The organism is Pseudomonas sp. 18175 (genome assembly GCF_050432925.1).
Taxonomy (GTDB): domain Bacteria; phylum Pseudomonadota; class Gammaproteobacteria; order Pseudomonadales; family Pseudomonadaceae; genus Aquipseudomonas.
Genome location: NZ_JBKFTO010000015.1, coordinates 57672 through 115342, shown reverse-complemented (window position 1 = coordinate 115342; position 57671 = coordinate 57672). Strand labels below are relative to the sequence as shown.

The following is a 57671-nucleotide window of genomic DNA, read 5'->3' as shown; positions in this document are numbered from 1 at the left end:
ACCAGCACAACCAGGCCCGCCAGGGCGATGGCGAAGCGGATCAACAGGAATGCAAAAGGTGAGGCGTGGGCCAGGCCCCATTTGGAGAAGATCGCCCCGCTGCTCCACAGCAATACAAACAGGCTCGTCGAGGCCGCCGCGGCCACGGATTGTTTCGAAAGAACAGACATGGATACCACCTGTCATCAGGCAAAAAAGCCGATTCAGCAAACGCTGAAACTCAGTAGGTTTTTTTCCGGCGGGCAAACGGGAACAGCAATCAGCTGATCAGCCCGAAATGCCAACACCCGGCGGTGATACGACTGCGTACACCGGCGTGCTACGGACAGGTGGGGGGTAGTGACTGATCTGCGCAGGCTGCTTGTCCCCGCACGGCACGACCGCAGCGTTGACCGCTGAATCGACTACCGCTATGCGCTGGAAAGCTGGCATGGGCTGATCTTGTGTGAAGGGATGAAGAGGCGAGGACTATAACCAGCCGCAGATACGTTTTGCAATCACTTCACCAACGGCATGTACGTGGATGCTGGCCGGCTGACCCTACTCGCCTTTACATAACCTTCCCTACCTATCCGAACGGTCAGTAGCCGACCGTTCTCCCCTTGGGCAGAATTGCCCACGCCCCTTCTTACCTGAACCAGCGCTATAACGCGGTGCCGCTGCCTTTACGGGCATGGCCCTGCGTTTAAGGCAACTGTGCACCCGCGTTTCAGGTGTCGGCTTCTTCCTCATAATCAAGAAACCCTTTATGCCTATCAAAACGCTGTCCGTTTTCGGCACCCGGCCTGAAGCTATCAAAATGGCGCCGATGGTTATCCATCTAGCGAACGACGACCGCTTTCTTTCGAAAGTCTGCGTCACGGCACAGCACCGGGAGATGCTGGACCAAGTCCTTGAATTGTTTGCGCTGGTCCCCGACTACGACCTGAACATCATGAAGGCCGGTCAAAGCCTCACGGATGTGACGACAGCGATTATTCAGGGGCTGCAAAGCGTGCTGGAAGACTTCAAGCCGGATGTGATCCTTGTGCATGGCGATACAGCGACCACTTTTGCCACCAGCCTGGCCGCGTACTACCAGCAAATACCCATTGCCCATATCGAGGCAGGACTGCGTAGCAACAACCTCTATTCGCCTTGGCCCGAGGAAGGCAATCGGCGCCTGACAGGTAGCCTCGCGTCAGTCCATTTTGCGCCCACGCAAACCGCCCGACAGAACCTGCTCAATGAAGGCATCGCCGACGCCTGTATTCATGTGACGGGAAACACCGTGATTGATGCGTTACTGAGCGTTGTCGAGAAACTGTCGAGCTCGCCATCAGCATTGCGCGCCCAACTGGACCGGCAGTTTGCGTTCCTGCCTCAGGGGCAGCGGATTGTATTGGTGACCGGCCATCGCCGAGAGAACTTTGGCGACGGGTTTGAGCGTATTTGCCAGGCACTGGCCGAGATCGCCGCGTGTTTTCCAACGGTAGCCTTTGTTTATCCCGTGCACCTGAACCCCAACGTCCAAGAACCTGTGCAGCGCCTATTGGCGGGTATCAAGAATGTGCACTTGATCGAGCCGCAGGATTACTTGCCGTTTGTTTACTTGATGACCCGTTCCTATTTGATCCTCACCGACTCGGGCGGCATCCAGGAGGAAGCGCCCTCGCTGGGCAAGCCCGTACTGGTGATGCGCGACACCACCGAGCGCCCCGAAGCCATTGATGCCGGAACAGTCAAGTTGATTGGCACAGAGGTCGCCTCGATCACCCATCACCTCAGGGAACTGCTGGGCAATGACACCGCCTACCGCACCATGAGCAATACCCATAGCCCCTATGGCGACGGCAATACCTGTAGGCGCATCCGCGAAATACTGGCGGCGATCTGGCAGAAAAACGAGGCGGCAGCATGAGTCTTTCGAGGTTATGCGTGGTAGGCCTTGGGTACATTGGCCTGCCGACAGCGGCAACGTTCGCCTCGCGTGGAAGGCAAGTGATCGGCGTTGATATCAACCCAAACGTGGTGGCCATGATCAACCGCGGCCAGGTGCATATCGTCGAGCCGCAGCTTGAGCAACGGGTTCATTGCGTCGTCAGCCGAGGTTTTCTGCGTGCGACAACCGTGCCTGAACCGGCCGACGCATTCTTGATTGCCGTGCCCACGCCATTGATGGAAAACCGTGAGCCCGACCTGAGCTGTATCGAAGCGGCCTGCCGGGCCATTGCGCCGGTGTTGAAAAAAACTGACCTGGTGGTTCTGGAGTCGACGTCTCCGGTCGGTACCACCGAATTGATGGCCCAGTGGATGGCCCACGCGCGCCCGGACCTGACCTTTCCAGCGACTCATGGGGGCAGCAGTGACATCCGTATCGCCCACTGCCCTGAGCGTGTATTGCCCGGTCATGTGCTGCGTGAGCTGATCACCAATGATCGAATCATCGGTGGAATGACCCCTGCCTGCTCCGCTGCCGCCGTGCAGTTGTACCAGCAGTTTGTCGAAGGCGAATGCATCGTCACCGACACACGCACCGCAGAGATGTGCAAGCTGGCTGAAAACAGTTTTCGCGACGTCAATATTGCCTTCGCCAATGAGCTGTCGATGATCTGCGCAGAGTTGAACATCAATCCCTGGGAACTGATCCGCCTGGCCAACCATCATCCACGCGTGAACATCCTGCAGCCGGGGCCTGGCGTTGGCGGGCACTGTATTGCGGTTGACCCCTGGTTCATCGTCAGTAAAACCCCGGACTGGGCACACTTGATTCGTACCGCTCGCGAGGTCAATGACCGCAAGTCGCAATGGGTGATCGAGCAAGTCAAGCTGGCGGTGGCCACGCTTCTGTTCAGGCAGCCAGGGCTGTGTGCGCACAACCTGCGTATTGCCTGTTATGGCTTGGCGTTCAAAGCCGACATCGATGATCTGCGTGAAAGCCCATCAGTCGCGATCGCCCGGCAGTTGGCTATCGACTTGAGGGTCACTCTGCTGCTGGTAGAGCCGAATATCGATGCCTTGCCTGCCGAGTTGCTTGGGCATTCATTGACCGATATCGCCTGCGCCCGCGACAGCGCGCACATCCACGTGTTGCTGGTGGGGCACCATCAGTTCAGGTCGATGCCCACGTTGCCTAACAACGCCGTGGTGATTGATGCCGCAGGGGTATTGGCCAATGAAGATCAATGACGACCAACCGCCTGCCGAATCCCAGCCCCCACAATTGGAGGTCCTCAAGGCACAGCTGCGCCAGGCACACGCCAAGTGCCACCAACTGGAAACCCGGTTGATCCAGACACGTACCAGCACCACCTACCAGTTGGGTTACCAGTTACGCCAGGGGGTCAGCTCCCTGCGTGGGCTTCTGTATTTGCCAGCGGCCTTGTTCAAGCTGTACCGCAAGGCCCGCGCACACCGAAAGGCTCGAACGCACCAAGACATGCCGCCGATTCCGGTCCCATTGCCGGATGTGATCAACCATCCGTCCACACCCTCGCCCCGCCCCTTGGCAGGGGCCGATTACGCGCGCAGCCACCTGATGATCAACGCCCAAAACCGGGCCAAACCTTTCAGGATTGCCTGCGTGTTGGATACCTTCAGCTATGAGGCTTACCGCTACGAAAGCGAGCTGTTGCAACTGAGCCCGGAACGGGCCGTGGCCGAACTGCAAGCCTTCCAACCCGACCTGCTCTTTGTCGAGTCCGCTTGGTGCGGCAAGGAAGACCGCTGGAAACACAAGATCGCGCAGAACTGCCAGGCGCTGCGAGACGCGTTGGCATGGTGCCGCACACACCAAGTGCCCACGGTGTTCTGGAACAAGGAAGACCCCGTGCACTTCGAGACATTCCTCAGCACCGCCCAGCAGTTCGACGTCGTATTCACCACGGACATCGACTGTATTCACCGCTACAAGAGCGCCCTGGCCCATGAGCGCGTCTATCTGTTGCCCTTCGCCTGCCAGCCTGCGGTACACAACCCGATTGAATTGTTTGAACGCAAGGATGCCCTCTGCTTCGCCGGCTCCTACTATGTGCGTTACCCCGAGCGCAGCCGTGATCTGGCGCACTTCGCCAGCAAACTGTCGGCCTGGCGACCGCTGGAGATCTATGACCGCAATTGGGGTAAACCGGAGGCTGACTACCAGTTTCCGGCAGCCTATCGAGGCTGCATCATCGGCACCCTGGGCGCGGCAAACATGGACATGGCCTACAAAGGCTACCGTTACGCAATCAACCTCAACTCGATCAAGCACTCGCAATCCATGTTTGCCCGCCGCACCTTTGAACTGCTGGGGTCCAACACGCTGACCATCAGCAACTTCTCCCGTGGCCTTCGCCTGCTGCTGGGCGACCTGGTGATTTGTACCGATCACGGCGAGGAGGTGCTACGCAGGCTCGACACGCCCTCGACGCACGCCAAGTGGCGGTTAGCCGGATTGCGCAAGGTGATGTTGGAACACACGTACGCGCACCGCTTGAGCTATGTGATGGGCAAGGCGACAGGCCATGTGCAGGACGTGCCGCTGCCGTCCATTTGCCTGCTCGCCGCTGCGGCCGATGACGCCCAACTGGCCGTTCTCACACAACACCTGCAACGGCAACGCTACCCCCACGTCAAATTGTATGTGGTGAAACACGACGTGGTAGGACGAGCGTCTGCCACCGTTGATGCACGCGTGAACCTGATCGACCGCAAACAGCTGGACGAACTGACGCTGAGCGAACTGGCCGATGGCGCGGCTTGGTTCGGCGCCCTGCTCGCCGAGGATTACTACGGGCCCCATTACCTGCTCGACCTCGCCTTGGCCACGCGTTACAGCCAGGCCTGGGTGATAGGCAAGCAGGCTCACTACGCCGCGGATGAGCAAGGCATCCACTTGAGAAACCCCGACCAGGCGTACCGCGGCGTCCCTGCAATGGCGGCGCGTCGCGCCCTCATCAAAACCTGTGCGCTCAACGATCAGCCTGCCCGTGACGTTGTGGAAAATCTTGCGGCCCTCACCTTCACACACCCTCAATCGCTGGCGGTTGACGCCTTCAACTATTGTGAAAATGCCACGCACAGTGATCAACAACAGGTCTGTGCCGTGGTGGACGACCTTGCCCTGTATACGGGTATCGACTGGCAACAACTACAGCGCAGCAGTGAAACTATCCCCGCCGTGAAAACACCTGTCACCAGCCCAAGGCTCAGCGGCGCGGCCCTGGCCGAGCTGTTTGGTCCGGTACGCAGCACGCACGTGCAGGCGCGAGTCGAGGGCGATAGCTGGCACATCAGCGCATCCCTTGCGGATGGAAAACATGAGTACTGCTACGCCCGACAAGAGTGGAGCGTCGATTCGCTGGAAAACCGCGCCACAATGAGGCTTGCGCTCGAAGCCACACCCGGCCTCCACCTGCAATTGGTGGTGCTGTTTCTGGATGCGCAAAAACAGCGCATCAGTCATGTCATGCAATTGGTCAATCGCAACCAGACCTGGGACGTTCCACCCGAGACGGCTTACCTGCGCCTTGGTCTGCGGGCCTACGGCAGCGGCCATACGATAATCAAGGCGCTGATCAAAGGACGCCGCGATACGCCGCCATCAAGGCTGTTCGCACAGGCTGAACACCTGTTGCTGAGTAACCATTACCCAGACTATGACGACCTGTACCGCAACGGCTTTATTCACTCCCGCGTAACGGCCTACCGTGAACAGGGACTGATGGTGGACGTGTTCCGCTTGAGGCCCGATCAACCACTCAGTTATCACGAGTTCGAAAATGTCGATGTGACCACCGGCCCCGATACCGCCCTGAGGAGCCTGCTCCGTTCAGGCAGCTATAAATCGGTGCTGGTGCACTTCCTCGACACACAGATGTGGGAGGTGCTACGCGCGCTCGCGCCTTCTGTCCAAGTGATTGTGTGGGTACACGGTGCCGAGATCCAACCCTGGTGGCGTCGCGCCTATAACTACGGCGACGCAGACCAGTTGCAGCTGGCCAAGCTCGACAGCGACCAGCGCCTGGGTTTCTGGCGCAGCTTGCTACAGCCCATGCCTGCCAACCTGCAGTTGGTGTTCGTGTCCCGTCAATTTGCCGACGAAGTCATGGAGGACCTGGGGTTTGAGCTGCCGCAAGGGCAATACCGGATCATCCACAACCCCATCGATACCGGTTTGTTTGCCTACGAGGAAAAAACCCTGGAGCAACGCAGGAAAATCCTGTCGATACGCCCCTATGTATCACGCACCTACGCCAATGACCTGAGCGTGAAAGCCATCCAACTGCTGGCCAAGACACCTTGGTTCAACGAGCTTGAGTTCCTGATGGTCGGCGATGGGCCTTTGTTTGAAGAGACCCTCGCCCCGCTGCGCCAGTACCGAAACGTAAAGATCGAAAGGCGCTATTTGAACCGCGCCGAGATCGCCAGGTTGCACAAAGACTACGGGGTATTCCTGTGCCCCAGCCGAATGGATACGCAGGGCGTCTCCCGCGATGAGGCAATGTCTTCGGGACTGGTGCCGGTGACCAGCCAGGTCGGGGCAATTCCTGAATTTGTCGATGACAGCAGCGGTTTCCTGTGTGCGGCCGAGAGTTTTACCGAACTTAGCGAGGCGATAGAAACGCTGTTCTTCAACCCAAGGCTGTTCCAGGAAAAATCCCTCAACGCCCGGCAGCGCGTACTCGCACAGCGCGACATGCAACGGGTAATCGCGTCGGAGCTGAGACTTATCCGAGAAACGGCCCTGTGACAAAACGCACAAAAGCCCTGCAAACATCCATCGCAGAGACACTCATCTGGTGCCTACACCTGGGCCATCACTTCATGAAGGTCACCCCCCGCGCCACACTGACAGCGCAGGCTGCGCACTTCTGTGCACAGGTGCTGCTGATCATGACCTTTTTCCTGCCGCTCAAGATTGTCATCCTGCTTGGCGCAAGTAAGGCCCCTGCTTACTTGCCGTCGTTGTTGCAGGGCCTGCAAAAAACCGTCCTGATCATCGGACTCGGCGTGCTGACGGTGCTGTTTTACGCGTTTTACATAGGTGCCGGGATGGTCGTGAACCGTTGCGCCAAAGCCGCTGCCCGCGCCCTGATAAAACCCAGCGAAAGCCCCACGCCCATCAACGCGCAAATGCCGTTGGCGACCCGGGTGTTTTCCAGGTTCACACGGGGCTTATCGGATGCTTCGTTTGCCCTGCTGGTCTTTACTGTCCTGCTCTGCATCTACCCCTCCTTGCTGGTTATCAGCCTGGTTTATTTCGCACTGGCAACTGCTGTACTCATCCGGTTGCACAACCGGTACGTGCGCATTCGCTCCATCCTGATCCGCCACCCCCTGGCGGTGTCCGACGCCTTCTACTCAACGGGTTTTCTCGCCACGTTCGCCTTCATGATCGTGGACTTCCTGTGCCTGAAACCGCCGCCCCTGTATGTCGCGCTGATCGCTCTGATTCTGCTGCGACAAAGCCTGAGCCGGTTGAAATCCATGAGCCAGGACATCCTTTTCCTAAGCAACCATGCCCAGAAAATAACGCTGATGTTCCCTGCCGCCCACCGTTGCGCCTGACGCTTCCCCCTCAACTGAAGGTATGACCGTGCCCCGTATCGCCATGATCGTCTGGAATGAATGTCGCAATGACGCCCGCGTGTTGAAACAGGCCCAGACGCTCCAGTCTGCCGGCTACCACGTCACCGTCTTCGCTCGGCACACGCCGGGTGTGACTTACCGCAATGAAGTGCTGCCGGAAGGTATCCGCATCGTGCGCAGCGGCCACGCCCCCCTGTGGCGATCATCAAGCCCGGCGATTGGCCCGGCTACTGGCAAACGGTCGGTACCCCTACGGCGCATCCTTTCACGGCTTTGGGCGCATGCCGGGATGTTGATGCGCATCGCGCTGCACCGTGCTGAAGTGGTGCATGCCCACGACGTCAACACGTTGGTCACCGCTTGGTTGGCAGCCCGTCTAAGCGGCGCCAAGCTGGTGTATGACGCCCATGAAATCAGCACCAGCCGCGAGGGTTATGATCGCTTTCGCCCTTGGGTGGCGCGCATTGAAAGCACGTTGATGCCCAAGGCCCAGGCGACAATAACCACCACGGACAGGCGGGCCGCTTTTTTTGCCAGGGCCTACGCCATTACACGCCCATTGGTGCTGCAAAATCGCCCTCGCTTGACGGTCCGCCCAAACACCCAGCGAATTCGCAACGAATTGGGCCTGCAACAACCCTGGCCCATCATCCTCTATCAAGGCGGGCTTCAGCAGGGGCGCGGCCTGGAGCGCCTGCTTCGGGTGTGTGCAACGCTACCCGAGGTTTATTGTGTGTTGATCGGGGGCGGCCGGCTAACCCAGCCGTTGAAACAATTGAGCGAGGCGCTTGGCTTAGCCGGGCGGGTGCACTTTATCCCGACCGTCGCGCTGGCAGACTTGCCCAGCTATACCGCATCGGCCGATATCGGGGTTCAACCGATCGAAAACACCTGCCTTAACCATTTCACGACCGACTCCAACAAACTCTTCGAATATGTCATTGCCGGACTGCCGGTGGTGGCAACGAACTTCCCGGAAATTCGCGCCGTTGTCCGGGCCCACGCTATCGGGCTGTTGGTTCCAGCCGACAGAGAGCTGCCACTGCACGATGCGCTGAAACAGTTGATCGATGACCCCTTGTTACGTCGAACCTTGGCTGCCAATTCGAGAAAAGCCGCTGAACATTTGAACTGGGAACAGCAGGAAACAAAGCTGGTAGAGCTGTATCAACGGTTGCTCGCAGGCCCCATGAGGGCGCGGCCATGACCACCCGCATTCTGTTGTTGAGTTACTACTTTCCACCTGACCTGTCGGCGTTCCGCGTCGAGGCGTTGGTCAATGCGCTGCTCACCCACGGCAAGGAGGTCGAGATCGACGTGGTAACCACCCGACCTAACCGCTACCCGTCCTACGAACCTGAGGGTGATCCCACCGATTATCCGCCGAATCTATCCCTTACACGTATCAAGCTTCCCCCCCGTGGGTTCGGCCTGCTGGGCCAGGTATGGGGGTTTGCCCACTACGCCTTGGGCGCGCGCAAGGCGGTGAAGGGTAAACACTATGATGTGATTGTCGCGACCTCCTCCCGGCTGATGACGGCGGCTTTAGGCGCATCAATCGCGCGTAAAAAGCAGTTGCCCCTCTACCTCGATATTCGCGACATTTTCGTCGATGTGCTGCCCGAAATGTTCCCCGGCAGCCTCGGAAAACTCCTCGCACAGCTGTTTCGGCGCGTGGAAACACTCACGCTCAAACACGCTACGCGCGTCAACCTGGTATCCCCTGGATTCTTGAGTTACTTCTCGGCACGGTACCCGCACCAGACGTTTTCAACCCACACCAACGGTGTCGATGACCTCTTCCTTCATGCCGAGTTCTACCCAGGCACGCCCCACGTACCGAACCAGCCACTGAATATCGTTTATGCAGGCAACATCGGTGTCGGCCAAGGCCTGGAGAAAATCCTGCCGCCGTTGGCTGACCGGCTGTTGGGCAAAGCCTGCTTTTATGTGATTGGCGATGGCAACTCGATGAGCCTATTGCGCGTGGCGTTAACAAAAAGGCAGGTAACAAACGTCGAACTGATTCCCCCGGTGCCACGCGAAAGGCTCATTCACTACTACCAGAAGGCCGATGTGCTATTCCTGCATCTCAATAGCTTCGAGGCATTTTTCAAAGTCATCCCTTCAAAACTGTTTGAATATGCCGCCACTGGAAAACCTATCCTGGCAGGGCTGGAGGGCTATTCGAAAGCGTTCACCCTCAATCACATAGGTAACGCTTGCGTGTTTACGCCCGCCAATCCTGATGCCGCCGTGGCCGCATTGGCCAAGTTGACGCTGAGCGCCACTGACCGAGGCGCGTTTATACACACGTACTCCCGTGCCTCTATCCAGCACCGTATGGCAACCGACATTCTCGACACCGGAAAACCCCGATAGAACAACACACTAGGTATTGGCCCTGGGATTGTTGCAAAAATAAGTTAAATAACCGCACGCGCTGGCCGATAACCCCTGAAAGCCTTGCGGATTGAACAACCATGCGTAATAACCAACCCGTTACCCAGCGCGAACGTACCTTCCCCGCTCAGCAACGGTTGATCTCCACCACAGATGCCAAGGGCGTGATCACCTACTGTAACGACGCATTTGTCGAGATCAGTGGGTTCACTCGCGAAGAACTGCTGCGCGCACCGCACAACCTGGTGCGTCACCCGGATGTGCCGGCGGCCGTGTTCGGGCATATGTGGTCCACGCTCAAACAAGGCTTGCCATGGATGGGCATTGTCAAGAATCGCTGCAAGACCGGTGATCATTACTGGGTTAACGCCTATGTAACGCCCGTCTTCGAAGGCAACCAGGTGGTCGGCTACGAATCGGTGCGCATCAAGCCCTCCGCCGAGCAGATCCGCCGTGCCGAAGCGCTTTACCAACGCATCAACCAGGGCAAGTCGGCCGTTCCCCAGCGCGACAAGTGGCTGCCAGTGTTGCAGGACTGGCTGCCGTTTATCCTGGTGAGCCAGTTGAGCTTTATGATCGGCGCGTCCCTCAACTCCCACTGGGGCTTTGCCCTGGCGGCGGGGTTGTCGGTGCCGTTGGGCTTGCTGGGCCTGAGCTGGCAACAGCGCGGCCTCAAGCGCCTGCTGCGTTTGGCCGAGCAGACCACCTCCGACCCGTTGATCGCGCAGATGTACACCGACAGCCGTGGCGCCCAGGCGCGATTGGAGATGTCGATCCTGAGCCAAGAGGCGCGTCTGAAAACGTGCCTTACACGCCTGCAGGACACTGCCGAGCACCTCAACGACCAGGCGGCGCAGTCCAACACCCTGGCGCACAACAGCTCCAGCGGCCTGGAACGCCAGCGCGTAGAAACCGAACAGGTGGCCACCGCGGTCAACCAGATGGCGGCGACGACCCAGGAAGTCGCCAGCCATGTGCAGCGCACGGCCGATGCGACCCAAGAGGCCAATCGCCTGACCGGTCGCGGCCGCGATATCGCAGGCGAAACCCGCGAGGCGATTCAGCGCCTGTCGGTGGCCGTTGGCGAGACCGGTGTGACCGTCACCCAACTGGCCAAGGACAGCGATGAAATCGGCGGCGTGGTCGATGTGATCAAAGGCATCGCCGACCAGACCAACCTGCTGGCGCTAAACGCCGCGATCGAAGCGGCCCGCGCCGGTGAGATGGGCCGTGGGTTTGCCGTGGTGGCCGACGAAGTGCGTCAACTGGCCCAGCGGACCGCTGAGTCCACCGGGCAGATCCACGCCCTGATCGCCAAGCTGCAACAGACTGCAGCCGCTGCCGTGCAAACCATGGACGCCGGGCATCGCCAGGCCGAAGAAGGTGTGGCGCGGGTAATGGAAGCGGACCAGGCGCTGGTTGGCATCAGCGAAGCGGTGGCGCATATCACTGACATGACCACGCAGATCGCAGCGGCAACCGAAGAGCAAAGCTCGGTGGCCGAAGAGATCAGCCGCAATATCAGCACCATTGCGTTGTTGGCGGACCAGACGTCGGAGCAGGCGTTGAATTCGGCGCAACTGAGTGAGGAGCTGACGCATACCGCCAATACCCAGTATTCGCTGGTGGAGCGGTTTAACCGGTAGACCACTGTGGCGAGGGAGCTTGCTCCCGCTGGACCGGGCTGGCGCTCCAGTGCGAAGCGCTCCCAAGATTTTGGGGCCGCTGCGCAGCCCAGCGGGAGCAAGCTCCCTCGCCACAGGTTTTACTCAGTGCTCATAAGAAACCCGGCTACCTTCACCGCCGCAGCCTCCAAATGCTGCTCATGACTAAACCCCGACGCCTTCAACGGCTTCAAATCATGATCCCCCGCCACCAGCCACATCACTTCGATGCTCGGCGACAACACATACCCCTCCACCGCCGCCCGATTGCCCAAGGCATCGCGCTCGCCCTGCACGATCAAGGTCCGCGTCTTCAACCCGGCCAGGTGCTCGACCCGTGGCTTTTCCGGCTTGCCCACCGCATAAAACGGATAACCCAGGCACACCAGCCCATCCGCGCCTAACTCATCAGCCAACAAACTGGCCATGCGCCCGCCCATGGACTTGCCACCCATCGCCAGTTTCCCAGCGACATGACGTCGCACCTCGGCATACACCTCACGCCAGGCATCAAGCAGTTTCGGCGCCGGATTCGGTGGGCGTTTGCCACCATCCACACGGCGCTGTGCCATGTAGGGAAACTCAAAGCGCAGCACGTTGACGCCGTGCCCGGCAAGGCGCGCAGCCATGTCGTTCATGAAGGCTGAGTCCATCGGTGCGCCAGCGCCGTGGGCCAGGATCAGCGTCACAGGTTCATGCCCTGCCACGCCCGTCGCGGCTTCCCACAACCACCCGTGTTCCCGCACACACTGCGCCCATTGATCCCCGTCAATACTGGCCTTGTGCTCTTTGCCCATGCTTGCCTCGCTATTTAGTCTGCCTATAACTCCAGCCCAAGTGCCGCACTTGCTTGGGTTGAACCGTGGATGGGGAACCATGAACACTACATTAAGTACCGCCTATAACTACAAGGTGGTCCGCCAATTCGCCATTATGACGGTGGTGTGGGGCATCGTCGGCATGGGGCTCGGGGTTTTTCTCGCCGCCCAATTGGTCTGGCCTGCTCTGAACTTTGACCTGCCGTGGACCAGCTTCGGCCGCCTGCGCCCGTTGCACACCAACGCGGTGATCTTCGCTTTCGGTGGCTGCGCGCTGTTTGCCAGCTCTTTCTATTCGGTGCAACGCACCTGCCAAACCCAGCTGTTTGCGCCGAAAATCGCCGCGTTCTGCTTCTGGGGCTGGCAGTTGGTCATCCTGTTGGCCGCGATTTCCTTGCCGCTGGGCTACACCAGCTCTAAGGAATACGCCGAGCTGGAATGGCCCATCGATATCCTCATCACCATTGTCTGGGTGGCCTACGCCATCGTGTTCTTCGGCACGGTGATGAAGCGCAACACCAAGCACATCTACGTCGGTAACTGGTTTTTCGGTGCGTTCATCATCACCGTGGCCATCCTGCATATCGTCAACAACCTGGAAATCCCGGTCAGCCTGACCAAGTCCTACTCCCTTTACGGCGGTGCGACGGATGCCATGGTGCAGTGGTGGTATGGGCACAACGCGGTAGGCTTTTTCCTCACTGCGGGCTTCCTCGGGATGATGTACTACTTCGTGCCCAAACAGGCCGAGCGTCCGGTGTATTCGTACCGCTTGTCCATCGTGCACTTCTGGGCGCTGATCACCCTGTACATCTGGGCAGGTCCCCACCACCTGCACTACACCGCGCTGCCGGACTGGGCACAGTCGCTGGGCATGGTGATGTCGCTGGTACTGCTGGCCCCGAGCTGGGGCGGCATGATCAACGGCATGATGACCCTCTCGGGTGCCTGGCATAAGTTGCGCAGCGACCCGATCCTGCGCTTCCTCGTGGTCTCCCTGGCGTTCTACGGCATGTCGACCTTCGAAGGCCCGATGATGGCGATCAAGACCGTCAACGCCCTCTCCCACTACACCGACTGGACCATCGGCCACGTACACGCAGGTGCCCTGGGTTGGGTGGCGATGATCTCCATCGGCGCGCTGTACCACATGATCCCGAAAATCTTCGGTCGCGAGCAGATGTACAGCCTCGGCCTGATCAACGCGCACTTCTGGCTGGCCACCATCGGCACCGTGCTCTACATCGCCTCGATGTGGGTCAACGGCATCGCCCAAGGCCTGATGTGGCGTGCGGTCAACGAAGACGGCACCTTGACCTACTCCTTCGTCGAAACCCTGGTGGCCAGCCACCCAGGCTTCATCGTGCGGCTGGTGGGCGGTGCGGTGTTCCTCAGCGGCATGTTCCTGATGGCTTACAACACCTGGCGCACCGTGCGTTCGGCGCAGCCTGTCGAAGCTGCCACCACTGCGCAGTTGGCCTGAGGAGTCTGTGATGAAACACGAAACGATTGAAAAGAACGTCGGCCTGCTGATGCTGCTGATGGTGCTGGCCGTGAGTATTGGTGGCCTGACCCAGATCGTCCCGCTGTTCTTCCAGGACGTCACCAACAAGCCGGTGGAAGGCATGAAGCCCTACACCGCGCTGCAACTGGAAGGCCGCGACATCTACATCCGCGAAGGCTGCGTGCAGTGCCACTCGCAGATGATCCGCCCGTTCCGCGCCGAGACCGAACGCTACGGCCACTACTCGGTCGCCGGCGAAAGCGTGTGGGACCACCCGTTCCTGTGGGGTTCCAAGCGCACCGGGCCGGACCTGGCGCGCGTCGGCGCACGCTACTCGGACGACTGGCACCGCGCGCATTTGTACAACCCGCGCAACGTGGTGCCCGAGTCGAAAATGCCAGCCTACCCATGGTTGGTCACGGCCCAGGTCGACAGCAGCCACACCGAGAAAAAGCTGCAAGTGATGCGCACCCTCGGCGTGCCGTACACCGACGACGACATCAGCGGTGCAGTGGCCAGCCTCAAGGGCAAGACCGAGATGGACGCGCTGGTTGCGTACCTGCAAGTGCTCGGCACTGCCATCAAGAGCAAGAGGTGAGCCATGGGATTTGAATTCGATGCGGGCACCATCCGCGGCCTTGGCACGCTGGTGGTGGCCATCGCCTTTATCGGCCTGTCGCTGTGGGTGTTCAACAACCGGCGCAACGCGGAATTCGAGCAGGCGCGCCTGCTGCCGTTCGCCGATGAACCTCTCCCATCCGACGCTCAAGAAGAGCCTGCAACAAGGAGCAATCGGCCATGACCCTATTTTGGAGTACATGGATCTGCGTACTGACCCTGGGCAGCCTGATCGGCCTGACCTGGCTGTTGATCGGCACCCGCAAGGGCGAAACCAAGGGCAGCGTGGACCAAACCATGGGCCACGCCTTCGACGGGATCGAGGAATACGACAACCCGCTGCCCCAGTGGTGGTTCATGCTGTTCGCCGGCACCTTGGTGTTTGCGGTCGGCTACCTGATCCTCTACCCGGGCCTGGGCAACTGGAAAGGCGTGCTGCCGGGTTATGAAGACGGCTGGACCTCGGCCAAGGAATGGGACAAGGAAATGGCCAAGGCCGACACCAAGTTCGGGCCGATCTTCGCCAAATTCTCGGCCATGCCGGTAGAAGAAGTCGCTAAAGACCCGCAAGCGCTGAAAATGGGCGGCCGGTTGTTTGCGTCCAACTGCGCGGTGTGCCACGGCTCGGATGCCAAGGGCGCGTTCGGCTTCCCCAACCTGGCGGACAACATCTGGCGTTGGGGCGGTTCGGCCGAAGCGATCAAGACCACCATCATGAACGGCCGCCACGCGGCGATGCCGGCCTGGGGTGACATGCTGGGCGATGAAGGGGTGAAAAACGTTGCCGCCTATGTGCGTCATGAACTGGCCAAGCTGCCTTTGCCAGCCGATAGCACTGCCGATCTGGCCAAGGGCCAAGCCGCGTTCAGCACCACCTGCGTGGCCTGCCACGGTCCAGAGGGCCACGGCATGGAAATCATGGGCGCCCCGGACCTGACCAAGCCTGCCGGTTACATCTACGGTTCGAGCCTGGCGCAGTTGCAGCAGACCATCCGTCACGGCCGCCAGGGCCAGATGCCGGCGCAGGAAGTGCTGCAAGGGAATGACAAGGTGCACTTGTTGGCGGCGTATGTGTATAGCTTGTCCCATGGGGAAACCAAGACTGAGCAATAGTCAGCATGGTTAACCCAAAGCCCTGCCCGGTAACACTGGCGGGGCTTTTTTATGGGCACGACCTTGCTAGCCACGGCAGCAAAGTAGTAACGTTTCTACATTCATTCTCAATCGGGGGAGTCACCCCATGACGATCACCACGATTTCCAGTCGCGAATTCAATCACGACACAAGCGGTGCCAAAAAAGCCACCCGCCAAGGGCCGGTTTTCATCACTGATCGCGGCAAACCCGCCCACGTGCTGCTAAGCATTGAGGACTACCAGAAATTGACCGGCCTGAACGCCGATATCGTCGACCTGCTGGTAATGCCGCAAGCCGCTGATATCGAATTCGAAACCGAACGCGGCGTGATCACTCCTCGCCCCGTGGACCTCTCTTGATGTTTCTACTCGACACCAACGTTATTTCTGAACTGCGCAAACCCCAGGCAGACGCGAATGTCGTTTCTTGGGCCAAAAGCATCGTCGCCTCACGTATGTTTATCTCGGCGATAACGCTCAAGGAGTTGGAGACCGGGGTATTACGCATGGAGCGCCGTGATCCGGCGCAAGGGAAGATCTTGCGCACCTGGCTCAAGCGACACGTGATGCCTGCATTTGATGCCCGAATCCTGCCAGTGGATGCTGCCGTTGCATTGCGTTGCGCCCACCTGCATGTGCCTGATCAGGCTAACGAAAGTGACGCCCTGATCGCAGCGACTGCGCTGGTACACGGGCTTACGGTTGTCACGCGTAACGTCAATGACTTCAAGTCGAGTGGCGTTGCATTGATCAACCCTTGGGATGAATGACCGGTCCTGCTGACAAAAAGACCCCGACTGCTGCTGACAAAGACCCTGCGACCCTTTGTCACCCCCCTCCAAAGCACAACTTTCCCCCCCTGCCATTCGGGTCTACGCTTGCTCCACAGCGGGCCGGTTTTGGCGTGCGCAACGGCATTCGTTGCACCCCTGAAAATTTCCTGTCCACTTGATCAGCTTTCGATTTTGGATTTTGTCCTTACACCAAACAGGGAAAGGGCGCAGAATCTGGCGTGGAACGCCTTGACGCAGGTCAGCGTTGCGTTGCATTGGCCTCTCGCTTTCTACATACTTGCGGCCGATTTCTACCTATAAAAATACCTAAACCGTGGAACCTTAGAATGAGCACAGCAATCAGTCCGACTGCTTATAACTATAAGGTAGTCCGCCAGTTCGCCATCATGACGGTGGTCTGGGGGATCCTTGGCATGGGGCTCGGGGTGTTCATCGCCTCGCAACTGGTCTGGCCGGAATTGAACTTCGGCTTGCCCTGGACGACCTTCGGTCGCCTGCGCCCGCTGCACACCAACCTGGTGATCTTCGCCTTCGGTGGTTGTGCATTGTTTGCCACCTCCTACTATGTCGTGCAGCGAACCTGCCAGACGCGACTGATCTCCGACGGCCTCGCCGCCTTTACTTTCTGGGGTTGGCAAGCGGTCATCGTGAGCGCCATCGTCACCCTGCCCCTGGGCTACACCACCACCAAGGAATACGCCGAGCTGGAATGGCCCATCGCCATTTTGCTCGCCATTGTGTGGGTGACCTATGCCGTGGTGTTCTTCGGCACCATCGTCAAGCGCAAGACCAAGCACATCTACGTGGGCAACTGGTTCTATGGCGCGTTCATCCTGGTCACGGCGATGCTGCACATCGTCAACCATGCCTCGCTGCCGGTGAACCTGTTCAAGTCCTACTCGGTCTACGCCGGGGCGACGGATGCAATGATCCAGTGGTGGTACGGCCACAACGCGGTGGGTTTTTTCCTGACCACCGGCTTTCTGGGGATGATGTACTACTTCGTGCCTAAACAGGCCGAACGTCCTATTTACTCGTACCGTTTGTCCATCGTGCACTTCTGGGCGCTGATCACCCTGTACATCTGGGCCGGCCCGCACCACTTGCACTACACCGCGCTGCCGGATTGGGCGCAGTCGCTGGGCATGGCCATGTCGATCATCCTGCTGGCCCCGAGCTGGGGCGGCATGATCAACGGCATGATGACCCTGTCGGGCGCCTGGCATAAATTGCGCACCGACCCGATCCTGCGGTTCCTGGTGGTATCGCTGGCGTTCTACGGCATGTCGACCTTTGAAGGGCCGATGATGGCGATCAAGACCGTCAACTCGCTGTCCCACTACACCGACTGGACCATCGGCCACGTACACGCCGGGGCGTTGGGTTGGGTGGCGATGATCTCCATCGGCGCGCTGTACCACATGATCCCCAAACTGTTCGGCCGCCCACAGATGCACAGCGTCGGCCTGATCAACGCGCACTTCTGGCTGGCCACCATCGGCACCGTGCTCTACATCGCCTCGATGTGGGTCAACGGCATCACCCAAGGCCTGATGTGGCGTGCGATCAACGATGACGGCACCCTCACCTACTCCTTCGTCGAAGCGCTGCAAGCCAGCCACCCGGGTTACATCGTGCGCGCCCTGGGCGGTGCATTCTTTGCCTCCGGTATGTTCCTGATGGCTTACAACGTCTGGCGCACCGTGCGTGCCGCCGACCCTGTGGAAGCCGAAGCCGCCGCCAAGATCGCCGTTGTGGGAGCCCACTGATGAAGCATGAAGTAGTCGAGAAGAATATCGGCCTGCTGGCCTTCTTCATGGTCATCGCCGTGAGCATCGGTGGCCTGACCCAGATCGTCCCGCTGTTCTTCCAGGACGTGACCAACAAGCCGGTGGAAGGCATGAAGCCGCGCACCGCCCTTGAACTTGAAGGCCGCGACGTCTACATCGCCAACGGTTGCGTGGGCTGCCACTCGCAGATGATCCGCCCGTTCCGCGCCGAAACCGAACGCTACGGCCACTATTCGGTCGCCGGCGAAAGCGTGTGGGACCACCCGTTCCTGTGGGGTTCCAAACGTACCGGCCCGGACCTGGCCCGTGTCGGCGGGCGTTACTCCGATGACTGGCAGCGCGCGCACTTGTACAACCCGCGCAACGTGGTGCCTGAGTCGAAAATGCCGGCGTACCCGTTCCTCGTGGAAAACAAGCTCGACGGCAAGGACACCGCGAAAAAAATGGAAGTCTTGCGCACCCTGGGCGTGCCCTACACCGACGAAGACATCGCCGGTGCAGCCGCCGCCGTGAAGGGCAAGACCGAAATGGACGCATTGGTGGCCTACCTGCAAGGCCTTGGCACCCTCATCAAAAGCAAACGGTGACCTTCATGGATATCGGGATGATTCGAGGCCTGGGCACCGTTGTGGTGATGGTGGCCTTTATCGGCCTGGCGCTGTGGGTGTTCAGCCCGCGGCGCAAGTCGGAGTTTGACGACGCGACCATGCTGCCTTTTGCGGATGATCCCGAAGCCATCAAGCACGTCGAGCAAGCTTCTAGGAGTAACAAAGAATGACTACGTTCTGGAGTCTGTACGTCACAGTCCTCAGTCTGGGTACCATCTTCGCCCTGACCTGGCTGCTGCTGTCGACCCGCAAGGGCCAGCGCGCCGAGCAAACCGACGAGACCGTTGGCCACTCGTTCGACGGCATCGAGGAGTACGACAACCCGCTGCCCAAATGGTGGTTCATGCTGTTTGTCGGCACCATCATCTTCGCCCTTGGCTACCTGGCGCTGTACCCCGGCCTGGGCAACTGGAAGGGCCTGCTGCCGGGCTACAACTACCTCGACACCGACAAGCAAACCCCCTTCGCCAACGGCCAGACCGGCTGGACCGGCGTGCACGAATGGGAAAAGGAAATGGCCAAGTCGGACGCCAAGTTCGGGCCGATCTTCGCCAAATTCGCCGCGATGCCCATTGAAGAAGTGGCCAAAGACCCGCAAGCCTTGAAAATGGGCGGCCGCCTGTTCGCCTCCAACTGCTCGGTGTGCCACGGTTCCGACGCCAAGGGCGCCTATGGCTTCCCTAACCTGACCGACGCCGACTGGCGCTGGGGTGGCGCGCCCGAGACCATCAAGGAAACCATCATGAAGGGCCGCCATGCGGCGATGCCGGGCTGGCTGGACAGCTTGAAAGAGCAAGGCGTCAGCGACGTGGCCGCCTACGTGGTCACCAACCTCGATGGCCGCAAACTGCCGGAAGGCGTCAAGGCCGACGTGGCCAACGGCGAGAAAATCTTCGGCACCTACTGCGTCGCCTGCCACGGCCCGCAAGGCAAAGGCACTCCGGCCCTGGGCGCACCTGACCTGACTCATCCGGGTGCCTTCATCTACGGTTCAAGCTTCGCCCAACTGCAACAAACCATCCGCTTCGGCCGCCAGGGCCAGATGCCGGCGCAGGAGCAGTTGCAGGGCAATGACAAGGTGCACTTGTTGGCGGCGTATGTGTACAGCTTGTCCCATGGGGATAAGAAGGCGGAGGAATAGAGCCGTTCACCTATTCTGAAACCAACGAAAAACCAATGTGGGAGCGGGCTTGCTCGCGAATGCGGTCTGTCAGTAACGGATAAATCGACTGACCCACCGCATTCGCGAGCAAGCCCGCTCCCACATTGGAACTGCTTCGTTTTGGCCACCGAGCCTGTAAAAACCGACCATACTTGCCAATTCAATTGATCCAGATCATAGAGGTCGCCCCCGTTCAACATCATCGGGGGCGTATCATGATGCCACTGCAAGACCTTTAATTTGACCCCGGCTGGCACGTACTGGCCGAGGCAAATCTCCACCGCCGTGGGATGCAATGATGAGCAAGCAAATACCGGTACATGACGTAACTCCCCCAGCCAAAACCGTCGACCTCTACGCCTCGCGCGAGAAAATCTACACCCGCGCCTTCACCGGCCTGTTCCGCAATTTGCGCATGCTCGGTGGCGCCGCATTGTTCTTGCTCTACTTCGGCACGGTGTGGCTGAACTGGGGCGGTCACCAGGCGGTGTGGTGGAACCTGCCGGAGCGTAAATTCTTCATTTTTGGGGCGACCTTCTGGCCCCAGGACTTCATCCTGCTCTCGGGCATTCTCATTGTTGCAGCGTTTGGCCTGTTCTTCATTACCGTGTACGCCGGCCGTGTGTGGTGCGGCTACACCTGCCCGCAAAGCGTATGGACGTGGATCTTCATGTGGTGCGAAAAGGTCACCGAAGGCGACCGCAACCAGCGCATCAAGCTCGACAAGGCGCCGATGAGCGCCAACAAGTTCCTGCGCAAATTCAGCAAGCACACCCTGTGGCTGCTGATCGGCCTGGCCACTGGCCTGACCTTCGTCGGCTACTTCTCGCCGATCCGCGAACTGGTGATCGACTTCTTCACCGGCCAAGCCGATGGCTGGTCGTATTTCTGGGTGGGTTTCTTCACCCTCGCCACCTACGGCAACGCCGGCTGGCTGCGCGAACAGGTGTGCATCTACATGTGCCCCTACGCACGCTTCCAAAGCGTGATGTTCGACAAAGACACCCTGATCGTCTCCTACGACCCGCGCCGTGGCGAACTGCGTGGCCCGCGTAAAAAAGGCAGCGACTACAAGGCCGAGGGCCTGGGGGACTGCATCGACTGTACGATGTGCGTGCAGGTGTGCCCCACCGGCATCGACATCCGCGACGGCCTGCAAATCGAGTGCATCGGCTGCGCCGCGTGTATCGACGCCTGCGACAACATCATGGACAAGATGGAATACCCACGCGGCTTGATCAGCTACACCACCGAGCACAACCTCTCCGGGCAGAAAACCCACAAGCTGCGCCCACGCCTGATCGGCTACGCGCTGGTGTTGCTGGCGATGATCAGCCTGTTGGTAGCCGCGTTCTTCATGCGCTCGCTGGTAGGCTTCGACGTGAGCAAAGACCGCGTGCTGTATCGCGAAAACGCCGAAGGCCGCATCGAAAACGTCTACAGCCTGAAGATCATGAACAAAGACCAGCGCGACCACACCTACGTGCTCGACGCTGCCGGCCTGCCCGACCTCAAGCTGCAAGGCCGCCGCGAAATCAAAGTCGCCGCTGGCGATATCGTCAGCATGCCCGTGGAGTTGTCGAGCGCGCCGGAGCAATTGCCATCGAGTACCAACGAGGTGAAATTCATCCTCACCGATGCCGACGACGCCAGCGTCAAAATTGAAGCCAAGAGCCGATTCATCGGCCCACAAGTCCGCTAACGAAGAGAGCTGAACAATGTCTGTCGCTACTGCCGCAAGCCCTTGGTACAAGCACCTCTGGCCCTGGATCATCATTGCCATCCTGGCCTGCTCGGTGACCTTGACTTTGTCCATGGTGACCATCGCGGTGAACAACCCGGACAACCTGGTCAACGACAACTACTACGAGGCCGGCAAAGGCATCAACCGCTCCCTGGACCGCGAACGCCTGGCCCAAACCCTGCAACTGCGCGCCAAATTGCACCTGGATGAGTTGACCGGTGAAGTCGAGCTGAACCTCACGGGCTACAGCAACCCGACCACGCTGGAACTCAACCTGATTTCCCCGACCCAGCCAGACAAAGACCGCAAGATCAACCTGGCCCGCAGCGACAGCGAGCCTGGCCGCTATATCGGCCAGGTCACCGATAAAGTCGAAGGCCGCCGTTTTGTCGAGTTGCTCGGAGTAGAAGGTGACAAGACCTGGCGCCTGTTCGAAGAAGAAGAGGTCAGCCATGACAAAGACTTGCTGCTGGGGGATGAGCCTCTACAGGGTGCTGAAGACCTGAAAAAGTAAACAGCCGGCGCTTCGCGCATCGCGGGCAAGCCCGCTCCCACAGGAGGAACGCATTCCAAATGTGGGAGTGGGCTTGCCCACGATGAGGCCCTCCCAGCCAATAAAGATTCCAACCCATGACCACCCCCTGCTACCACTGCGCCCTCCCCGTCCCCTCCGGCAGCCGTTTCACCACGGTCATCCTCGGTGAGCGCCGCGAATTCTGCTGCCCCGGCTGCCAGGCCGTGGCCGAAGCCATCGTGGCCGGTGGGCTGGAAAGCTACTACCAACACCGCAGCGAAGCCTCGGCCAACCCCGAAGCACTGCCGGTGCAACTGGTGGACGAACTGGAGCTGTACGACCGCGCCGACGTGCAAAAGCCATTCGTGCGCCACGAAGGCGACCTCGCTGAAACCACCCTGTTGATGGAAGGCATCAGCTGCGCCGCCTGTGGCTGGCTGATCGAAAAACACCTGCGCAGCCTGCCCGCCGTGGCCGAGGCGCGACTGAACCTGTCCAACCATCGCCTGCACGTGCGCTGGGCCGATGGGCAATTGCCCTTGAGCCAATTGCTCAGTGAGTTGCGCCATATCGGCTACGCCGCCCACCCTTACCAAGCGGACCGCGCTGCCGAACAACTGGCCGGCGAAAACCGCCGGGCCTTGCGCCAACTGGGGGTGGCCGGGTTGCTGTGGTTCCAGGCGATGATGGCAACCATGGCCACCTGGCCGGAATTCAATATCGACCTGAGCCCGGAGCTGCACGTGATCCTGCGCTGGGTGGCGATGTTTCTAACCACGCCCATCGTGTTCTACAGCTGCGCACCGTTTTTCAAAGGCGCCATGCGGGATTTGCGCACGCGCCACCTGACCATGGATGTGTCGGTGTCCCTGGCCATCAGCGGCGCCTACCTGGCAGGGATCTGGACGGCGATCACCGGCAACGGCGAGCTCTACTTCGATGCGGTGGGCATGTTCGCGCTGTTTCTACTGGCCGGGCGCTATCTGGAGCGGCGTGCCCGCGAGCGTACAGCAGCCGCCACCGCGCAACTGGTCAACCTGCTGCCCGCTTCGTGCCTGCGCCTGAACGCTGACGGCCAGAGCGAACGCATCCTGCTCAGCGAACTGGCCTTGGGCGACCGCGTGCTGGTGCATCCCGGCGCCGTGCTGCCCGCCGATGGGGTGATTCTTGAGGGACACTCCAGCGTCGATGAATCCCTGCTCACCGGCGAATACCTGCCGCAGCCACGTCAGGCCGGCGATGCGGTCACCGCTGGCACCCTCAACGTCGAAGGCGCGCTGACGGTGCAGGTGCGCGCCCTGGGCCTCGACACCCGCCTGTCCGCCATCGTGCGCCTGCTGGAGCGGGCCCAGGCCGAGAAGCCGCGCCTGGCACAGATCGCCGACCGCGCCGCGCAGTGGTTCTTGCTGTGTTCGTTGATCGCCGCTACGGTGATCGGTGTGGTGTGGTGGGAGCTGGATTCATCGCGAGCCTTCTGGATTGTGCTGGCGATGCTGGTGGCGACCTGCCCGTGTGCGCTGTCCCTGGCAACGCCCACCGCGCTCACCGCCGCCACCGGCACCTTGCACACACTCGGGTTGTTGCTGACCCGTGGCCATGTGCTGGAAGGCTTGAACCAGATCGACACGGTGATTTTCGATAAAACCGGCACCCTGACCGAAGGCCGCCTGGCCTTGCGCGCAATCCGTCCTCTGAGTGCGCTGGGCAGCGATGCCTGCCTGAGCTTGGCCGCCGCCCTCGAAAACCGCTCCGAACACCCGATTGCCCGCGCGTTCGGCCGCGCACCGCTGGCCGCCGACGAAGTACTCAGCTCTCCCGGCCTGGGCCTGGAGGGGCGTGTTGGCGAACGTCAGTTGCGCATCGGCCAACCGGGCTTTGTCTGCGCGTTGAGCGGTTGCCCGATCCCGACCTCACCGGATGAAGCCGGGCAGTGGTTGCTACTGGGGGATACCCATGGCGCCCTCGCCTGGTTCGTACTCGACGACCGCCTGCGCAGCGATGCGCCCGCTCTGTTGGCCGCGTGCAAGGCCCGTGGCTGGCGCACGCTGCTGCTGTCGGGGGACAGCTCGCCCATGGTGGCCAGTGTCGCCGCCGAACTGGGCATCGACGAGGCCCGTGGCGGCCTTCGGCCCGACGACAAACTGCAGGTGCTGCAACAGTTGCACAAGGAAGGCCGCAAGGTGCTGATGCTGGGAGATGGGGTGAACGATGTGCCCGTCCTGGCCGCCGCTGACATCAGCGTGGCGATGGGCTCGGCCACCGACCTGGCCAAGACCAGCGCCGATGCCGTGCTGCTGTCCAACCGCCTGGATGCCTTGGTACACGCCTTTAGCCTGGCGCGCCGCACCCGCCGCGTAATCGTTGAAAACTTGCTGTGGGCCGGGCTGTACAATGGCCTTATGCTGCCGTTTGCCGCCCTGGGTTGGATCACACCCATCTGGGCAGCGGTCGGTATGTCCCTCAGTTCGTTGACCGTGGTGCTCAATGCCCTGCGCCTGACTCGCCAGCCGAGCACGCCGGCCGCCAGCGCGCCCACCGTAACCCGCCCGCTGCCGGCTTGAGCCGCGCGGGCCTGGAGTGCAGATGCCAGCTTTATACGTGATGATTCCAGCGGCGCTGTTGCTAGTGGGCGTGGCCATCTACATCTTCTTCTGGGCGGTAGAGAGCGGCCAGTACGACGACCTCGACGGCCCGGCCCACAGCGTGCTGTTCGACGACCAGGACCCTAACCACCTGGCCGGCGTCGAACAAGCCAACCACCCCGAACAACCGCCCAAAGACCCGCCCCATGCTTGAGTTGGCGCCGCTGCTGGTTTCTGCGCTGATCCTGGGCCTGCTCGGTGGCGGGCATTGCCTGGGCATGTGCGGCGGGCTGATGGGCGCACTCACGCTGGCCATCCCCAAGGAGCAACGCAGCCGCCGGTTTCGCCTGCTGCTGGCGTACAACCTGGGGCGCATCCTCAGTTATACCGCCGCAGGCGTCTTGATCGGCCTGGCGGGCTGGGCCGTGGCCAACAGCCCGGCGGCGATGTTTATGCGCGTGCTGGCCGGCATGCTGTTGATCAGCATGGGCCTGTACCTGGCTGGCTGGTGGAGCGGCCTCACCCGTATCGAAGCCCTCGGGCGCGGCCTGTGGCGGCATATCCAGCCGATTGCCAGCCGTTTGCTGCCGGTGTCCAGCTTGCCCCGCGCGTTGCTGCTGGGTGCGCTGTGGGGCTGGCTGCCGTGTGGGTTGGTCTACAGCACATTGCTGTGGGCCGCCAGCCAGGGCAATGCGCTGGACAGTGGCTTGCTGATGCTGGCGTTTGGATTGGGCACTTGGCCGGTGCTGCTGGCGACCGGGCTGGCGGCGGAGCGGGTCACCGCACTGCTGCGCAAACGCAGCGTGCGCATGGCCGGTGGGCTGCTGGTAATCCTGTTCGGAATCTGGACATTGCCCGGCCCCCACCAGCACTGGCTAATGGGCCACTAAAAGGCTATGTGGCATAGCGCCGCTCCCCGTTGATGCAAATCAAGGTGACTGCCCCGGCCAGCCCCTAGACTCGGCCCACTAGCCTATCCGGGGGACCGCCCGCATGCTCGACGCCATTCGTTGGGACACCGATCTGATTCATCGCTACGACCTGGCGGGACCGCGCTACACGTCCTACCCCACCGCCGTACAATTCGACAGCCAGGTCGGCACGTTCGACCTGCTCCACGCCCTGCGTGACAGCCGCAAGGCCGTACGCCCACTGTCCCTGTATGTGCACGTGCCGTTCTGCGCGAACATCTGCTACTACTGCGCCTGCAACAAGGTCATCACCAAGGACCGTGGACGCGCCCACGCCTACCTGCAACGCCTGGAGCAAGAGATCCAGCTGGTGGCCTGCCACCTCGATCCGAAACAGCCGGTGGAACAACTGCACTTCGGCGGCGGAACCCCCACGTTTCTCAGCCACGACGAACTGCGCCAGGTCATGGGCAGCCTGCGCAAGCACTTCAATTTGCTGGACGACGACTCCGGCGACTACGGCATCGAAATCGACCCCCGCGAAGCCGACTGGGCCACCATGGGCCTGCTGCGCGAGCTGGGTTTCAACCGCGTGAGCATCGGCCTGCAAGACCTCGACCCCGAGGTGCAACGCGCCGTCAACCGCCTGCAAAGCCTGGAAGAAACCCGCGCGGTGATCGACGCGGCGCGTACCCTGCAATTCCGTTCAATCAATATCGACCTGATCTACGGCCTGCCCAAGCAAACCCCGATCAACTTTGCGCGCACCGTGGAAGAAGTGATCCGCCTGCAACCCGACCGCCTGTCGGTGTTCAACTACGCCCACCTGCCGGAACGCTTCATGCCTCAGCGGCGCATCAACACCGACGACCTGCCCTCCCCGGCAGAAAAGCTGCTGATGCTGCAAACCACCATCGAGCAACTGACACAGGCTGGCTATCGCTACATCGGCATGGACCACTTCGCCCTACCGGATGACGAGTTGGCCATCGCCCAGGAAGAAGGCACCCTGCAACGCAATTTCCAGGGCTACACCACCCACGGTCATTGCGACCTGATCGGGCTGGGGGTGTCGGCCATCAGCCAGATTGGCGACTTGTATTGCCAGAACAGCAGCGACCTCAACGCTTACCAGAACACCCTGGCCAGCGCACAACTGGCCACCAGCCGCGGCCTGGTGTGCACCACGGACGACCGGTTGCGGCGGGAAGTGATCCAGCAGTTGATCTGCAATTTCAGCCTGGCATTCGAGAAAGTCGAACAGGCCTTCAACATTGATTTTCGCGGCTACTTTGATGAGATCTGGCCGCAACTTGAGGCCATGGCCGCCGATGGCCTGATCGCGTTGGACGCCCAAGGCATCCAGGTGCTGCCGGCAGGGAGGTTGTTGGTGCGTTCGGTGTGCATGGTGTTCGACGCCTACCTGGAGCACCAGAACCGGCAGCGGTTTTCCCGGGTCATCTGAATCAGCTGGACAGCGCCAGGACCTTGCCGATGTCTTCCGGGCTCATGCCTTTCATCGCCTTGGCCAGGGAGGTTTGAGCGGTAATCAGCCCCGCCTGCAGCGAGCTGATGGCGGTTTGCAAATTGGCGACCTTGGCCTGGCGCTCTTCAGGGCTGAGGCTCTGGTCCATGGCGACGGCTTGCAGCTCGGCGAGTTTTTCGTCGATTTGCTGCTTCAATGCGCGGATGGTTTTGAGCATTTGCTTGACGTTGTCGTCCAGGCCGCTTTCATCGATATCCGAGTCGGTGCTCTTGACCTCGGCGGCCTTGAACGCATCGGACGAGATCGTCACCTTGATGCCTTCGGAGGCGTTTGGCACAGCCGCGTCCTGCTCCTCAACCGCTGCAGCCGACTTTACCGCCGATGCCGTTGGCGCGGTCGGTACATGGATCAACGGGCTGTTCACCGCTAAAACAAGCATGTCCAAAGCTCCTGCTCGTAGAGAGACACACTTGTATCGGCCCCGATACATAAACCTTTATACCGCTGCCGGTTTTTTGTACAGGCTGGCCTCACCGGCCCCCAGTGCGTTACCCTTACGTCTTATGTGTGTTTTCCCACAAGGATTTAAGAAATGTCCGAGCCAGTCAAACTGCGCGCTCACAGCCAGGCTCATTGCAAGGATTGCAGCCTGGCCCCCCTCTGCTTGCCACTTTCGTTGAATTTGGAAGACATGGATGCGCTGGACGACATCGTTAAACGTGGACGCCCGCTGAAAAAAGGTGAATTCCTGTTCCGCCAGGGCGACAAGTTCGATTCCGTCTATGCAGTGCGTTCGGGCGCATTGAAGACCTTCAGCCTGAGCGACAGCGGCGAAGAGCAGATCACCGGTTTCCACCTGCCGAGCGAGCTGGTGGGGTTGTCGGGCATGGACACGGAGATTCACCCGGTGTCGGCCCAGGCCCTGGAGACTACATCGGTGTGTGAAATCCCCTTCGAACGCCTGGACGAACTGGCCCTGCAGTTGCCGCAATTGCGCCGCCAGTTGATGCGCGTGATGAGCCGCGAGATCCGCGATGACCAGCAAATGATGCTGCTGTTGTCGAAGAAAACCGCCGACGAGCGCATCGCCACGTTCCTGGTCAACCTGTCCGCACGTTTCCGTGCCCGGGGCTTCTCGGCCAACCAGTTCCGCCTGAGCATGTCGCGCAACGAAATCGGCAACTACCTGGGCCTGGCGGTGGAAACCGTATCCCGCGTATTTACCCGCTTCCAGCAGAACGAACTGATCGCCGCCGAGGGTAAGGAAGTGCATATCCTCGACCCCATCCAGCTGTGCGCGCTGGCCGGTGGCTCGCTCGAAGGTTAAGCGAAAGTCTGATCCAGACACCTGCGGCCGCGCCAACCGGCCAGGCCGCAGGTATACTTCGAGTCCGTTTCCAGCCCCAGGACTCTTCGACGATGACCTTCGATTCGTTCGACATCAAATCCCTGATCCGCCCTGTCATCGACTTCCCCAAGCCTGGGGTGATTTTTCGTGACATCACGCCCCTGTTCCAATCTCCCCGCGCCCTGCGCCTGGTCGCCGACAGCTTTGCCCACCGCTATGTCGAAGCCGATTTCAGCCATATCGGCGCCATGGATGCCCGCGGCTTTTTAATCGGCTCGATCATCGCCTACCAACTGAACAAACCGCTGATCCTGTTTCGCAAGCAAGGCAAACTGCCGGCCGATGTGTTGGCCGAGGGCTACCAGACCGAATACGGCGAAGCGTTCTTGGAAGTGCACGCCGACAGCCTGTGCGAAGGCGACTCGGTGCTGATGTTTGATGACCTGATCGCCACCGGCGGTACGTTGATTGCGGCAGCGAACCTGGTAAGGCGCATGGGGGCGAAGATTTTTGAAGCGGCGGCGATTATTGATTTGCCGGAGCTAGGTGGATCGCAGCGCTTGGAAGATATGGGGATTCCAACGTTTTGTTTGACGCAGTTTGCGTTGACTGAGCAATAAGCGGCCTGGCAGCCCTTGTAGTGAGCGGGCTTGCCCCGCTCACTACAATTCGTATAGCGGGTCTTTAAAGCGCGATGGGTTTGCGACCGGCAAACGAATGCGCCAGCGTCCCGCCATCCACTAACTCCAACTCCCCACCCAACGGCACGCCGTGGGCGATACGCGAAGTGATCAAGCCTTTGTTGCTCAACAGTTGGGCAATGTAATGCGCCGTGGCCTCACCTTCTACCGTGGGGTTGGTGGCCAGGATCACTTCGGTAAAGGTGCCCTGCTCTTCGATACGCGCCACCAACTGCGGAATACCGATAGCCTCCGGCCCCAGGCCGTCCAGCGGCGACAGGTGGCCCTTGAGCACAAAGTAGCGCCCGCGATAACCGGTCTGCTCCACCGCGTACACATCCATCGGCCCTTCTACCACGCACAGCAACGTGTCGTCGCGACGTGGGTCGGCGCATTGTGGGCAGAGTTCTTCTTCGGTGAGGGTGCGACACTGGCGGCAGTGACCAACGCCGGTCATGGCCTGGCTCAGGGCCTGGGCCAACCGGGTGCCGCCGCTGCGGTCGCGTTCCAGCAGTTGCAACGCCATGCGTTGGGCGGTTTTCTGGCCCACGCCCGGCAAGGTGCGCAGGGCGTCGATCAGTTGGCGAATCAGGGGGCTGAAGCTCATGGGCGAAGGGTCCGACAAAACAACGAGACGCGGTTTATACCCGCGCCCCGGATTAGCGTCAAATGCTCAATCCTGTGCCACACGCACCACCAACTTGCCGAAGTTGCGCCCTTCGAGCAAACCGATAAAGGCTTCGGGCGCTTGCTCAAGGCCGTCCACCACGTCTTCACGGAATTTCACCTTGCCTTCACGCACCCACGGCGCCATGGCGCTGATGAACTCAGGGTGGCGGTCGCCGTAGTCGTCAAACACGATAAAGCCCTGGATGCGCACGCGCTTGGTCAACAAGGTGCGTTGCAGTGCCGGCAAGCGGTCGGGACCGCTGGGCGGCTGGTGGGCGTTATAGCCGGCGATCAGCCCGCACAGCGGAATACGTGCCTTGGGGTTGAGCAACGGCATTACCGCGTCGAACACCTTGCCGCCGACATTCTCGAAGTAGATGTCCACGCCCTTGAAGCAGGCCTGGGCCAACTCATCGGCGAAGTCATCGCTTTTGTGGTCGATGCAGGCGTCAAAGCCCAACTCGTCCACCACGTAGCGGCACTTGTCCGCACCACCGGCGATACCCACCACCCGCAAGCCTTTGAGCTTGGCTACTTGGCCGACCACCGAGCCCACCGCGCCGGACGCCGCCGCCACCACCAGGGTTTCCCCGGCCTTGGGTTGGCCGATATCCATCAGGCCCATGTAGGCGGTCATGCCGGGCATGCCCAACACCCCCAAGGCCATGGACGGGCTGGGCAGCCCCGTGGGCACGGGTATCAGGTTGCTGCCATCGGAAATACTGTGGCTCTGCCAGCCGGTGGCGCCGACCACCAGGTCGCCGACTTCGAATTTCGGGTTACGTGACTGCTCGATACGGCTGACAGCCCCACCGGTCATCACCTCGTCGATTTCTACGGGTGCTGCGTAGGACGGCGCGTCACTCATGCGCCCGCGCATGTACGGGTCGAGGGACAGGTACAACGTCTTGAGTAGCACCTGGCCGTCTGCCAACTCCGGCAGGTTCACCCGTTCCAGGCGGAAGTTTTCCGGAGTGGGTGCACCTTGGGGGCGCGAGACCAGGACAATGCGCTGGTTCAGAATCGGTTGTTGAGGCATCAGGGGCTCCTTTTACAAATCCATCGGTATAGGGTGCAGACCGTGTTTGCAGTGCCAGGGTTCGATCAGATCAACACAAACAAAAATGCCAGGCACTGGGCCTGGCATTGCAGCATAGCTAATGCTTGCCGATCAGAACGGCAGCTTCATGCCCGGCGGCAGTTGCATGCCAGCGGTCACGCCGCCCATTTTTTCCTGGCTGTTGGCTTCGATCTTGCGCACCGCGTCGTTAACGGCCGCAGCGAACAGCGCTTCGAGCATTTCCAGGTCATCTTCGCCCACACCTGGCAATACGCTTGGGTCGATGCTCACGCGCTTGATGTCGTGACGACCGGTCATCACCACACTGACCATATCGCCACCGGCTTTACCGGTGACTTCGGCGTTGGCCAGTTCTTCCTGCATCTTGGCCATCTTTTCCTGCATCTGCTGCGCCTGCTTCATCAGGCCGGCCATGCCACCTTTCATCATGGGAATCACCTCAAAGTACGTGGATCAAGTAAGTAGCCCGGTGTCAGGACGCCTGGGGCACCGGGGCTTCGACAGGTTCAATAGTATCGTGGCGGACGACCGCACCGAACTGTTGCATCATTTGTTGGATGAGCGGATCGCCATGGATCGAGTCTTCCGCTTCGCGCTGGCGGTTGATACGCCGACGGGTCGCGGCCTGGGCCGGGGTTTCCTGCTCGGGCTTGATCAGCTCGATGGCGATGGTCAGCGTGCGCTCATGGTACTGGTTCAGTGCGTCATTCAGGCGACGTTGCTGGGTGGCATTGAACAGGGCGCTGTGGGCCGGGTCCAGGTGCAACAGCCAGTGGTCGCCGTCGATAGAAATAAGGGTGCAGTTGGCGGCGATGCTGCCGGTCATGCCGGAGATCGGCAGTTTCGGGAACAGCTCCAGCCATTGCAGGGCCAGGCCGGTGGCCGGCGCCGCAGCGGGTTCCGCCTCGGGCTCGGGGGCCGGCTCGGCGGTGTGTTCGCTGGCCAAGTCGTCCAGGTAGCTGTAGGCCGAATCCATGTCCGGCTCGATGTAGTCTTCGTCCAGCGGCGGCTCATCGTCGTCAATAGCGGGAACGGCGGCTTCCACCTGGGCGACGGTCGGCTCGGGCACGGGCGCAGAAACCCACTCTGGCGCGGCGGGCACGACGCTGTCTGGGGTCGGCGCGGGCATTGGTGTCAGCTCGGGCTGCTCGCCGATAGTTTCCAGTACAGGCTCTACGGCGGATTGCAGTTCGACTTCGGGCTCGGCCTCGGCTTCTACCGGGTCATTCCACGGCAGATCGACAACAGGCTCAGGCTCGGCAACCGGCTCTGGCATAGGCTCGGGAGCCGGTGCAGGCACAGGCGCAGCAACTACTGGCGCAACCACCGCCGCGCCAGCCACGGGTTTGGCGGAATCAACTGTGGCCTGGCTGATCCCCACTGGCTTTAGCGGCTGTCTCGGCGCGTCTGCCGAGTCGGCGGGCCGGAAGGCCAGCATGCGCAGCAGGACCATTTCAAATCCGCCACGCGGGTCCGGTGCCAGGGGTAAGTCCCGGCGGCCGATCAGGCCCATCTGGTAGTAGAACTGCACATCTTCGGCCGGCAGCGCCTGGGCCAGGGCCAACACGCGGTCGCGGTCGCCATGGCCGTTGTCGACACCTTCAGGCAGGGCCTGGGCGATGGCGACCCGGTGCAGCACGTTGAGGATTTCCGAGAGCACGCCGTTCCAGTCCGGGCCTTGCTCCGACAGATGGCGCACGGCTTCGAGCAACGCCTTGGCGTCGCCTTCGATCAGCGCGTGCAGCACGTCAAACACCTGGCCGTGGTCCAGGGTGCCTAGCATGGCGCGCACATCAGCGGCCATGACCTTGCCTTCACCAAAGGCGATGGCCTGGTCGGTGAGGCTCATGGCGTCTCGCATCGAACCATCCGCGGCGCGGCCCAGCAGCCACAGCGCATCGTCTTCGAACGGCACGTTCTCGACGCCCAGCACGTGGGTCAAATGCTCGACCACGCGCTCGGGGGTCATGTTTTTCAGGGAGAACTGCAGGCACCGCGACAGGATAGTTGCAGGCAGTTTCTGCGGGTCGGTGGTAGCCAGAATGAATTTGACGTAGGGCGGCGGCTCTTCCAGGGTTTTCAACAAGGCGTTGAAGGAATGGCTGGACAGCATGTGCACTTCGTCGATCAGGTAGACCTTGAAGCGCCCGCGGCTTGGCGCGTACTGCACGTTGTCGAGCAGTTCGCGGGTGTCTTCGACCTTGGTGCGGCTCGCGGCGTCGATCTCGATCAGGTCGAAAAAGCGCCCTTCGTCGATTTCCCGGCATACCGAGCAGGTGCCGCAGGGCGTAGAAGTGATACCGGTTTCACAGTTCAGGCATTTAGCGATGATGCGCGCAATGGTGGTCTTGCCCACCCCACGGGTCCCGGTGAACAAGTAGGCGTGGTGCAGCCGCTGGCTGTCCAAGGCATTGATCAGAGCCTTGAGCACATGGGTCTGGCCGACCATTTCGCGGAACGAGCGCGGACGCCATTTACGTGCAAGAACCTGATAACTCATCGAAAACCGTCGCAACTGGGAAACAGAAGCCGGTAATGCTAGCGGAGCAAGGGGGAAATTGCATCCGGCACGCTCGCCTAATCTGACTAAGCTCATCGCACTGGCCCCGAAAAGGCCTGAACCCGGAGAGCATATGCGCGTAGTCCTGGGCGCTTTATGGATGATTGCCACGGCTTGCCTTGCGGCGCCTGCACCGCTGCGCTTCTCGGTTTCCGACAGTTGGGCGATGCCCATGGTGCAACTGGAAAACGGCCAGCCCACCCAGGGCATCCTGTATGACTTGATGTCGAGCCTGGCCACCCAGGTGGGGCACCCGGCCCAATTCCACGTATTGGCCCGCGCACGCATTGCAGGGGCCATGGAGCACGGCGACATTGACGTGCGCTGTTATGTGGCCCAGTCGTGGGTCGACAACATGTCCGGCGACTACACCTGGAGCGTGCCGTTGTGGGTACAGCGCAACCTGTTGGTGGCCACCCACGTACCGACTCAAGCCGTGCAGATCGACAAACTGCCCGCCCAATTGATCGGGACGGTACTCAACTACCGATACACCACGCTCGATCCCCTGTTCGCCAGCGGCCAACTCATTCGCGACGATGCGCGCAGCGAAGAGCAGGTGCTACACAAACTGGTGGCCGGGCGCTTCAAGTACGCGGTCACCAACGAATGGATTCTGGACCGTTTCAACCAGGGCCTGCCGCCGGGCCGGCGCCTGCATAAAGTCGCGGTAATAGAGGAACAAAGCCTGGGTTGCACCGTACGCAACGACCCGAATGTGCCGGTGCAGCGTATTTTGCGCACATTGTTGCGGATGAAGATGTCGGGCGAGATCGACGACATTATCAAGCTGTACACCGGGGAATCGGCGTCCGCTGCGCCCTAGCTGCTTAACCTAGCTGCTTAAACTGAGACACCGGTCTAATTCGCAACATCTTGTTTCATGTATCCTGCCGCGAAATTAATTCGATATGTAAGGGACTACCATGAATTACTTCCGCCTACTATTGGTGGCGGCCGCTCTGAGCCTGCCTGCCGCACCCGCTTTTGCTGCCAAACCACCCGCCCCCGTCGAAACCAGCGCGCCTGCCGAAACCCCCGAGCACTTCCTTGCCTCGCTCAAGCAGAAGACTGGCACAGTCACCCTGCCCAGCGGCATTGCTACCCTCAAGCTCAACGACGAGTTCTACTACCTCGACCCGTCCGACACCGAACGCCTGCTGACCGACGGCTGGGGTAACCCGCCGGGCTTCAAGACCCTGGGCATGATCGTGCCCAAGGCCGTCAGCCCGCTGTCGGAACGCGGTTGGGGCGTGATCGTCAGCTACAAGGCCGACGGGCATATTTCTGACGAAGACGCGGCAAAAATCGACTACGCCGACCTGCTCAAGCAAATGCAGGAAGAAGACGAAGCCGACAACCAGGAACGCCAGAAACAAGGCTACGCCGGCCTGCACCTGCTGGGCTGGGCCGAGCCGCCGCACTACGACGACACCACCCACAAGATGTACTGGGCCCGTGAACTGAAAGCCGACGACGCCGAGCAAAACACCCTCAACTACAGCATTCGCGTGCTGGGCCGTGAGGGCGTGCTGGAACTCAACGCCGTCGCGGCCATGGCCGACCTACCGACCATCAAGCAGGAGCTGCCCAAGGTGTTGGCGTTTACCAACTTCACCGACGGCAACCTGTACACCGACTTCAACCCTAAAACAGACAAGTTGGCCACCTATGGGTTGGCTGCTCTGGTAGCCGGTGGCATTGCCGCCAAGGCCGGGCTGTTTGCCAAGATCGGCATTTTCCTGCTGGCGGCGAAGAAGTTTCTCGTGATTGGCGTGGTGGCACTGTTCGCCGTGATCCGCAAGCTGTTCAACCGTAACAAGGCTTAAGCCCGCGCACACAAAAACGCCGCAATCTGCCTGGGCAGGTTGCGGCGTTTTTACGTGCGGAATAGACCCAATCTGTGGTGAGCGGGCTTGCCCCGCGCTGGGCTGCGAAGCAGCCCCAACAAGACCGCCGCGATGTATCTGGAAGACCGAGGGGTCTGGTTTTAGGGCGACTTCGTCCCCCGGCGCGGGGCAAGCCCGCTCACTACAAGGCAGCTCAGCTTCTTGGGGCAATTAGACGACGGTATTGATCCTGGCTGATCCAGCCGGTGAACGAGCGGTCGTCAGCGTTGATGAATTCAACCTGGGCCCAGCCGTCCTTGAACGCCAGTACGCCGACCACATCGTCTTTGACGATATACGGGCGCTTGGCGGCCTTGGCGGTAGGGTTTTTCAGCAGGTAAGCCTTGTCGGCAGACACCTTGACCAGGCCGATCCATTGTTTGTTGGCGGTCTGGGTCAGGTCCAGGCCGGTGGCGATCTCGGGCATCAACACATTGATGCAACCGGGATGCTGACGGCCCTGCTCCACGGTCAAGGTCACGCCATCGGACGAAGGCGCCACGCTGCCGGGATAGACATCATCGAGCCACGTGGTCAGCGCGCCGGGCTTGCCCTGCAGGTAGAACGCGCAACTGCGGGTGACGCCCTCGCCCATGGACTCGGAGTAGAAACCTTCGACTTGATGCTCTGGCGTCACTGCCAGCATCAGCCCTTCGTACTTGCCCGAATGCAGTGCATTGGAACCCGCAAACGCCGGTACTGCGGCACACAACGACAACACACTTACCGCCAGAAAACGGATCATCTTATTTTTTCCCTTCAAGTTTTTCGTAGGCTTTTTGCATAAGGACGTCATAGTTGCCGTAGTCCTCACCGTTATAGTTACGCGCCATACCGGTAAAATCTTTAGCCTTCATGGCCTTCATCAACGCAGGGCTCTTGCTGCAAAAGCCGAGAAACGCCTTTAGTTGGTTGCCCGCGTTCACTTTTAATGCCGCCGAAAACTCAAAGACGGTCTTGTAACCACAGGACGCAAAGTTAAAGCCCATGATCTGGAACATCCCCCACGACGCCGACATCAGGGCCGCTTCCTGGTCCAGGGCAAACGCGGTGGCCATGGTTTCCCAGGCCTTGGTTTGGTCCTTGTTATTGGCCTGCCACTGCGGCCCGGCCTTTTTCTTATAGGGGTACGACAACAGTGGGTGCGCCTGGTCGTAGATGTGCTTGGTGTACTTGCGGAACAAGTGGCCTTCAAACGCGATCACCGGCAATTTGGCCGACCCGAAGCCCGAACGCCCGCCGGACTCCACAGTGGCGAAGGCCTTGATGATATTTACCGAAATCCCACTGCCCAACTGCGTGGCAGCGTTCTGGAAGTCCGTTTCGCTGAGGGTCATACCCCCGTCGCACGTGGCCTGCAACATCAGTTGCCGGTTACGCCGCTCGGCCTCGATCATCGCGCGCATGCGGTCCAGGTACACATTGACGGTGGCCTGCACCGCATCGCCCTGGTTGGTGGCAAATACATTCAAGAAGCTTGGGATACGCATGCTCGGGAATGACTTTACCGGCACTTTCACAGCCTCTTCGATCAGGCTATTGAAGGTGCGGCCGGTGGGGTCGATCACGCCATCGGGGTGGGCGTACTTGAGATGGCGGAACTGGTACTGGCTGATGCACTGCACCAACTGGCCGTCGCACTTGCCGTTCTCGACCAGCGGAAAGCCCAGCTTGGGAATGATCAAATTGAATAAATACTGGACGCACTGAACATCGGCGGGCAAGTTACGGGCTTTACCGGGAGCGCCTACCGACGCACTGATAAGACGGGGCAACCCTTGCAGGCTTTTCATCACAGACATCCTTGTTAGTTAAAGAAGTGATAGCACTTCAATATCAACTCTGCGCCACCGTCATATTCTGAAACAAGTGGCGGGCGCAAACTAACAAGGCGGTTTTGGCTTGTAAAGCGGCGAGGTTAAAAGTTGTGAAAGAACCCGCACAGGCCTAGGCATTTGCATTTAAACGGAGTATTGGGCAGCGTCTTAGGCTACTGTCACTCGCGCAAAATTCTCCCGACGCACACTTTCAAGGATTGAAATGAAAGCCACACTGCTCGTTTTGTCTGCCCTACTCCTTCTCTGCGGCTGCGCCACGCAGCGCGCCAACGTCGCCACCCCGTCGAGGCCCTCGATTGCCGAAACAAAATCGGTGCAGTTTGCGGGCAAGACGTTTGTCCTGAAATTCCAGAAAGCGGGCCTGTGGGAGTATTTCCCAGCAGAAGAAAGCGTCGATGCCTGGACTGAAATGGTGGACTTCACCGTCGTCCCTCGCGAGATGAACCATCTCAAGCCCCTCGACATCGGCAAACGCGCGATTGCGCTTCACCAGCAGGAAAACCCGAACCTGCCGGCGATGCTGATGACAGACAACAGGACCGGGGTCGATTACGCGATGATGTTTTATCCCAACTCACTGCGCAAAGACGGGCAATTCTCGGAGATCAGCTATTTCAAGTACTACAAAGACGGCGCCAGCGGCCAGACCATCATCTTCCACTACGCCAGGAACATCCCAAAACCGAATGACCCGTCGGACAGCGCCGAAAAGATTGGCCAGGAGATACCGCCACTGATCGAAGCATTTCCGCTTTACCGGCCGTAATGCCGTTAAGCGCACAGCACAAAGCGATTCGCAGGCAGTGAGTGCCAGCAAAGCGTGTATAAAATTTGGATTTTTAAGGGTGTTGCAAGGAGAGCGTTATGGAGGCAACCCCACCAGCCACACTCCGGCACACAATGTTCCCGCTGTGGCTGCTGCCTTCCGGCTCTGACCAGATGGCATGCAAGCATGCTCGGGTATCGTTGAAAGCGATAAGGGGCAAGGGTAACGGGTTTTTGAGGTTGTCTATAATAATCTTCCGTGCCAACACCCGGTGCGGACAGTCAGAAATCGGAGGGGAGGGAAGCCAGCACTTTCACAAACAGCTGTCACACAACGGTTTCCAGTGTCAAAAGGCTGCAGTATTTTAAGAGTTAGACACGATGCATTTCTTTAACGACTCTACTAAATTTGGTACAAGCTTCGTCCTTCAACTCTCGACTTGAAATCACATACTTATCAGAACGCGATATAACGTCAATATTATAAACTAACGTCAAAACGCTAACAAAATCGGAATCAAGCGCAGACGAATCATATGCCAGTATAAGAAGTTTACTCGGAGATATCGCCAGCCGAATAAAATACAATGGCTCATCCTCTATAGCACCATTGTTTATCACCACCACATTATCACCCAGAACGAAATGCTCTCCCGACATATCAACCTGAACTACAACCCAGCTCATACAACTTATTGACTTTGCAACCTCCGAATCAAATATTCTATCCACCATAAGCTTCAGGACTGTATTACCTCTAACCGCCTGAATATTAAACTCCGCTCTCTCTATAACACCAGCCAAACCTGGATGAGCTTTGAGCAACTCTTCAAAGTAATTATCAATTTCTGCAATGCTCTTATACCTCTCGATTTTCTTAGGATTTCTCTCAATCATGCAAACCATGAATACCGACCAGACATCCCTCTCTTCTTCGGTCAAAGCGCCCACCCCATGATCCAGCAACTTCCTATGTATCAGGGCAGCTTGATCATCGATCTTGGCCATAACTTTACTTTCAACTTCATCTGATGGTTCTTTAGCTCCTATATATTCCGGAAATACTGTGTATAAATTTTCTACGTAGGCAACTGATTTGGGAGCTCCTTTCCGAAAAGAAATATCCCCTCCTCCGTTCCTTTGGTATATCCACAGGAAACCATCTTCATCTTGCCACTCTTTCAGAAGAAATTTTGGGATAAAATGATGCTTTGTAGAAGCGTTTTGTTTTGACATAAATACTATCCACACCGGATAAACAAGCTATTCTCGAGCACCATTTTTTTGCGCAGTACAGGGACAATGGGAAGCGATTTCAGATTAATAAGTGTGCAGCCCCAGCCCTCCCCATCTCTGAAGCGTACTTTGCCACTCTGCCTCAGCACATGGCAAGATGAGCTATAACTCTATAACGTGAATTTCGGAGGATAGCTATGCAACATAACTGGGGATTGCAGATCACGATAGGCGATCCCCTTATCCTTCTGATCCATAACCAGCATGCTCTGACTGCTGGACTGAAAGAAGTAACAACTCTCTGAGCATGGGGAGAGGGGGGGGTAAAAGTTACCATTAACGCTACAGCGGCACTGGAAACGTTAGATATAAAGACGCAAGCCATCACAGATGGCGATCATGAGGCTCCGACAGTTGCAACCTTCATTAAATCGCCCCCTATCCAGGCCGAAAATTTTGTAGACGATGACCAAAACAAGCAAGGCGGTTTAAGTTATTAATTAGGTGACTTTGTCTAATTTTTTCAAATCGTAAGCCCGAGGCCCCTTACCCACAATTTTTAATTGAAATTCCACATAATCACCAACATTCACAGACTTATCATCATCTGCTATATCATCATAAAAAAAGAAAACATCTTTCCCTTTCAGTCGCCGAATAAAGCCAAAACCTTTGAACGAATCGTAAGTCGTGACTTTCCCGCGCTGTACTCCTTCAACCTCATCGCTCACGACCTTACTCCCAGACTTGTGACTTTAAAGGCAGATCGGAGAATTTAGCTTTCAGCTGTCTTCTTAACGCCCGCGCCAGAACCCGATCAGTTCGGGTAAGAATGCCAATAGCGTGAATTATTTTGTGGTACGCATTTATCACTCCCATTCGCGTATGCGTGGAAGTATGCTTTCGTAACAACTTCTGCGCCTCAAATAAAATCTGAGATCTTTTTGTACTGTCGTAGAGCGGCAAAATTTTACTGAGTCGCCCACGTAGATCTGCAGCCTCTACGTGCTTTAAGCGAGTAACTATCGCGACTTTACCCGAGACCCGATTCCACAATTCATGGTAAGAATCATCAAAAGGGCTTTTTTTGTATTCCTGCTCACAAATATAAACAAGCTGCCTAATGTATCTTCGCTCATCTTTCTTAAGTTTAGGCTGACCATGGCTGACCCATAGGCCCGTTACCTTATACTCAGCCGCTAAATCATCCGACCTTTCCACTTTCGTCTTACTATTGTTAAGCCGAAGATTGTGCTTTCGAAAGACAGCAGCAACATCCTTAATTAAGTCCGTGGCAACATCTTGAGCAAGTATTGTAGATGAAGAAATTGTCACATCATCAAGAAGACGAGTGTACACCAACCCACGACTTTTAAACTTGCTAACCAAGCTGTATTCGGAGTTATGAAATACTAAATTCGCGACATAGCTCGAAGTGCAAGCACCCTGAGGCACATGCCCATTTAAAGTAACTAGCTTTGTAAGCAGAACGCTAACATCATCCGGAAACTTAAAAAAATATTTGAATATACTTGAAACACTTGACTCCCTGATATTATCGTAGAAATTTTTGATATCCAAACTAATCAAAAATTTTGAACCCGCATGCAGCTTGCAGTTCTCCACGTAATCACGAGTATTATCGGGGTCTTTGATACCACCTTGAAGGTATTCAGGATAAATTACTTTCTCGAAGATCCTGGAATTAATGCGCTTTTGAAGCCGCTTTAACTCATATTTAGGATCATATACAGTCCTCTCTTTACCATTTTTCGTTACGATATCGAATTTGGTGTAAGAGTTGGATGCATCCTCCGCAAGATCTTTCAGCAATCCGGGAACAACGCCCAATGCCTTAGCAAGCGTTTCGATAGAAGCAATAGGAGACAACGGGTAGTACGGCTTATCCTTTGCCATCAAAAGTCCTATAAAGCAATAAGTAGAGAGTCAGTTAAACGTCAAAGAACTTCAAAATCGAAGAAACTATAATACGCCCAACCCAGCAGAGGAAAGCTGTAACAGTCATTCCCCAAACCACATCCGAACCAATTTTTTTCCCACCGACCCCATCTCTGGACTTCGAAGGAATGCTCTCATTTTTACCAGTCACGGTGATGTTTACGTTGATGAATATCATCAATTTTCTCCTTGCATCAGGTGAACGGAATGCCCACCTGTAGCCAGACCAAGGAAGAACTTAAGCAACAAAGAATATTAATATTGGTTCAGATGGACTCTCAACTATTACGCCAGACAACGGTCGCTGCGATATAGTGCTCATGAACCACAGAGCGCGTTCGCCGCGTAAGGAGCACCGAGGGGCCGGTCATGATCCAATTAAGGATCGCCTAGTTAAGGCATCGTTTTCTTTGCACGTGACTTTAAAGAGCGGAACAAGGCGAGATACGCCTGCGGTCCTGATATTAAACAGCCTTCATCTGAGCGTCAATGTCCTTCAAGCAAATTATTTACCCTGGCCGAGAAAAGGCTGAAGCAGCAATTAATCGCTACCGATGAGTAAACTGAAATTGCGGCAAATCTCATACCACACGAGCAATATGACTGACTTGGAAAAAAATCTGCAATAGGCGTTGCTGAATTTGACGCAGGAAAGAGGCTATGACCCTCGACCAAGGTGCGCCAGTTCGACGTCACTAATCGCTGTCACACTTCGAGTTTTTGATTGAGAAAGCCTTGAGAATTCAAGGACTTGGCATTATGGAGGCAACCCCACCAGCCACACCCCGGCACACAATGTTCCCGCTGTGGCTGCTGCCTTCCGGCTCTGACCAGGTTCACGGGTAATCGTTGCGGGGGGACCGATGGGGTCACCATAACGACGCCTGCCTCTCGGCAAGCGGGGCCATTGTACCGATCTGATCGGAAGTTACAACCGTTCGAGCTGGATTAAAAATCAAAGGGGTTCAAGCACTTGCCGTAGAACCCGACATCACCGCTATCCAGTGTGGGAGGGGGCTTGCTCCCGATTGGGGTGTGTCAGTCACACAATGGATGACTGACACACCCCAATCGGGAGCAAGCCCCCTCCCACATTAAAGCAATCACTGGGCCTGCAAGACCTCATCCGCCCGTCCGCCCTCTTCCTGGATCACCAGGTGAATAAAGTGCAACTTGGCAATCACCGCCGGCGGCAGCACGAAGGGATAGAAATCCGGCTGGCCCATGCTGCGGGATAACTCATTCAGCATCCCCGCCAACTCGATCCACGCATTGACGAACGACAGGAACGCCACGCCGCCCGGATGCTCAGGGTCATAGAGGGTGGTCAGCGGAAACGGCTGGTAATCCAGGTCCATCTCGCGGGCGCTCATGCCAAAACCCAGGGCGGTGTCGACCGCGTCCATCATGTGCAGGTAGTGGGCCCAGGTTTCGGCCCAGTCCTCCCAGGGGTGCATGGTGGCGTAGGCGCTGACGCAGGTTTGTTGCCAGTCGGGGCGCGGGCCATTTTGGTAGTGCTGGTCCAGCGCTTCGGCATAGCTGGCGCGTTCGTCGCCGAACAGGTTGCGAAACCCTTCCTGCCAGTGGGTATTGGCGATCAGCCGATCCCAGTAATAGTGGCCGACCTCGTGGCGAAAATGCCCGAGCAATGTGCGGTAAGGCTCGTGCATTTGCACCCGGATTTTCTCGCGGTGGGCGTCGTCGGCTTCCTTGATATCGAGGGTGATCAGGCCGTTGGCGTGGCCAGTCATGGGCGCATTGCCTTCCAGGTCGATGCCAACGAAGTCGAAGGCCAGGCCGGTCTCTTCATCGACGGTCTTGGGCACTACTTGCAGGCCAAGGCTGATCAGTTGTGCCACCAGGCGGCGCTTGGCGGTTTCGACTTTGCGCCAGCGCTCGGGGTTTTCCGGGATCGACAGGTCGGGGATGGTGCGGTTCAGGCTGCAGGCCACACACAGCGGGGCGGTGCTGTGGGCCGGGATCAGCCAGTTGCAGGCCGCCGGGGTGTCCAGGTTGGCACAGCGGCGGAAGGCGCCGGCGTCGAGGTTGTCGTCTTGCAGCCAGGTGCCTTCGACGGGGCCGGGTTGCAGGGAGGCCAACCGGCTTTGCTGGGGCTGGTAACCCAGCAGCGCCTGGCAGGCCAGGCATTGGCTGTTGCGAAAGAACAGGGATTGGCCGCAGCGGCATTGCCACACCTTGCTGTTGCGAGAGGGCGCCGTGAACGGTGCGGCGATGCGCGAACTGAGTTGCTCGAAGTAGCGGAACATGGCGATCTCTCCTGGGTGACTGAGACTAGATCATTTCCCGCTCGAGATCGTTCCGCTTTCCTACAAAGGGGGCTGCTGCGCAGCCCAACGGGAGCAAGCTCCCTCGCCACGGGGCGTGATCAGACAGTGATGTTGTGTTTGGCCAGGAAGGCGACGAAGGCTTCTTCATCCAGCACCTTGAGCCCCAGCTCGCTGGCCTTCGCCAGCTTGGAACCCGCGCCCGGCCCGGCCACCACGCAGTGGGTCTTGGCCGAAACCGAGCCCGCCACCTTGGCGCCCAGGCTTTCGAGCTTGTCCTTGGCCACGTCGCGGCTCATCAACTCCAAAGAACCGGTGAGTACCCAGGTGTGCCCCGCTTCGGGCAAGCCTTCGACCACCTTCTTCTCGCTGTCCCAATGCATGCCGAAGTCCTTGAGCTGCTGCTCAATGGCCAGGGCACGGTTGGCGTTGTCGGCATTGTCGAAAAACTCGCGCACGGCCTTGGCCTGTTTCTCGGGCAGGGCCTGGCGCATATCCAGCCAGTCGGCCTTGATCACGCCTTCGAGGCTGCCGAACTTGTCCGCCAGCTTCTGCGCAGCGCCAGGGCCGACGCTGGGCACGTGCAGTTTGTCGAGCAGGCCGCCCAGCGTAGTGCTGGCAGCGAACTCCGGGCTCAAGTCGCCCTGATCCTGCAATTGCAAGCCGCATTCTTCTGGCGACAGCAGCGCGCCGATCACGTCCTGGTTATGGCTGTCTTCAAAGAAGCTGTGAATCTCATGGGCCACTTCCAGGCCAACATCCGGCAAGTACGTCAGCACCTCCGGCAAGGCCTTTTGCACACGCTCCAGGGACGCCAGGGAGCGCGCCAGCACCTTGGCAGTCTCCTCGCCTACGTCCGGGATGCCCAGGGCGTAGATAAAGCGCGCCAGTGTCGGTGTCTTGCTGTTTTCGATAGCGGTGATCAGCTTCTTGCTGGAGATATCGGCGAAGCCTTCCAGGTCGATGATCTGTTCGTACTTGAGCTTGTACAGGTCAGCCGGCGAGCCGATGAGTTTTTCATCCACCAACTGTTCAATGGTCTTGTCGCCCAGGCCGTCGATGTCCATGGCACGCCGCGAGACGAAATGGATGATTGCCTGCTTGAGCTGCGCACCACAAGCCAGGCGCCCGACGCAGCGGTACACCGCGCCTTCGCTGACGGTTTCCTTGCCTTTGCTGCGTTTGACCAGTTGGGTGCGTTCCACATGAGAGCCGCACACCGGGCAGCTTTCGGGGATCGGCACCGGACGTGCGTCTTGCGGACGGCGCTCCAGCACCACCGAAACTACCTGTGGGATCACATCACCGGCACGGCGGATGATCACGGTGTCGCCGATCATCACGCCCAGGCGCGCCACTTCATCCATGTTATGCAAGGTGGCGTTGGACACGGTGACACCCGCGACCTTGACCGGTTTCAAGCGTGCCACCGGCGTAACAGCACCGGTACGACCCACCTGGAATTCCACATCCAGCAGCTCAGTCAGCTCTTCCAACGCCGGGAATTTATGCGCAATCGCCCAACGCGGCTCACGGGCGCGGAAGCCCAGTTCACGCTGATAAGCAATGCTGTTGACCTTGAACACCACGCCGTCGATTTCATAGGGCAGGCTGCTGCGCCGTTCGCCGATGTCGCGGTAGTAGTCCAGGCAATCCTGGATGCCTTTGGCCAGTTTCAGCTCATGGCTGATGGGCATGCCCCACTTCTGCAACTGTTGCAGGTTGCCGATATGGGTATCGCTGATATCGGTGGTCACGCCATAGCAGCAGAATTCCAACGGGCGGCTGGCGGTGATCTTCGAGTCCAGCTGGCGCAGGCTACCGGCGGCGGCGTTGCGTGGGTTGGCGAAGGTCTTACCGCCGACTTCCAGTTGCGAGGCGTTCAAACGCTCGAAACCGGCCTTGGACATGAACACTTCGCCGCGCACTTCCAGGGTCGCAGGCCAGCCAGTGCCGTGCAGTTTCAGCGGAATATTGCGCACGGTGCGCACGTTGACGCTGATGTCTTCGCCGGTGGTGCCATCGCCACGGGTGGCGCCGCGAACCAATTCACCGTCTTGATACAGCAGGCTGACCGCCAGGCCGTCCAGCTTGGGTTCGCAGCTGTACTCCACCACCGCGCCACCGCCAAACAGATCACCGGCCGGCAGGTCGAGACCCTCGGTGACCCGGCGATCAAACTCCAGCATGGTGGTTTCATCAAACGCGTTGCCAAGGCTGAGCATCGGCACTTCATGCTTGACCTGGGTAAACGCCGACAATGCCGCACTGCCCACACGCTGGGTCGGTGAGTCCCGCGTTACCAGCTCCGGATGCTCGGCCTCCAGTGCCTTGAGCTCGTGGAACAAGCGGTCGTACTCGGCGTCCGGAATGCTCGGCTCGTCGAGGACGTGGTAACGGTAGTTGTGCTGATCCAGTTCAGCGCGCAGTGCGAGGATGCGGGTGTGGGCGGCGGTCATGGGTGTTCTCTCATAAAGCAAAAGAGCAGCCGAAGCTGCTCAAATGGTGGTGCTTGTTCTGCTTAGCGTTTCTGGGTCAGGGCACGACGCTCAAACTCGACGATACGCTGACGGTAATGCTCGATGGTCTGGGCAGTGAGGACGCTGCGTTGATCGTCCTTCAGCTCGCCGTTCAGTTCCTGGGACAGCTTGCGGGCTGCGGCCACCATCACGTCGAACGCTTGTTTCGGGTGACGCGGGCCTGGCAGGCCGAGGAAGAAGCTCACCGCCGGGGTGCTGAACAGGTCGATATCGTCCAGGTCGAAGGTGCCCGGCTTGACTGCATTGGCCATGGAGAACAGCACTTCGCCGTTGCCGGCCATGCTTTCGTGACGGTGGAAAATATCCATCTCGCCAAACCGCAGGCCGCTTTCCAGAATATTTTGCAACAAAGCCGGGCCTTTAAAGCCAGCGGCGTCGCGGCAGATCACGCTGATCACCAGCACTTCTTCGGCAGCCGGTTGATCGGCCACCGATTGGCGTGGCGCGTTCTTGCCAACGTTTTCATCCGGGAAGTCGTCGTCGCGGCTGCTGAAGCTCGGGCCTTCATCGACGTCGAGGTTCAGGTCGCCCTGATGGGGTTCGGCAACGCCAGCACTGGCGCGCTTGCCACGCTTGGACGACGGCTCGCGGGCTTCACGCACCGGCGCGCTCATCGACGGCAGGTCGTGCTCGTCCAGTTGCGGTTCTTTATGGGTATCCAGCACGCGGGGCGGCCCCAGCAGCTCGGCGCTGCCGTCGTCGTCAGGCAAATTGGACAGGTTGCGGTCCAGACGGAATTTAAGCTTGCCCTTGCCACCGCGCATGCGGCGCCAGCCATCAAAAAGAATACCGGCAATGACAATAATGCCGATGACGATCAGCCACTCGCGCAGACCGATTTCCATGTAATCCCGTGCCTCTAATAAAAAATGCTGAAAAATAAGGGGTTTAGCACCGTGCAAACCGCTTTAAAACGTGGCGCCAACTCTATGTTCTGACTGACGTTTTGCCCACGCACACGAAAAATTGACATTAAACTAGCACGACCAAAGATAACTTTACACCGTCTGTCAAAATGCCTTGGACAATTATGTCCTTTAGCCATCTTTGCCGGACTGGCAAAAGACCTTACATCGTGCCGAAAATTCTCTTTCCAGGCGCGGGTCAGGATTCCACCATTGCCATCGCCTCTTCCACATCCACCGCCACCAAACGCGAACAGCCAGGCTCGTGCATCGTCACACCCATCAGTTGATCGGCCATTTCCATGGCGATCTTATTGTGGGTGATATAGATGAACTGCACGGTCTGGGACATCTCTTTCACCAAGCGTGCATAGCGTCCAACGTTAGCGTCATCCAGCGGTGCGTCAACTTCATCGAGCATGCAGAACGGCGCCGGGTTCAACTTGAAGATGGCAAATACCAGGGCCAATGCGGTCAGGGCTTTCTCGCCGCCGGACAACAAATGGATGGTGCTGTTCTTTTTGCCCGGAGGCCGCGCCATGATCGTTACTCCTGTATCGAGTAGATCTTCGCCCGTCAGTTCCAAGTAAGCGCTGCCCCCGCCGAAAACTTTCGGGAATAACGCCTGTAAACCGCTATTAATCTGATCAAAGGTATCTTTGAAGCGGTTACGGGTTTCCTTGTCGATCTTGCGGATGACGTTTTCCAGGGTGTCCAGGGCTTCGACCAGGTCGGCGTCCTGGGCATCCAGATAACGTTTACGCTCGGACTGCTGCTGGTATTCGTCGATGGCGGCGAGGTTGATCGCGCCCAGGCGTTGGATACGTGCAGCAATGCGCTCAAGTTCTTCTTCGGCGTCTTTCTCGTTGGCCTGGGCGGTCAAGGTCGTGAGCACGCCGTGCAGGTCGTAGCCGTCTTCCAGTAACTGGTCTTGCAGGGTCTTGCGGCGCACGGTCAGGGCTTGCCATTCCATGCGCTGTTGTTCGAGCTGGCCACGGATCAACTGGGATTGCTGCTCGGCCTGGGTGCGGCGTTTTTCGGCGTCGCGCAGTTCGCGGTCGGCGTCTTCCAGGGCGATTTGCGCGGTCTTGAGTTCTTCATCGACGGTCATGCGTTTGTCGAGCAACTCTTCGAGCTTGAGGCGCAGCTCTTCCAGCGGCGCTTCGCCCTCCTCCAGGTTGAGGCTCAGTTGCTCGCGTTTTTCGGTCAGGCGTTCGGACTGCATCTCCAGCCGCTCAAGGGCCTGGGCGGTGGACGCGTGCTGGGCTTTGAGCGAGCCCAGGCGCACTGCCAACTGATGAGCATGATCCTTGTGCTGGCGCGCTTCCTGGCGCACGCGGTCGAGGCGTTCGCGCAGGCTATCGCGCTGGGCCAACAGCAGTTCGCGCTGCTCGGTGTCCAGGGCCATGCTGTCGAGGGCGTCCTGCAAGTGCAGGCGCGCTTCGCCGATCTGTTCGTGTTCCAGGGCACGCTGTTCGCCCATCTCGGCGACTTCTTCGTCAAGACGGGTGCGACGCAGGGTCAACTGCTCGGCTTTGGCTTTGCTTGCCGACAGTTGAGCCTTGAGCTCGCCTTGCAGACGCGCTTCGTCCTGCAACAGGCGGCGCAGGTGTTCGCGGCCGGTCTCCTGCTGGCGCTGGGTGGCGCGCAGGGTTTGCAGTTGGGTTTCGAGGCTTTCCAGCGTGGCTTCGCGCTCTTCGCGCTCGGCGATCAGGTTGACGATTTCCTGGCCACGGGCCAATACGCCGCTTTCGGCTTCACTGGCGCGACGCACCCGCAGGAAGTGCCGACCCACCCAATAACCATCACGGCTGATCAGGCTTTCGCCGGCGCCCAATTGGCCACGTTGAGCCAATGCCTGCTCCAGGGAATCCACCGGCTTGACCTGGCCCAGCCACGGCGACAGGTCAATCGCCGCCTCGACCTTGTCCAGCAGGCTGCCCGGCACCCGCACGCCATCGGCAGCGGGGCTGAGTAAACGCAAATCGCCTTGGGCAAACCCAGCCAGATCGAAGCCACCGAAGTCATCCACCAGCACGGCCTGCAGGTCGGCGCCCAGTACGGTTTCTACCGCCAGCTCCCAACCCGCTTGCACTTTCAAGCCCTCGGCCAAACGCGGGCGCTCGGCCAGGTGCTGGTCGCGCAGCCATTCGGCGGTGCCGGTGCCAGGGTCCAGCGCAGCTTGTTGCAAGGCTTCAAGGGACGCCAAGCGCCCGTTCAAACGCTGCAAATCGCCCTGGGCCTGCTGCTGCGCCTGGGTCGCCTGTTGCAGTTGCTGGCGCAGTTGCTCCAGGCGCTCCACTTGTTGTTCTTCGCTGGCTTCCAGCTCTTCCAGCGTCATTTCGCTTTCGGCCAGTTGCTCGCTCAGTTCCATGATCGCCGCGTCTTCCGGGTCGGCGGCGAGCAATACGCGCTCTTCCTGCAAGCGGCGCTGGCGCTCGGCCAAGCGCTCCATGCTGGTTTCCAGTTGCTGGATGCGCGACTGCTGCACCTCAGACTGGCGACGCGGCTCGGCAGATTGCAGGTTGAACGTGTCCCACTGCTCCTGCCAGCCGTGCATGGTGGTTTCGGATTCTTCCAGGGCGGCGGCGGCTTCTTCGGCGGCGGCGCTGGTGACTTCCTGCTCGGGGGTGAGCATGTCCAGTTCTTCGCCCAAGGTCAGCAGCAACGTGCGGTCGTGGCCCAGGTGGGATTCGGTTTCAAGGCGCGCGCGTTCGGCTTCTTTCAGATCGTCCTGCAACTGGCGCAGGCGCTGCTGGCCGTGCTGGATGCTCTGCTCCACGCGAGCGATATCACCGCCCACCGAGTAAAAGCGGCCCTGCACCAGATTGAAGCGTTCGGACAAATCATGGTGCCCATCACGCAGGCGCTCAATGCTGGCGTCGGCGTTGCGCTGCTCAGCCACCAGGGCTTCAAAGCTGATTTCCTGGGTGCCGATGATCGCTTCGCGCTGGCCCACCTGCTCGTTCAATGCCTGCCAGCGCAGGGCCGACAGTTGCGCCTTGAGCTGACGTTCCTCGCCCTTGTACTCCTGATACTTTTCGGCGGCCTGGGCCTGGCGGTGCAGGCGCTCCAACTGGCGCTCCAGCTCCTCGCGCAGGTCGGTCAGGCGGGCGAGGTTCTCGTGGGTACGGCGAATGCGGTTTTCGGTCTCGCGGCGGCGCTCCTTGTACTTGGAGATACCGGCTGCTTCTTCGATAAAGTTACGCAGGTCCTCGGGCTTGGCTTCGATCAGCTTGGAGATCATGCCCTGCTCGATGATCGAGTAGCTGCGTGGTCCCAAGCCGGTGCCGAGGAAGATATCGGTGATGTCCCGACGGCGACACTTGGTGCCGTTGAGGAAATAACTGTTCTGGCTGTCGCGGGTCACTTTGCGGCGAATGGAGATTTCGGCGTAGGCCGCATATTCGCCAATCAAGGTGCCGTCTGAATTGTCGAACACCAGTTCGATGCTGGCCTGGCTCACCGGTTTGCGGCTGGTAGAGCCATTGAAGATGACGTCGGTCATCGACTCGCCACGCAGGTTTTTGGCCGAGCTCTCGCCCATCACCCAGCGTACGGCGTCGATGATGTTCGACTTGCCGCAACCGTTGGGCCCAACCACCGCCGCCATGTTACTGGGGAAGTTCACCGTGGTCGGGTCGACGAAGGATTTGAACCCCGCCAGCTTGATGCACTTGAGCCGCACGCTTAGGCGTCCGCCAACGCAGCGATGACCAGCTCGCAACTGCGCTGGCCGTAGCTGGACAGCACTTGGCGGATCTGCGGCAGGTCACGGGCAAGTACGGCGGCGAGCAGTTGCTCGAACAGCGCCAGGTATTCGCTCATGGACGCCTTGCGTTGATCCAGGGCCAGGTAATAGGCGCGGTTCATCGCCGGTTGCAGGTTTTCGACGGTTTCCTGCAAATACGGGTTGTTGGCGAAAGGGTACGCGGCGCGCATCACGTTGAAGCACTCTTCGACGAAGGCGCGGATGTCCTGGCGCTCGAAATTGACCACCAAACGCTGCTGGATCTGCACGAACGGCGCCATATCAGCCTGGGTCTGCCAACCTTCGGCAACCGCATTGCCCAGCAGGATGTACAGCTCGCCCATCAAGGTGCACAGGCTCTGCACCTTGTGCGCGGTGAGTTCGGTGACGTGGGCGCCACGGCGCGGCAGGATCGCGATCAGGTGGCGCCGTTCAAGGATCAACAAGGCTTCGCGCACGGAACCACGGCTGACATTGAGTGCCAGCGTGACCTTTTGCTCCTGGATCCGCTCCCCAGGCTTGAGATCGCCGCGAATGATGCGTTCGGCGAGGTGGTGAGCGATTTGCTCGGCGAGACTGTCCGGCGCCTTGAACGTCATGTTTTCCCTTCAAAATCTTCTATCGGTACAAGCGCGGCAGTGTAGCGCATTGGCCCGCTGATGGCGCTACGCCCACCGTGGCGAATTTGGCACGGAATAAGCAACGCTAAACACTCAAAAGCCCCTGAAAACGCCGGTTCTAGAAGACTGGACCATAATTGAAAGTGTTGCGACTGCATTTTCTTGACCTTTTGGTCAGAAAATCGTTGACCGAAAAGTCAGACATGACTAGATTCGGCGCAAAGCGGTTAACAACAATAATGAGTCTGCGAGGCCTTCCGTGATCCAGTTTTTACTTAACCAGGAACTCCGTAGCGAGCACGCCCTGGACCCCAACCTGACCGTGCTCAACTATCTGCGCGAGCACGTGGGCAAATCCGGTACCAAGGAAGGCTGCGCCAGCGGCGATTGCGGTGCGTGCACCGTGGTGGTGGGCGAGTTGCACAGCGATGAGCAAGGCGCCGAGCAGATCCGTTATCGCAGCCTCAATTCGTGCCTGACCTTTGTGTCGTCCCTGCACGGCAAGCAACTGATCAGCGTCGAAGACCTCAAGCACCAGGGCCAACTGCACAGCGTGCAACAGGCCATGGTGGAGTGCCACGGCTCGCAATGCGGCTTTTGCACCCCCGGTTTTGTGATGTCGTTGTTTGCCCTGCAAAAAAACAGTGACGCCCCCGACAGCCAAAAAGCCCACGAAGCCCTGGCCGGCAACCTGTGCCGCTGCACCGGTTATCGCCCGATCCTCGCCGCCGCCGAACAGGCTTGCTGCAACAAGCCTGCGGATCAATTTGACAGCCGCGAGGCCCAGACCATCGCGCGCCTTAAAGCCATTGCGCCGACCCAGACGGGCGAGTTGAACAGCGGCGACAAACGCTGCCTGGTGCCCCTCACCGTCGCCGACCTGGCCGACCTCTACGACGCCTACCCCCAAGCCCGCCTGCTGGCCGGCGGCACCGACCTGGCGCTGGAAGTCACCCAGTTCCACCGCACCCTGCCGGTGATGATCTACGTGGGCAACATCGCCGAAATGAAGCGCATCGAAAGCTTCGACGACCGCCTGGAAATCGGCGCCGCCACCGCCCTCTCCGATTGCTACACGGCGCTGCACCACGAATACCCGGACTTCGGCGAGTTGCTGCACCGCTTCGCCTCGCTGCAAATCCGCAACCAGGGCACCCTGGGCGGCAATATCGGCAACGCCTCGCCGATTGGCGATTCGCCGCCGCTGCTGATCGCTCTCGGTGCGCAGATTGTGCTGTGCAAAGGCGAAACCCGCCGCACCCTGGCGCTGGAAGACTACTTCATCGACTACCGCGTCACCGCGCGCCAGGACAGCGAGTTCATCGAGAAAATCATCGTGCCCAAGGGCCACACACTGTTCCGTGCCTACAAGGTGTCCAAACGCCTGGACGATGATATTTCCGCCGTGTGCGCCGCGTTCAACCTGAAGATCGACAACGGTGTGATCAGCGAGGCCCGCGTCGCGTTCGGCGGCATGGCCGCCACACCAAAACGCGCCAAACACTGCGAAGTCGTTTTGGTTGGCGCTACCTGGAATGCCGCCACCGTGGAAAAAGCCTGCGCCGCCCTGGCCCAGGACTTCACCCCGCTGTCGGACTTCCGCGCCAGCAAGGAATATCGCCTGCTCAGCGCGCAAAACCTGCTGCGCAAATACTTTATCGAGCTGCAAACGCCGCACATCGAGACTCGGGTGACCGCTTATGTCTAACCATCACGCCGTCGTTAAAACCCAGGCCGAACTGGCCGAGCTGTTCGCCCAGGACCTCACCTCGGGCGTAGGTCGCAGCGTCAAGCATGACAGCGCCGCCAAGCACGTATCCGGCGAAGCGCAGTACATCGATGATCGCCTGGAATTCCCCAATCAACTGCACCTGTATGCGCGCATGTCCGACCGCGCCCACGCCCGGATTATCAGCATCGACACCGCGCCCTGCTACGCCTTTGAGGGCGTACGTATCGCTATCACCCATGAAGATGTGCCAGGCCTGAAAGACATCGGCCCGCTGATGCCCGGCGACCCGTTGCTGGCCATCGACACCGTGCAGTTTGTCGGCCAGGTGGTGCTGGCGGTCGCTGCCCGTGATCTGGAAACCGCCCGCAAAGCGGCCATGGCGGCGGTGATCGAATACGAAGACCTGGAGCCGGTGCTGGATGTGGTCGAGGCGTTTCGCAAAAAACACTTTGTGCTCGACAGCCACACCCACCAGCGCGGTGATTCAGCCAGCGCACTGGCGAGCGCGAAAAACCGTATCCAGGGCACCCTGCATATCGGCGGCCAGGAACACTTCTACCTGGAAACCCAGATCTCTTCGGTGATGCCCACCGAAGACGGCGGCATGATCGTCTATTGCTCCACGCAAAACCCCACCGAAGTGCAGAAACTGGTGGCCGAAGTGCTGGATGTGTCGATGAACAAAATCGTCGTCGACATGCGCCGTATGGGCGGCGGTTTCGGCGGCAAGGAAACCCAGGCCGCCAGCCCCGCGTGCCTGTGCGCGGTGGTGGCGCGCCTTACCGGCCAGCCGACCAAAATGCGCCTGCCGCGTGTGGAAGACATGCTGATGACCGGCAAGCGCCACCCCTTCTATATCGAATACGACGTGGGCTTTGACGACACCGGCCGCCTGCACGGGATCAACCTGGACCTGGCGGGTAACTGCGGTTGCTCGCCGGACCTGTCCAACTCGATTGTCGACCGTGCGATGTTCCACTCCGACAACTCGTATTACCTGGGCGACGCCACGGTCAACGGCCATCGCTGCAAGACCAACACCGCCTCCAACACCGCCTATCGCGGCTTCGGTGGCCCACAGGGTATGGTCGCCATCGAGGAAGTGATGGACGCCATCGCCCGCCACCTGGCCCTCGACCCATTGGCCGTGCGCAAGGCCAACTACTACGGCAAGACCGAGCGCAACGTCACCCACTACTACCAAACCGTCGAGCACAACATGCTCGAAGAAATGACGGCCGAGCTTGAGGCCAGCAGCCAATATGCCGAGCGTCGCGAAGCGATCCGGCTGTACAACGCCCACAGCCCGATCCTGAAAAAAGGCCTGGCGCTGACCCCGGTGAAGTTCGGCATTTCGTTTACCGCGAGTTTTCTCAACCAGGCCGGTGCGCTGATCCACATCTATACCGACGGCAGCATCCACCTGAACCACGGCGGCACCGAGATGGGCCAGGGCTTGAACACCAAGGTCGCGCAAGTGGTGGCCGAAGTGTTCCAGGTGGAAATCGACCGTGTGCAGATCACCGCCACCAACACCGACAAGGTGCCCAACACCTCGCCGACCGCCGCCTCCAGCGGTGCCGACCTGAACGGCAAGGCCGCACAGAACGCCGCCGAAACCATCAAGCAGCGCCTGGTGGAATTTGCCGCGCGCAAGTTCGATGTGAGCGAAGCGGATGTGGAATTTCACAACGGCCATGTGCGTGTGCGCGATCAGATTCTGACGTTCGAGGCGCTAATCCAGCAGGCGTACTTCGCCCAGGTCTCGCTCTCCAGCACAGGCTTTTACAAGACCCCGAAAATCTTCTACGACCGTAGCCAGGCGCGGGGTCGGCCGTTCTACTACTTCGCGTTCGGCGCGGCGTGTTGCGAAGTGATCGTCGATACGTTGACCGGCGAATACAAGATGCTGCGCACCGACATCCTCCATGACGTGGGCGCCTCGCTGAACCCGGCCATCGACATCGGCCAGGTCGAAGGCGGCTTCATCCAGGGCATGGGCTGGCTGACCATGGAAGAGTTGGTGTGGAACAACAAGGGCAAGCTGATGACCAACGGCCCGGCCAGCTACAAGATCCCCGCCGTTGCCGATATGCCGTTGGACCTGCGGGTGAAGCTGGTGGAAAACCGCAAGAACCCGGAAGACACGGTGTTCCATTCCAAGGCTGTGGGCGAGCCGCCGTTCATGCTGGGCATTGCCTCGTGGTGCGCGATCAAGGATGCGGTGGCGAGCCTGGGTGACTATCGCCATCAGCCGAAGATCGATGCGCCAGCGACACCGGAGCGGGTGTTGTGGGGGTGTGAGCAGATGCGGCAGTTGAATGCGGCGAAGGTGGTTGAGGCTGATACCGAGATGGCTTCGCTTTAGGACCGAGGTGCTGCCTTCGCGAGCAAGCCCGCTCCCACAGGGGAATACATTCCAAGTGTGGGAGCGGCGGTGCGACGATTCGACTTGCTCGCGAAGACGGCCTGACTGACAACAGAAATGTTGAGGTGAACATGAACTACTGGCTCAGCGCCCTCGCCCACCTGCAAAGCAGCGGCGAACCCTGCGTGCTCGTCACCATCATCGAAGAACTCGGCTCCACCCCGCGCAACGCCGGCTCGAAGATGGTCATCAGCGCCGCCCAGACCTTCGACACCATCGGCGGCGGGCACCTGGAATACAAGGCGATGCAAGTCGCCCGGGACATGCTCGCCCGTGGCCAGCAAAACACCCATCTGGAGCGTTTCAGCCTCGGTGCCAGCCTGGGCCAGTGCTGCGGTGGCGTGACCGTGCTGCTGTTCGAACCCATGGGCCAGGTGCAGGCGCAGATTGCGGTGTTTGGCGCCGGTCACGTGGGCCGCGCGCTGGTGCCGTTGCTGGCAAGCCTGCCGTGCCGGGTGCGCTGGATCGATTCCCGTGAACAGGAGTTTCCAGAACATATCTCCGAGGGCGTGCGTAAAATCGTCAGCGAAGAACCGGTGGACGAAATTGCCGACCTGCCGGTGGGCAGTTACTGCATCGTCATGACCCACAATCACGCGCTCGACCTGGAACTCACCGCCGCCCTGCTCAAGCGCAATGACTTCGCCTACTTCGGCCTGATCGGCTCCAAGACCAAACGCGTCAAGTTCGAACACCGCTTGCGTGACCGCGGCTTCGACGCCGCGCAGCTGCAACGCATGCGCTGCCCCATGGGCCTCAGCGAGGTAAAGGGCAAATTGCCGGTGGAAATCGCCATCTCCATCGCCGGCGAAATCATCGCCACCTATAACGCCAATTTCGGCCAGCACAGTGCCAGTGCCGAACCGATTGCCAAACTGCTGCCGGCTTCACGCCGCAGCCAAGCCCTTTGAATTGAGAAGACCATGCCTTTGACTCGCAAAGCCTACCGTGCCGCCATTCTGCACAGCATCGCCGACCCCGCCGAAGTGGGCATCGACGCCTCCTATGAGTATTTCGAAGACGGCCTGCTGGTGATCGAAAACGGCACGATCAGCGCCGTTGGCCATGCCGGTGATTTGCTGCCGACCCTGCCTGCCGATATCGACATCACCCATTACCAGGACGCGCTGATCACCCCCGGCCTGATCGACACCCATATCCACCTGCCGCAAACCGGCATGGTCGGCGCCTATGGCGAGCAGTTGCTGGATTGGCTGAACACCTACACCTTCCCGTGTGAAAGCCAATTCGCCGACAAGGCCCACGCGGAGGAAGTCGCCGACATCTTCATCAAGGAACTGCTGCGCAACGGCACCACCACCGCGCTGGTGTTCGGCAGTGTGCACCCGCAGTCGGTGAATTCATTCTTCGAGGCCGCCGAGAAGCTCGACCTGCGCATGATCGCCGGCAAAGTGATGATGGACCGCAACGCGCCGGACTATCTCACCGACACCGCCGAAACCGGCTACCAGGAAAGCAAGGCGCTGATCGAACGCTGGCACGGCAAAGGCCGCCTGCACTACGCGGTCACGCCACGCTTTGCACCCACCAGCACGCCGGAACAATTGGCGCTGGCTGGGCAACTGCTGGGGGAATACCCGGACCTGTACATGCAGACGCACATCAGTGAGAACAAGCAGGAAGTAGAGTGGGTAAAAGAGCTGTTCCCTGAACGAACTGGCTACCTGGACGTGTACGACCATTACAAGCTACTGGGCGAGCGCTCGGTGTTTGCCCATGGCGTGCACCTGTGTGACGACGAGTGCGCACGGTTGGCAGAAACCGGTTCGGCGGTAGCGTTCTGCCCAACGTCGAACTTCTTCCTCGGCAGTGGCTTGTTCAACCTGCCGATGGCGGAAAAACACAAATTGAATGTAGGCCTGGGTACGGACGTGGGCGGCGGTACCAGCTTCTCGCTGCTGCAAACCTTGAACGAAGCCTACAAGGTGATGCAGTTGCAGGGTGCGCGGTTGAGTCCGTTCAAATCGCTGTACCTGGCGACATTGGGCGGTGCGCGGGCACTGCGGTTGGAAGACAAGATCGGCACGTTGCAGCCCGGGACGGATGCAGACTTTTTGGTGCTGGATTACAACGCTACGCC

The 57671-nt window shown here is 59.4% G+C and carries 50 protein-coding genes and 1 other RNA gene (2 of these 51 cut by a window edge); 32 read left to right on the top strand and 19 right to left on the bottom strand.

The window, feature by feature from the left end; translation table 11 throughout:
* A protein-coding gene (locus ACLD1Y_RS21000; protein WP_429479720.1) for a DMT family transporter crosses the window boundary here: on the bottom strand, positions 1-170 show its start. Its footprint begins 691 nt before the window's first position; 170 of the gene's 861 nt are visible here — the first part of the coding sequence; the start codon lies at positions 168-170; its stop codon lies beyond the left edge, outside the window.
* 578 nt (positions 171-748) lie between these two features.
* Between ACLD1Y_RS21000 and wecB the strand changes: the two genes are divergently transcribed.
* The 7 genes from wecB (at position 749) to ACLD1Y_RS20965 (ending at position 11600) form a co-directional block, all read left to right on the top strand.
* Complete coding sequence (gene wecB / locus ACLD1Y_RS20995) at positions 749-1900, top strand: non-hydrolyzing UDP-N-acetylglucosamine 2-epimerase (RefSeq protein WP_429479757.1); 1152 nt, start codon at positions 749-751, stop codon at positions 1898-1900.
* Complete coding sequence (gene wecC / locus ACLD1Y_RS20990) at positions 1897-3168, top strand: UDP-N-acetyl-D-mannosamine dehydrogenase (protein WP_429479719.1); 1272 nt, start codon at positions 1897-1899, stop codon at positions 3166-3168. The genes wecB and wecC overlap by 4 nt, the downstream gene beginning before the upstream one ends.
* The gene (locus ACLD1Y_RS20985; protein WP_429479718.1) at positions 3155-6712 is read left to right on the top strand and encodes a glycosyltransferase; all 3558 of its coding nucleotides are present in this window, start codon (positions 3155-3157) and stop codon (positions 6710-6712) included. Before wecC ends, ACLD1Y_RS20985 begins: the two co-directional genes overlap by 14 nt.
* A 74-nt stretch (positions 6713-6786) precedes the next feature.
* Entirely contained in the window at positions 6787-7530 is a 744-nt protein-coding gene (locus tag ACLD1Y_RS20980) for a hypothetical protein (protein ID WP_429479717.1), read from the top strand.
* Between the two features lie 28 nt (positions 7531-7558).
* Positions 7559-8758 carry a glycosyltransferase gene (locus tag ACLD1Y_RS20975; protein ID WP_429479716.1) on the top strand — a complete coding sequence of 400 codons (1200 nt, stop codon included), beginning with the start codon at positions 7559-7561 and terminating at the stop codon, positions 8756-8758.
* Positions 8755-9933, top strand: a complete 1179-nt coding sequence (locus ACLD1Y_RS20970; RefSeq protein ID WP_429479715.1) for a glycosyltransferase family 4 protein — start codon at positions 8755-8757, stop codon at positions 9931-9933. The genes ACLD1Y_RS20975 and ACLD1Y_RS20970 overlap by 4 nt, the downstream gene beginning before the upstream one ends.
* A gap of 101 nt (positions 9934-10034) precedes the next feature.
* Positions 10035-11600: a methyl-accepting chemotaxis protein gene (locus ACLD1Y_RS20965; protein ID WP_429479714.1), complete on the top strand. Its 1566-nt coding sequence runs from the start codon at positions 10035-10037 to the stop codon at positions 11598-11600.
* Between the two features lie 119 nt (positions 11601-11719).
* Here ACLD1Y_RS20965 and ACLD1Y_RS20960 read toward each other — a convergent pair whose 3' ends face one another.
* On the bottom strand, positions 11720-12415 hold the full coding sequence (locus ACLD1Y_RS20960; RefSeq protein WP_429479713.1) for an alpha/beta family hydrolase: 696 nt from the start codon (positions 12413-12415) through the stop codon (positions 11720-11722).
* A gap of 79 nt (positions 12416-12494) precedes the next feature.
* Between ACLD1Y_RS20960 and ccoN (ACLD1Y_RS20955) the strand changes: the two genes are divergently transcribed.
* The 16 genes from ccoN (ACLD1Y_RS20955) (at position 12495) to hemN (ending at position 27263) form a co-directional block, all read left to right on the top strand.
* Positions 12495-13919 (top strand): cytochrome-c oxidase, cbb3-type subunit I, encoded by a 1425-nt coding sequence (ccoN, locus tag ACLD1Y_RS20955; protein WP_135288588.1) that lies wholly within the window; start codon positions 12495-12497, stop codon positions 13917-13919.
* Positions 13920-13929: 10 nt separating this feature from the next.
* Positions 13930-14538 carry a cytochrome-c oxidase, cbb3-type subunit II gene (gene ccoO, locus ACLD1Y_RS20950; protein ID WP_105694762.1) on the top strand — a complete coding sequence of 203 codons (609 nt, stop codon included), beginning with the start codon at positions 13930-13932 and terminating at the stop codon, positions 14536-14538.
* Between the two features lie 3 nt (positions 14539-14541).
* Positions 14542-14742: a cbb3-type cytochrome oxidase subunit 3 gene (locus tag ACLD1Y_RS20945; protein WP_122485771.1), complete on the top strand. Its 201-nt coding sequence runs from the start codon at positions 14542-14544 to the stop codon at positions 14740-14742.
* Entirely contained in the window at positions 14739-15671 is a 933-nt protein-coding gene (gene ccoP, locus ACLD1Y_RS20940) for a cytochrome-c oxidase, cbb3-type subunit III (RefSeq protein WP_429479711.1), read from the top strand. The genes ACLD1Y_RS20945 and ccoP (ACLD1Y_RS20940) overlap by 4 nt, the downstream gene beginning before the upstream one ends.
* A 127-nt stretch (positions 15672-15798) precedes the next feature.
* Positions 15799-16053, top strand: a complete 255-nt coding sequence (locus ACLD1Y_RS20935; RefSeq protein WP_429479710.1) for a type II toxin-antitoxin system Phd/YefM family antitoxin — start codon at positions 15799-15801, stop codon at positions 16051-16053.
* Positions 16053-16463, top strand: a complete 411-nt coding sequence (locus ACLD1Y_RS20930; protein ID WP_429479709.1) for a type II toxin-antitoxin system VapC family toxin — start codon at positions 16053-16055, stop codon at positions 16461-16463. The genes ACLD1Y_RS20935 and ACLD1Y_RS20930 overlap by 1 nt, the downstream gene beginning before the upstream one ends.
* Before the next feature lie 350 nt (positions 16464-16813).
* A complete protein-coding gene (gene ccoN, locus ACLD1Y_RS20925) occupies positions 16814-18256 on the top strand; it encodes a cytochrome-c oxidase, cbb3-type subunit I (RefSeq protein ID WP_429479708.1) in 1443 nt (480 codons plus the stop codon).
* Positions 18256-18864 (top strand): cytochrome-c oxidase, cbb3-type subunit II, encoded by a 609-nt coding sequence (gene ccoO / locus ACLD1Y_RS20920; protein ID WP_025854274.1) that lies wholly within the window; start codon positions 18256-18258, stop codon positions 18862-18864. Before ccoN (ACLD1Y_RS20925) ends, ccoO (ACLD1Y_RS20920) begins: the two co-directional genes overlap by 1 nt.
* A 5-nt stretch (positions 18865-18869) precedes the next feature.
* Positions 18870-19055, top strand: a complete 186-nt coding sequence (locus tag ACLD1Y_RS20915) for a CcoQ/FixQ family Cbb3-type cytochrome c oxidase assembly chaperone (protein WP_003193169.1) — start codon at positions 18870-18872, stop codon at positions 19053-19055.
* Entirely contained in the window at positions 19052-20026 is a 975-nt protein-coding gene (gene ccoP / locus ACLD1Y_RS20910) for a cytochrome-c oxidase, cbb3-type subunit III (protein WP_429479707.1), read from the top strand. Before ACLD1Y_RS20915 ends, ccoP (ACLD1Y_RS20910) begins: the two co-directional genes overlap by 4 nt.
* Before the next feature lie 319 nt (positions 20027-20345).
* The gene (ccoG, locus tag ACLD1Y_RS20905; RefSeq protein ID WP_429479706.1) at positions 20346-21749 is read left to right on the top strand and encodes a cytochrome c oxidase accessory protein CcoG; all 1404 of its coding nucleotides are present in this window, start codon (positions 20346-20348) and stop codon (positions 21747-21749) included.
* 16 nt (positions 21750-21765) lie between these two features.
* A complete protein-coding gene (locus ACLD1Y_RS20900; protein ID WP_429479705.1) occupies positions 21766-22305 on the top strand; it encodes a FixH family protein in 540 nt (179 codons plus the stop codon).
* Between the two features lie 116 nt (positions 22306-22421).
* Positions 22422-24866, top strand: a complete 2445-nt coding sequence (locus ACLD1Y_RS20895; protein WP_429479704.1) for a heavy metal translocating P-type ATPase — start codon at positions 22422-22424, stop codon at positions 24864-24866.
* A 22-nt stretch (positions 24867-24888) separates the two neighbouring features.
* The gene (gene ccoS, locus ACLD1Y_RS20890) at positions 24889-25101 is read left to right on the top strand and encodes a cbb3-type cytochrome oxidase assembly protein CcoS (protein ID WP_429479703.1); all 213 of its coding nucleotides are present in this window, start codon (positions 24889-24891) and stop codon (positions 25099-25101) included.
* Positions 25094-25777: a sulfite exporter TauE/SafE family protein gene (locus ACLD1Y_RS20885; protein ID WP_429479702.1), complete on the top strand. Its 684-nt coding sequence runs from the start codon at positions 25094-25096 to the stop codon at positions 25775-25777. The genes ccoS and ACLD1Y_RS20885 overlap by 8 nt, the downstream gene beginning before the upstream one ends.
* 103 nt (positions 25778-25880) lie before the next feature.
* On the top strand, positions 25881-27263 hold the full coding sequence (gene hemN, locus ACLD1Y_RS20880) for an oxygen-independent coproporphyrinogen III oxidase (RefSeq protein ID WP_429479701.1): 1383 nt from the start codon (positions 25881-25883) through the stop codon (positions 27261-27263).
* A gap of 1 nt (position 27264) precedes the next feature.
* Here hemN and ACLD1Y_RS20875 read toward each other — a convergent pair whose 3' ends face one another.
* Positions 27265-27723: a hypothetical protein gene (locus ACLD1Y_RS20875; RefSeq protein ID WP_429479700.1), complete on the bottom strand. Its 459-nt coding sequence runs from the start codon at positions 27721-27723 to the stop codon at positions 27265-27267.
* A gap of 153 nt (positions 27724-27876) precedes the next feature.
* On the opposite strand from ACLD1Y_RS20875, the gene fnr reads away from it, so the two are divergent.
* Positions 27877-28611 (top strand): fumarate/nitrate reduction transcriptional regulator Fnr, encoded by a 735-nt coding sequence (fnr, locus tag ACLD1Y_RS20870; RefSeq protein ID WP_016979302.1) that lies wholly within the window; start codon positions 27877-27879, stop codon positions 28609-28611.
* Between the two features lie 92 nt (positions 28612-28703).
* Positions 28704-29252 (top strand): adenine phosphoribosyltransferase, encoded by a 549-nt coding sequence (locus ACLD1Y_RS20865; protein ID WP_429479699.1) that lies wholly within the window; start codon positions 28704-28706, stop codon positions 29250-29252.
* Between the two features lie 64 nt (positions 29253-29316).
* On the opposite strand, the gene recR is transcribed toward ACLD1Y_RS20865, so the two are convergent.
* The 4 genes from recR to dnaX all read right to left on the bottom strand — a co-directional run bounded on the left by recR (position 29317) and on the right by dnaX (position 33562).
* Positions 29317-29919: a recombination mediator RecR gene (gene recR / locus ACLD1Y_RS20860; protein ID WP_065873846.1), complete on the bottom strand. Its 603-nt coding sequence runs from the start codon at positions 29917-29919 to the stop codon at positions 29317-29319.
* A 66-nt stretch (positions 29920-29985) separates the two neighbouring features.
* Complete coding sequence (locus tag ACLD1Y_RS20855) at positions 29986-31020, bottom strand: NADP-dependent oxidoreductase (protein WP_429479698.1); 1035 nt, start codon at positions 31018-31020, stop codon at positions 29986-29988.
* Between the two features lie 132 nt (positions 31021-31152).
* Positions 31153-31491 (bottom strand): YbaB/EbfC family nucleoid-associated protein, encoded by a 339-nt coding sequence (locus ACLD1Y_RS20850; protein ID WP_003175481.1) that lies wholly within the window; start codon positions 31489-31491, stop codon positions 31153-31155.
* 43 nt (positions 31492-31534) lie between these two features.
* On the bottom strand, positions 31535-33562 hold the full coding sequence (gene dnaX, locus ACLD1Y_RS20845; RefSeq protein ID WP_429479697.1) for a DNA polymerase III subunit gamma/tau: 2028 nt from the start codon (positions 33560-33562) through the stop codon (positions 31535-31537).
* A gap of 133 nt (positions 33563-33695) precedes the next feature.
* Here dnaX and ACLD1Y_RS20840 point away from each other — a divergent pair, with 133 nt between their 5' ends.
* Both ACLD1Y_RS20840 and ACLD1Y_RS20835 read left to right on the top strand, forming a co-directional pair.
* Entirely contained in the window at positions 33696-34448 is a 753-nt protein-coding gene (locus tag ACLD1Y_RS20840) for a substrate-binding periplasmic protein (protein WP_429479696.1), read from the top strand.
* A gap of 100 nt (positions 34449-34548) precedes the next feature.
* Positions 34549-35451: a DUF2167 domain-containing protein gene (locus ACLD1Y_RS20835; protein ID WP_429479695.1), complete on the top strand. Its 903-nt coding sequence runs from the start codon at positions 34549-34551 to the stop codon at positions 35449-35451.
* A 214-nt stretch (positions 35452-35665) separates the two neighbouring features.
* On the opposite strand, the gene ACLD1Y_RS20830 is transcribed toward ACLD1Y_RS20835, so the two are convergent.
* Together ACLD1Y_RS20830 and ACLD1Y_RS20825 are read right to left on the bottom strand one after the other, a co-directional pair.
* Positions 35666-36256: a hypothetical protein gene (locus ACLD1Y_RS20830; protein ID WP_429479694.1), complete on the bottom strand. Its 591-nt coding sequence runs from the start codon at positions 36254-36256 to the stop codon at positions 35666-35668.
* Between the two features lies 1 nt (position 36257).
* Positions 36258-37304, bottom strand: a complete 1047-nt coding sequence (locus ACLD1Y_RS20825; RefSeq protein ID WP_429479693.1) for an N-acetylmuramidase family protein — start codon at positions 37302-37304, stop codon at positions 36258-36260.
* A 247-nt stretch (positions 37305-37551) separates the two neighbouring features.
* Here ACLD1Y_RS20825 and ACLD1Y_RS20820 point away from each other — a divergent pair, with 247 nt between their 5' ends.
* A complete protein-coding gene (locus tag ACLD1Y_RS20820) occupies positions 37552-38115 on the top strand; it encodes a hypothetical protein (protein ID WP_429479692.1) in 564 nt (187 codons plus the stop codon).
* A gap of 371 nt (positions 38116-38486) precedes the next feature.
* Here ACLD1Y_RS20820 and ACLD1Y_RS20815 read toward each other — a convergent pair whose 3' ends face one another.
* From ACLD1Y_RS20815 to ACLD1Y_RS20770, 10 genes are all read right to left on the bottom strand, one after another.
* Positions 38487-39350: a DUF4238 domain-containing protein gene (locus tag ACLD1Y_RS20815; RefSeq protein ID WP_429479691.1), complete on the bottom strand. Its 864-nt coding sequence runs from the start codon at positions 39348-39350 to the stop codon at positions 38487-38489.
* A gap of 500 nt (positions 39351-39850) precedes the next feature.
* On the bottom strand, positions 39851-40081 hold the full coding sequence (locus tag ACLD1Y_RS20810; RefSeq protein ID WP_429479690.1) for a retron Se72 family effector protein: 231 nt from the start codon (positions 40079-40081) through the stop codon (positions 39851-39853).
* A gap of 4 nt (positions 40082-40085) precedes the next feature.
* Positions 40086-41267 carry a reverse transcriptase family protein gene (locus ACLD1Y_RS20805; protein ID WP_429479689.1) on the bottom strand — a complete coding sequence of 394 codons (1182 nt, stop codon included), beginning with the start codon at positions 41265-41267 and terminating at the stop codon, positions 40086-40088.
* Between the two features lie 34 nt (positions 41268-41301).
* On the bottom strand, positions 41302-41487 hold the full coding sequence (locus tag ACLD1Y_RS20800; protein ID WP_312830603.1) for a hypothetical protein: 186 nt from the start codon (positions 41485-41487) through the stop codon (positions 41302-41304).
* 591 nt (positions 41488-42078) lie between these two features.
* Positions 42079-42175: signal recognition particle sRNA small type (ffs, locus tag ACLD1Y_RS20795), an RNA gene on the bottom strand.
* A 237-nt stretch (positions 42176-42412) separates the two neighbouring features.
* Positions 42413-43576, bottom strand: a complete 1164-nt coding sequence (locus ACLD1Y_RS20790; protein ID WP_429479688.1) for a zinc-binding metallopeptidase family protein — start codon at positions 43574-43576, stop codon at positions 42413-42415.
* Between the two features lie 119 nt (positions 43577-43695).
* Positions 43696-46053 carry an NAD-dependent DNA ligase LigA gene (gene ligA, locus ACLD1Y_RS20785; protein ID WP_429479687.1) on the bottom strand — a complete coding sequence of 786 codons (2358 nt, stop codon included), beginning with the start codon at positions 46051-46053 and terminating at the stop codon, positions 43696-43698.
* 62 nt (positions 46054-46115) lie between these two features.
* Positions 46116-46979, bottom strand: coding sequence for a cell division protein ZipA (gene zipA, locus ACLD1Y_RS20780; protein WP_429479686.1), 864 nt, complete (start codon positions 46977-46979; stop codon positions 46116-46118).
* 259 nt (positions 46980-47238) lie between these two features.
* The gene (gene smc, locus ACLD1Y_RS20775; RefSeq protein ID WP_429479685.1) at positions 47239-50727 is read right to left on the bottom strand and encodes a chromosome segregation protein SMC; all 3489 of its coding nucleotides are present in this window, start codon (positions 50725-50727) and stop codon (positions 47239-47241) included.
* 2 nt (positions 50728-50729) lie between these two features.
* A complete protein-coding gene (locus ACLD1Y_RS20770) occupies positions 50730-51389 on the bottom strand; it encodes a GntR family transcriptional regulator (RefSeq protein WP_429479684.1) in 660 nt (219 codons plus the stop codon).
* Between the two features lie 280 nt (positions 51390-51669).
* On the opposite strand from ACLD1Y_RS20770, the gene xdhA reads away from it, so the two are divergent.
* From xdhA to guaD, 4 genes are all read left to right on the top strand, one after another.
* Positions 51670-53118 (top strand): xanthine dehydrogenase small subunit, encoded by a 1449-nt coding sequence (xdhA, locus tag ACLD1Y_RS20765; RefSeq protein ID WP_429479683.1) that lies wholly within the window; start codon positions 51670-51672, stop codon positions 53116-53118.
* Positions 53111-55510 (top strand): xanthine dehydrogenase molybdopterin binding subunit, encoded by a 2400-nt coding sequence (gene xdhB, locus ACLD1Y_RS20760; RefSeq protein WP_429479682.1) that lies wholly within the window; start codon positions 53111-53113, stop codon positions 55508-55510. Before xdhA ends, xdhB begins: the two co-directional genes overlap by 8 nt.
* A 131-nt stretch (positions 55511-55641) precedes the next feature.
* On the top strand, positions 55642-56481 hold the full coding sequence (gene xdhC, locus ACLD1Y_RS20755) for a xanthine dehydrogenase accessory protein XdhC (protein WP_429479681.1): 840 nt from the start codon (positions 55642-55644) through the stop codon (positions 56479-56481).
* Between the two features lie 12 nt (positions 56482-56493).
* On the top strand, positions 56494-57671 hold the 5' portion of the coding sequence (guaD, locus tag ACLD1Y_RS20750; RefSeq protein ID WP_429479680.1) for a guanine deaminase. 127 nt of this gene lie beyond the right edge of the window; 1178 of the gene's 1305 nt are visible here — the first part of the coding sequence; the start codon lies at positions 56494-56496; its stop codon lies off the right edge, out of view.

Excerpts from the sequence above, each read along its gene's own strand:
- ccoN (WP_429479708.1), top strand. The coding sequence starts at position 16,814 with ATGAGCACAGCAATCAGTCCGACTGCTTATAACTATAAGGTAGTCCGC.
- ACLD1Y_RS20800 (WP_312830603.1), bottom strand. The coding sequence starts at position 41,487 with ATGATATTCATCAACGTAAACATCACCGTGACTGGTAAAAATGAGAGC.
- ACLD1Y_RS20985 (WP_429479718.1), top strand. The coding sequence starts at position 3,155 with ATGAAGATCAATGACGACCAACCGCCTGCCGAATCCCAGCCCCCACAA.
- ACLD1Y_RS20815 (WP_429479691.1), bottom strand. The coding sequence starts at position 39,350 with ATGTCAAAACAAAACGCTTCTACAAAGCATCATTTTATCCCAAAATTT.
- ccoN (WP_135288588.1), top strand. The coding sequence starts at position 12,495 with ATGAACACTACATTAAGTACCGCCTATAACTACAAGGTGGTCCGCCAA.
- ACLD1Y_RS20930 (WP_429479709.1), top strand. The coding sequence starts at position 16,053 with ATGTTTCTACTCGACACCAACGTTATTTCTGAACTGCGCAAACCCCAG.
- ccoO (WP_105694762.1), top strand. The coding sequence starts at position 13,930 with ATGAAACACGAAACGATTGAAAAGAACGTCGGCCTGCTGATGCTGCTG.
- recR (WP_065873846.1), bottom strand. The coding sequence starts at position 29,919 with ATGAGCTTCAGCCCCCTGATTCGCCAACTGATCGACGCCCTGCGCACC.
- ccoO (WP_025854274.1), top strand. The coding sequence starts at position 18,256 with ATGAAGCATGAAGTAGTCGAGAAGAATATCGGCCTGCTGGCCTTCTTC.
- ACLD1Y_RS20805 (WP_429479689.1), bottom strand. The coding sequence starts at position 41,267 with ATGGCAAAGGATAAGCCGTACTACCCGTTGTCTCCTATTGCTTCTATC.
- ACLD1Y_RS20855 (WP_429479698.1), bottom strand. The coding sequence starts at position 31,020 with ATGCCTCAACAACCGATTCTGAACCAGCGCATTGTCCTGGTCTCGCGC.
- zipA (WP_429479686.1), bottom strand. The coding sequence starts at position 46,979 with ATGGAAATCGGTCTGCGCGAGTGGCTGATCGTCATCGGCATTATTGTC.
- ccoP (WP_429479711.1), top strand. The coding sequence starts at position 14,739 with ATGACCCTATTTTGGAGTACATGGATCTGCGTACTGACCCTGGGCAGC.
- ACLD1Y_RS20970 (WP_429479715.1), top strand. The coding sequence starts at position 8,755 with ATGACCACCCGCATTCTGTTGTTGAGTTACTACTTTCCACCTGACCTG.
- ACLD1Y_RS20895 (WP_429479704.1), top strand. The coding sequence starts at position 22,422 with ATGACCACCCCCTGCTACCACTGCGCCCTCCCCGTCCCCTCCGGCAGC.
- ACLD1Y_RS20875 (WP_429479700.1), bottom strand. The coding sequence starts at position 27,723 with ATGCTTGTTTTAGCGGTGAACAGCCCGTTGATCCATGTACCGACCGCG.
- ACLD1Y_RS20945 (WP_122485771.1), top strand. The coding sequence starts at position 14,542 with ATGGGATTTGAATTCGATGCGGGCACCATCCGCGGCCTTGGCACGCTG.
- ACLD1Y_RS20980 (WP_429479717.1), top strand. The coding sequence starts at position 6,787 with ATGAAGGTCACCCCCCGCGCCACACTGACAGCGCAGGCTGCGCACTTC.
- ACLD1Y_RS20820 (WP_429479692.1), top strand. The coding sequence starts at position 37,552 with ATGAAAGCCACACTGCTCGTTTTGTCTGCCCTACTCCTTCTCTGCGGC.
- ccoP (WP_429479707.1), top strand. The coding sequence starts at position 19,052 with ATGACTACGTTCTGGAGTCTGTACGTCACAGTCCTCAGTCTGGGTACC.
- ACLD1Y_RS20830 (WP_429479694.1), bottom strand. The coding sequence starts at position 36,256 with ATGATCCGTTTTCTGGCGGTAAGTGTGTTGTCGTTGTGTGCCGCAGTA.
- fnr (WP_016979302.1), top strand. The coding sequence starts at position 27,877 with ATGTCCGAGCCAGTCAAACTGCGCGCTCACAGCCAGGCTCATTGCAAG.
- ACLD1Y_RS20840 (WP_429479696.1), top strand. The coding sequence starts at position 33,696 with ATGCGCGTAGTCCTGGGCGCTTTATGGATGATTGCCACGGCTTGCCTT.
- dnaX (WP_429479697.1), bottom strand. The coding sequence starts at position 33,562 with ATGAGTTATCAGGTTCTTGCACGTAAATGGCGTCCGCGCTCGTTCCGC.
- ACLD1Y_RS20790 (WP_429479688.1), bottom strand. The coding sequence starts at position 43,576 with ATGTTCCGCTACTTCGAGCAACTCAGTTCGCGCATCGCCGCACCGTTC.
- ACLD1Y_RS20770 (WP_429479684.1), bottom strand. The coding sequence starts at position 51,389 with ATGACGTTCAAGGCGCCGGACAGTCTCGCCGAGCAAATCGCTCACCAC.
- ligA (WP_429479687.1), bottom strand. The coding sequence starts at position 46,053 with ATGACCGCCGCCCACACCCGCATCCTCGCACTGCGCGCTGAACTGGAT.
- ACLD1Y_RS20960 (WP_429479713.1), bottom strand. The coding sequence starts at position 12,415 with ATGGGCAAAGAGCACAAGGCCAGTATTGACGGGGATCAATGGGCGCAG.
- xdhC (WP_429479681.1), top strand. The coding sequence starts at position 55,642 with ATGAACTACTGGCTCAGCGCCCTCGCCCACCTGCAAAGCAGCGGCGAA.
- wecB (WP_429479757.1), top strand. The coding sequence starts at position 749 with ATGCCTATCAAAACGCTGTCCGTTTTCGGCACCCGGCCTGAAGCTATC.
- ACLD1Y_RS20885 (WP_429479702.1), top strand. The coding sequence starts at position 25,094 with ATGCTTGAGTTGGCGCCGCTGCTGGTTTCTGCGCTGATCCTGGGCCTG.
- ccoS (WP_429479703.1), top strand. The coding sequence starts at position 24,889 with ATGCCAGCTTTATACGTGATGATTCCAGCGGCGCTGTTGCTAGTGGGC.
- wecC (WP_429479719.1), top strand. The coding sequence starts at position 1,897 with ATGAGTCTTTCGAGGTTATGCGTGGTAGGCCTTGGGTACATTGGCCTG.
- ACLD1Y_RS20850 (WP_003175481.1), bottom strand. The coding sequence starts at position 31,491 with ATGATGAAAGGTGGCATGGCCGGCCTGATGAAGCAGGCGCAGCAGATG.
- ACLD1Y_RS20865 (WP_429479699.1), top strand. The coding sequence starts at position 28,704 with ATGACCTTCGATTCGTTCGACATCAAATCCCTGATCCGCCCTGTCATC.
- ACLD1Y_RS20835 (WP_429479695.1), top strand. The coding sequence starts at position 34,549 with ATGAATTACTTCCGCCTACTATTGGTGGCGGCCGCTCTGAGCCTGCCT.
- ACLD1Y_RS20965 (WP_429479714.1), top strand. The coding sequence starts at position 10,035 with ATGCGTAATAACCAACCCGTTACCCAGCGCGAACGTACCTTCCCCGCT.
- ACLD1Y_RS20915 (WP_003193169.1), top strand. The coding sequence starts at position 18,870 with ATGGATATCGGGATGATTCGAGGCCTGGGCACCGTTGTGGTGATGGTG.
- xdhB (WP_429479682.1), top strand. The coding sequence starts at position 53,111 with ATGTCTAACCATCACGCCGTCGTTAAAACCCAGGCCGAACTGGCCGAG.
- hemN (WP_429479701.1), top strand. The coding sequence starts at position 25,881 with ATGCTCGACGCCATTCGTTGGGACACCGATCTGATTCATCGCTACGAC.
- ACLD1Y_RS20825 (WP_429479693.1), bottom strand. The coding sequence starts at position 37,304 with ATGAAAAGCCTGCAAGGGTTGCCCCGTCTTATCAGTGCGTCGGTAGGC.
- ccoG (WP_429479706.1), top strand. The coding sequence starts at position 20,346 with ATGAGCAAGCAAATACCGGTACATGACGTAACTCCCCCAGCCAAAACC.
- ACLD1Y_RS20935 (WP_429479710.1), top strand. The coding sequence starts at position 15,799 with ATGACGATCACCACGATTTCCAGTCGCGAATTCAATCACGACACAAGC.
- ACLD1Y_RS20900 (WP_429479705.1), top strand. The coding sequence starts at position 21,766 with ATGTCTGTCGCTACTGCCGCAAGCCCTTGGTACAAGCACCTCTGGCCC.